The organism is Pseudomonas viciae (assembly GCF_004786035.1).
Classification (GTDB): Bacteria; Pseudomonadota; Gammaproteobacteria; order Pseudomonadales; family Pseudomonadaceae; genus Aquipseudomonas; species Aquipseudomonas viciae.
In genome coordinates, this window is sequence record NZ_CP035088.1 from 3350389 (window position 1) to 3408059 (window position 57671).

The window sequence follows — 57671 nt, forward strand, 5'->3', positions numbered from 1 at the left end:
GGCCAACGTTGCTTTTGTGATTCCCAAGGAAGGCAGCATCAGCGTGCCTTACGTGATGAGCATCGTCGGCAACGCCCCCCATCGGGCCAACGCCGAGAAAGTTCTGGATTTCGTCCTGTCCGAGCAAGGTCAGGCGCTTTGGGCCAAGGCGTACTTGCGGCCGGTGCGGCCGATGAAGATGCCGGACGACGTCGCCGCGCAGTTCCTGCCGGACAGCGATTACGCCCGGGCTGGCGTGGTCAACTACCAACAGATGGCCGCGGCGCAGGAAGCCTTTTCCGCACGCTATCTGCGTGAGGTCAAATAAGTGACCGCTTCGGTATTAAAGGCCCGGGAGGTTCCCTCGGGCCGGGCCACCGTGCCGCGTTTGCGGCCGACCGCTGCCTGGGCCCTGGCGCCCGCCGCAGCGGTGTTGTTCGCGTTCTGGCTGTTGCCGCTAGCGCATCTGATCCTGCTCGGTGGACAAAGTCGTGACGGCAACGAAAACGGCTACTGGCAGGTGCTGGGCAGCGCGCAGTATCTGGGCAGCCTGGCGCAGACCTGCCTGCTTGCCCTTGCCACCACGCTCGCGGCGCTGTTAGTGGGTGGCATCAGCGGGGTTTTTCTCAGTCGCCAGCGCTTCTTCGGTCGTTCGTTACTAGTTGCCTTGTTGACCTTCCCCCTGGCATTCCCCGGAGTGGTGGTCGGTTTCCTGGTGATTCTGCTGGCTGGGCGCCAAGGGCTGTTCGCCATCCTAGGCCTCGAACTGGCGGGTGAGCGCTGGATCTTTGCCTACTCGCTGATGGGCCTGTGCATCGGTTACCTGTACTTCTCGATCCCTCGGGTGATCCTCACGGTGATGGCCGCTTGCGAAAGCCTCGACCGCAGCCTGGAAGAAGCGGCTCACTCGCTGGGGGCCGGTCATTGGCGAGTGGTCTGCGACGTCATCGTCCCCGGCCTGGCGCCGGCATTGGTCTCGTGCGGGGCCATCTGCTTTGCGACGTCCATGGGCGCGTTCGGTACGGCGTTCACCCTGGGCACGCGGCTCAACGTGACCCCGGTGGCGATCTACAACGTGTTTACCAACTACGCCAATTTCACCGTGGCCGCTGCGCTGTCGGTGATATTGGGGGCGCTGACCTGGGCGGTGTTGCTAATGGCCCGGCGATTGGCGAACAGTTCGAGGACAGTCTTGTGAAACGCTCAACGCTGTTTGTCGGGCAACTGGCGTTCACCTTGTTGGTCTGCGCCTTCATGTTGGTGCCCGTGCTGATGTCGCTGCTGGCGGGGCTGACCCGCAATTATTTCCAGGGCGTCTCCAGCGGCCTGACGTTCGATTGGCTGGTGCAAGTCTGGCAGGCCTATTCGCCGACGGTCTGGCTGTCCCTGCAACTGGCCGCCGCCTGTGCGCTGTGTGTCTGCGTGATCGGCGTGCCGGCGGCTTACGCTCTGGTACGGATGAACAACCGCTTCAGTCGCGCGTTCGAGGAGTTGATGGTGCTGCCGGTGGCGATGCCGGGCCTGGCCAGCGCCTTGGCGTTGCTGCTCACCTACGGTGAGTTCGGCGGGTTTCGCAGCAGTTGGCTGTTCATTCTCGTCGGCCACGTGCTGTTCACCCTGCCGTTTCTGGTGCGTCCGGTGATGGCGGTGATGCAACGCCAGCACCTGCCGGTCCTGGAAGAAGCCGCAGCCAGCCTGGGCGCCGGGCCGCTGCGGCGGTTCTTCAGTGTGGTGGTGCCTAACTGCCGGGCGGGGATTCTCGCCGGGGTCTTGATGGTCGTCACCCTGTCGCTGGGTGAGTTCAACCTGACCTGGATGCTCCACACCCCGATGACCAAGACCTTGCCGGTTGGCCTGGCTGACAGCTATGCCTCGGCCAGGCTGGAAGTCGCCAGCGCCTACACCCTGATATTCCTGTTGATGATCGTGCCGTTGCTGATTGCGTTGCAGGCCATCAGCGCGCGCCTTTCCCGTGGAGAAAAACGATGAGCGGAACCACTATTCGCCTGGCGGGTTGCCGCAAGGCGTTCTCGGACGGCACCGTTGCCGTACACGACCTGGACCTGAGCATCGAGGCCGGGGAAACCCTGGCGATCCTCGGCCCGTCCGGTTGCGGCAAAACCACCACTTTGCGGCTGATTGCCGGGCTTGAACGCCCGGATGTGGGGCAGGTATTTTTTGGCGACACCGACGTCACCCGCTTGCCCATCGAGCGTCGTGACGTGGGCATGGTGTTCCAGAACTATGCGTTGTTTCCCAACCTGGATGTGGCCGGCAATATCGTCTACGGCCTGAAGATTCGCGGCATGGCGCCCGCTGAGCGGAACAAGCGTTGCTCGGAGTTGCTGGAACTGGTCGGTCTGCAGGATCACGGCAAGCGCGGCATTCACGAGTTGTCCGGCGGCCAGCGCCAGCGAGTCGCCCTCGCCCGCGCCCTGGCACCCAAGCCCCGGGTATTGCTGCTCGATGAACCCTTGGCGGCGTTGGATGCACAGCTGCGTGAACGCTTGCGCAGCGAGTTGGATCAGTTGCTCCGCCATCTGGGCATTACCGCGGTATTCGTCACCCACGATCAGGGCGAAGCCATGGCGCTGGGCGATCGGATCCTGGTCATGGAACACGGCCGCGTTGCGCAATTGGCCAGCCCACGGGAAATCTATCAGCAACCCGCCAATGCTTTCGTCGCCAGTTTCGTCGGCAACCTCAACGCTTTTCCAGTGCTCGAACATACGTCCCTTGGCTTGAAAGTCAGTGGCGGTGAGTTGCCATGGCGGGGTGCCGGCCTGCCCGCCACCGTCTATTGCCGGCCCGAGCATTTGCGGGTGATGGACAGCGAGGGGCATCTGCGTGGACGCCTGGTGGGCCAGTTTTTCCAGGGTGCCCAAAGCCGCCTGTTGGTGGACGTCGGCGCCGCTCAGCCACTGCTGGTGGACAGCACCGACAGCGTCATCCACGCCCCCGGCGCGCTGATCGCCTTGGCCGTCGAGCCGCAAGTGCTGTTCACCCTGTCATCGTGATATTCGTGTTTTCAGAGGTTTATTTTGAATCGTCCGTTTCTCATTGCGCAGATCAGTGACCTGCATCTTAAAGCCGGGGAAAAACTGACCTATGGCGTCGTTGATACCCTCGCCGCGCTGCGTCGTGCCATCGATCATTTGAATACCCAGGTGCCGCGTCCCGACATCGTGGTGATCAGTGGCGACCTGGTGGACTTTGGGCGCCCTGATGAATACGCCGTGCTGCATCCGGAACTGGCGCGCCTGCACATGCCTTGCTACCTGGTGCCAGGCAACCACGATAACCGCGAGCATTTGCAAGCCGCCTTTGCCGATCACGGCTACCTGCCGAGGTTGGCCGGTGCCCCTCTGGACTGGGTGGTGGAAGAGCATCCGCTGCGCCTGATCGGCCTGGACAGCACGATTCCCGGTGGCCATGGCGGCCAGTTGCTGGACAGCCAACTGTGCTGGCTCGATGAGCAGTTGGCCTGTCGGCCCGAGGCGCCGACGCTATTGATTTTGCATCATCCGCCGTTTGTCAGCGGCATTGGCCATATGGACCGCGAACCGTTCATCAATGCATCGGCCCTGGAGCAGGTCATCGCCCGCCATCCGCAGGTGGAGCGCTTGCTGTGCGGGCATTTGCATCGGCCAATGCAGCGGCGCTTCGGCGGTAGCCTGAGCTGCGTGTGCCCCGGTACCTCGCATCAGATCGTCCTGGATCTACAACCAGCCGCTCCCGCGCATTTCAATCTGGAACCACCGGGATACCTGCTGCATCACTGGCATGAGCAGGCCTTGGTGACCCATAGCGGCGTGTTTGGCGAGTATCCCGGACCGTATCCGTTTTATGACGCTCATGGATTGATCGACTGATAACCCAGGGACTTTCACTGATGACTTACTTTGGAGATTTAATCCCTACCCCACTCTATTCATTGAAGATTTTCTAACGAGTTATTGAACGCATCGGCCAATCCTGTGATCGGCCGAGGGCTTCCTGCTGCCTTTTCACTTTGCTCGGAACAGAGGTTCCGCGCTGGAGTTCGTCCCGATGAAAACTATCTTTCAAGTGCTGAGTTTATTGACCGGCGGCGTGAGCATTGTCATGAGTCCGTTGGCCTCTGCTGATTTTATCAACGACAGCAAAGCCAACTTGAACTTGCGCAATTTCTACTTCAACAACGATAACCGTGACGGAGCCGCCGCGCCTTCGAAAACCGAAGAATGGGGCCAGGCCTTCATGCTCAATTATCAATCCGGTTTTACCGACGGCACCGTCGGGTTCGGCCTGGACGCTATGGGCCTGCTGGGTTTGAAGCTCGACAGCGGCGCAGGCCGACATGTGGGCGGCTCGATGTTTCCCAACGACGGTGACAAGGCCGCCGATCAATGGGCGCGTCTGGGTGCAACAGCAAAGATGCGCGTCTCCAAGACCGAACTGCGCTACGGCACCTTGCAACCCAAATTGCCGATCCTGGTTTCCAACGATGGCCGCCTGCTGCCGCAAACCTTCGAGGGTGGCCAAGTCACCAGCAATGAAATCGACAACCTGACCTTCACCGCTGGCCAACTGGAACACGCCACCGGCCGTGCTTCCAGCGACAGCGCCGGCCTGGCCGTGGCAGGCGGCAGCCAGGAAAGCAACAAATTCACCTTCGCCGGTGGCGATTACAAACTGACCAAGGATCTGACCGCCCAGTATTACTACGCCAATCTTGAAGATTATTATCAGCAGCACTTCGCCGGTTTGCTGCACGTCTTGCCACTGGGTGAATACGGTTCGTTGAAAACCGACTTGCGCTATTTCAAGACCACCTCCGATGGCAAGAACAGCAGCGCGGCCGGTCGCGCCAGTGGTTACAAACTCGGCGGCTACACCAAGGACGGCAGTGGTGAGATCGACAACGATACCTGGAGCGCGGCGTTCATTTATTCGCTGGGCGGCCACGCCATTACCGCCGGTTATCAAAGCGTTTCCGAAGACAGCAACTTTACGCAACTCAACCAGGGCGGCCTGGTGGGTAAAGGCGAAGGCGGCGCCAGTCTGTATCTCTACACCGACCGCACCATCCAGACATTCATCCAGGCCGGCGAGCGCACGGCATTCGCGCAATACGCCTATGACTTCGCAGCGCTCGGTGTTCCAGGCTTGAAGGCATCGGTGATGTACCTCAAGGGCGACAATATCCAGACCACCAGCGGCCGGGACGCCAGTGAATGGGAGCGTGATATCTCCCTGGACTATGTAATCCAGAGCGGCGCGTTGAAGAACGTCGGTTTCGGCTGGCGCAACGGCATGTCCCGCAGCGATATCGCTCGCGACCAGGACCAGAATCGCCTGATCGTGAGCTATAGCATTCCGTTGATGTAAGCGGTCAGTGTTTTCAGGGCCAGGGAGTCGAACCCACATGCGACGCTCTCCTGGCTCTTTGTTATCCGGGACCTCGCCTGTCCTGCGGCAACACTCAGCGCATATCCGATTCGCAAGATTAGGCAATCATCCGCCCGGATCGTGCAATCGCTCCCAAACATAGCTTTCTATAGTTAACCAGAGCCAAACCATCCGGAGCTGGTACCCCTATGAGCGTCCTCAACATCAACGGCCGTGAGTACACGGTTGACGTAGACCCAAGCACCCCGATTCTTTGGACCTTGCGCGACGCGCTGGGCATGACCGGCACCAAGTTCGGCTGCGGCGCGGCGTTGTGCGGTGCCTGTACCGTTCACCTGGATGGCCAGGCCATTCGTTCCTGCGTGACGCCCATCGCCGCAGCAGCAGGCAAGAAGATCACCACCATCGAGGCGGCCACCAATGGCAGCGACCCGGTCGGCACTGCCGTGCACGAGGCCTGGGTCAAACACGACGTGGCGCAGTGCGGTTACTGCCAAAGCGGCCAGATCATGAGCGCGACGGCGTTCCTCAAGGCCCAACCCAAGGGCAAGCAACCCACGGCCGCCGAAATCGATTCGGCCATGGCTGGCAACATCTGCCGCTGTGGCACCTACGCCCGTATCCGCACCGCCGTGGCTGACGCCGCCAAAGTCCTTGCCTGATCGGAGCCCACCATGTTGAACGAATTTTTCCCCAACGAGCTGCCTCGCGCCCTGCAACACAGCCTGGAGACCGATCAGGCCGATGGCCCCGCCACCCTTCCCCGTCGCAGCTTCCTCAAGATTGTCGGCATTGGCGGTCTGGCCCTCGGCGCTTTTCCTCACCTGGCCCTGGCCCAGGAGGCCAACGGCGCAGCCCCAACGCCGCTGAAACCGACTCAACAGCCCTCCGCATTCGTACAGATCGCCCCTGACGGCGTGGTGACGGTCACCATCAACCGCCTGGAGTTCGGCCAGGGCGTGCAGACTGCCCTGCCGATGATCCTCGCCGAAGAGCTCGATGCCGACTGGAGCCTGGTGCGCAGTCGCAACGGCAACAGCGACGCCGCCTACCTGGATCCGAATCTAGGCATTCACCTCACCGGCGGTTCCAGTTCGATCAAGAACAGCTATACCCAATACCGCGAACTGGGCGCCCGCGCTCGCGCCATGCTGCTGGCAGCGGCAGCCGCGCGATGGAACGTGGACCTGGCCAGCCTGAGCACCCAAACCGGCATGGTGTTGGGTCCGGGGGGCCGTAAAGCCAGCTACGGCGAACTGGCCGAAGCCGCGATGGCAATGCCGGTGCCGGAAAAGGTCACGCTCAAGGATCCCAAGGACTTCCGCATCATCGGTCAGGCCACTACGCGCATCGATGCCAAAGCCAAGAGCAGCGGCCAGCAGGATTTCGGCATCGATATGCATCTGCCGGGGCAACTCACCGCGGTGGTCGCACGTCCGCCAGTGTTCGGCGCCAGGATTGCCTCTTTGGATGACAGCGCGGCACGGGCAACCAAAGGGGTAAAAGCGGTGTTTCGGGTGCCGCTGGACCGCGGCGCCGAAGGCGTTGCGGTGGTGGCGGACGGTTATTGGCAAGCGAAGCTGGCGCGCGATGCGCTGAAGCTGGAATGGGACCTGGCCAACGTCGAGAAAGTGGACAGTGAAAAACAACTGATCCAATACCGGGAGCTGGCCACTCAACCCGGGCCACGACAGTTCGACGCTGACATGACACCGCTTGCCAGCGCACCGCATCAGTTGCAGGCCGAGTTTGTGTTCCCTTACCTCGCCCACGCGCCCATGGAGCCATTGAACTGCACCGTGCAACTTGCCCAGGGGAGCGCCCAGTTGTGGGTCGGCACGCAGTTTCCCGGCGGTGATGGCGCGGCGGCTGCACGGGTCCTGAATCTGCAACCCGAGCAAGTCCAGGTCAATGTGCAGACGGCGGGCGGAGGTTTCGGCCGGCGTGGCGTGCCCACCAACGATTTCGTCGTGCTGGCTTGCGAAGTGGCCAAGGCCGCGCGCGCCGCTGGGCTTGATGCGCCTATCCGCACACTCTGGAGCCGTGAGGACGATATCAAGGGCGGCTACTATCGCCCCATGCACCTGCACCGCGCGCACATCGGTTTTGACGACAGCGGCAAGGTGCTGGCCTGGGACCATGTCCTGGTCGGGCAGTCCATCGTCAGTGGCACCCCGTTCGAAGGGATGGTGAAGAACGGCATCGATGCAACCGCAACAGAGGGAATGCGTAATCCTTATCCGCTGCCGATGCGCCTGACAGTCCATCACCCCAAACTCAACGTCCCCGTATTGTGGTGGCGCAGCGTAGGTTCCACCCATACGGCCTTTGTGATGGAAACGCTGATCGACGAAATCGCCCGCGCCACCAAGCAGGATCCAGTGGCTTACCGGATGAAGCTGTTTGGCGACCAGAACCCGCGCCATCGCGCTGCGCTGCAATTGGCGGTGGACAAGAGCGAGTACGGTAAACGTCAGCTAGCGGCCGGCCGCGCCTGGGGCGTGGCGGTCCACGAGTCGTTCAGTTCGGTGGTGGCTTACGTCGTCGAAGCCTCGGTCCAGGGCGGGCGTCCGGTGCTGCACAACGTGACTGCCGGCGTGCACTGCAATCTGGTCGTCAACCCACGCAGCATCGAGGCCCAGGTACAAGGCGCGGCACTGATGGGCTTGTCGATGTGCCTGCCCGGTGGTGCCGTCACTTTGAAAGACGGCGTTGTGCAGCAGAGCAATTTCGCTGACTTCAGCGTGCCGCGCATCACCGACATGCCGGAGTTTGCCGTTCACATCGTGCCCAGCGCCGAACCGCCCACGGGGATGGGTGAGCCCGGCCTGCCGGCGCTGGCCCCGGCTTTTGCCAATGCGGTGGCGAGCCTGACGGGTAAGCCGCTGCGTGAGTTGCCGTTCAAGTTGGCGTGACAGAAACGTGAGGCTGTCTGGTAGTTGCGCTGCCAGACGTGCCTCCCTGTTACAAGCGAATCCGCTTGATATCCCGCTGCGGTGGCTCTCCAAACAGGCGGCTGTACTCGCGGCTGAACTGCGAAGCACTTTCATAGCCAACCTGCCCGCCTGCACTGCTTGCGTCGACATTCTGGGTCAGCATCAAATGCCGAGCGGCTTGTAGCCTCAGCTGTTTCTGGTATTGCAGCGGACTCATTCCGGTCACGGTGCGAAAGTGCTGGCGAAAGGTGGAAGGACTCATGTGCGCCTGAGCCGCCAGATCATCCATGCGCAGCGCCTGGCGAAAATTGAGTTTCAACCAGGCGACGGTCTTGGCGATGTGTTGGCTGGGTGAGCCTGCGGCGATGACATGCAGCAACTGCGGCGCATGGGCACCGCTTAACAGACGAGCGATGATCTCTTCCTTGATCAACGGAGCCACAGTCTCAAGCAGTGGCGGCTCCTTCAGCAGGTCGACCAGACGCTTCAGGGCATCCAGTACACCGGCATCCAAAGCCTGCACGGTAATGGGTTTGAACGCATCGTCTCTCATGCGTTGCGACAGTTGCATGCGCTCGGCCACTTGCATCACCGTGCTGCTGTCGAATCTCAGCATCATGCCCAGGAAAGGTTTGGCGGCGCTGGCCTGGCAAATATGTGAAATGACAGGCAGATCTACACTGGTCACCATGGACTGACCGGGTGAATAGGTCAGGATCTCCTCCCCGACCATGGCTTGCTTACGGCCTTGCAAAGTGACGCCGATACCCAGGCCGTAGATGCAGTGCATGGGTGCGGTCACCGCTTTGCGCCGATGCAGGCTCAGGCCGGGTATGGCGGTGATCTGGTCGCCCTCGCTGGGCAGCAATTGACTGACCGAATCGGCCAGGCGCTCTATGTCGCTGACGGTGTGGGCGCTTGTAAAAACGGTTGGCACATTCGACTCCTGGAAACATCAGGCCTGAACGGCTCACAGCGAACAAGGTTCGCCCTGACCGCAAGGCCTCCCATGGCGGAGTATGCTGGGCCGGGGGTTCGGCTCGCTTGCCTGATTGGCGCAATTTCTTGCACGATTCAACGAGCCATCACGGGCAGCAGCCCCTGACACCCAGATATAACAAGATGTTTCAGAAAATCAGGATGCCCAAAGCGATGACGGCTGGAATCTAAAGTCTATGGAAGATGTAGCGGGTGGACGGTTGATCGTCCAACGCTACCCCTGCTTGACCCAGTTGCCGGCGCAAAGCTGGGGTGTCGGCCCGGACTTTCCAATCCGCACGGGCCGGCGCAACTGACCCGCCATCGTAGCGACTGATCGCCTCGGACAGCTGCGTTCGATCCGGCAGGTATACCGCCAGCGCGTCGTTCTTCCACGCCGCGACATTCATTCCCAGGGCTTCACACACCTGGATTTTCGCCTGGGCGTCATCCCTGTCGGCCTGGCGTGAGCGTTCGATTTGATCGGCCAGGACCGGATCGACGACCCGATCCGTGAAGAGAACCTCGCCTGCCTCCCAGACTTCGGGAGGACAAATTTTTTCGGCCGGGCGCAGGGCAATGAACGGATTGATTTCCATCGGGTAAATTCGACAGACCAGCGGCCGCTCTTCATAGATGCCGCAACGGCCGTCGTCGGCCAGGTTCTGACATTGCGCCAGGGCATTGCCGGCCAAGACCGCAACGACCCGAATCTGCGCATCGCCACTGGTCACCTTCACGGCCCGCTGGGCGCTGTGGGTGAATTGCCCAGGCGCAGAAGCCCAGGTCGTTTCATCGAACGCCTCCAGTATGACCGCCACTTCATGCCCCCGTTGGAGCCACTGCCGTGCCTCGTTCAGCGTCAGTGGAATCAGGCGGCCCTTGCAGCAAATCCCGCAACCGTTGCAGGCAAATCGGATAGCGTTGTTTTCCATACCAAGCTCTCACACACATGTTTTCAACCGACCACCGATGTGCCCTCAAGCGAACACATCAGTGGCAGAGCCCCGGGGGCGCGAAAGTATGTGGAGCGAGGAACGGATCCGTTTGCCGGATTCGCCGGCATGCTTGCCCGATTCAAGGTGAATTCAGCGAGCCGGTCTGTAGGATCGAGAGCCCCGGGGAAACGCGGAGTAAGGCACATCCCAGGCCAGTGTTGTCGTGGCGAGGGAGCTTGCTCCCGTTGGGCTGCGCAGCAGCCCCATTTTGTGAGCGCCTCGCACTCGAGCGGGAGCAAGCACCCTCGCCACGGTATTCACCCCTTTAAGTGAACAACGCGCTTACCGGCCCACTGTCACTTCAGCACAGCAGCGATTTCAATCAGCCGGGCAAGCGGCTCCGGATTGGAAACCATTCAGTACGGCAATGACTTTTTCACTGGCAACTCCTTGAGCGACAGGGCTATTGGGCGAATCGGGTGAAGACGAAGTCGTGGTTTTGCACGCGCGCCTGATGACAGGCGAAGCACGTCTGGTGCTGTGCCTCATCGGCGGGTTTGCCGTTGATGAAGCGACCAAAGCCCCAGCCGCCGGTGGCGGCATATTTGCGCGAGTCCTTGACCATGACTTGCACGGTGGTCGCCGCGCCGGGAATCGAAGCCGGCTCGAACTCCGGGGACTGGCTGTGCTTCCAGGCCAGCTTGACCAGCACCGTGCCGTCCGGGAATGGCAGTGTTGAATCCTGATAAGCCTTGATCGCCAGGTCATTGCCCAGCACCGCTCTCAGCTCGTTCAGGGGTTCCGCCTCCTGGGCCGGGGCTATCAGCGCCCATTGGCGATACCCATCGGGAAGCTTTACGCCGTAGATCGGTGACGCCTCGCCGCTGCCGGCATCGCCCAAGGCGATGCCGGTCGCGGTCAGTGCAGCCACCGCAATGACAGCGGACATCGCCAGTTGCTTGAGTTTCATCGTTGCTCTCCCGGTGGGCGTCATTGGAGGTGATCGGCGTCGATCACAGCCTGGGCGAACGCTTGCGGGGCCTCTTGCGGCAGGTTGTGGCCGACACCGCCGTCGATCAGGCGATGCTCATATTTGCCGGTGAAACGCTTGGCATAGGCCTCGGCCGGTGGGTGCGGTGCGCCGTTGGCGTCACCCTCGAGGGTGATGGTCGGCACGCCGATGGAGGGAAAGGTCGCGAGTTTCTTCTCCAGCTTGTCGTATTTGGCCTCGCCCTTGACCAGGCCCAGGCGCCAGCGATAGTTGAAGATTGAGACGGCGACATGATCGGGATTCTGCAAAGCGGCGGCGCTGCGGTCATACGTCGCGTCGTCAAAGTTCCACTTCGGCGACGCCAGTTTCCAGATCAGCTTGGCGAAGTCGTGGGTGTTCTTCTCATAACCGAGGCGGCCACGCTCCGTCGCAAAGTAGAACTGATACCACCACTGCAACTCGGCGGCCGGCGGCAGCGGCGTCTTGCCGGCTTCCTGGCTGCCGATCAGGTAGCCACTGACCGCCACCAGGGCTTTCACCCGCTCCGGCCACAGAGCCGCGACGATGTCGGCGGTGCGGGCGCCCCAGTCGTAACCCCCGAGCACGGCCTGCTTGATCTTCAGCGCGTCCATGAAGTCGATCAGATCGCTTGCCAGCGCGGAAGGCTGGCCGTTGCGCAGGGTCTTGGCCGACAGGAAGCGCGTATCACCGTAACCCCGGGCAAAGGGAATCAACACCCGATAGCCCTTCTCGGCCAGTGCCGGGGCAACGTCGGCGTAGCTGTGAATGTCATAGGGCCAACCGTGCAGCAGGATGACCACCGGCCCATCGGCAGGACCGACCTCGGCATAAGCCACGTTCAGCAGGCCCGCCTTGACGTGCTTCAACGGGCCGAACGAGGTGTGACTGCCTGGCGTGATGGAGGCGATGGTGCTGGCAGGTACATCCGCGGCGCTCGCCTGTGATGAGGCAAAGCCCAAGGCGCCCAGTTGCATCATGGTGAACATCAGAATGGAGGGCGCGAGCAGACGACGTGGGCGCGGTGCGGATGCCGGGTTCAACAGAGTCTTGTCCATGGTGGATCTCCTTGCGAGCGGTGGGTGAGCCCGTGAGACTGCTTGTGCCGTCTCGATGGGTTCATTTGACGCTGGCGAGGTATCCCGGATGTGTCATCGGTGGCCTTAAAAGAAACAGTCCGTATCTGTACGAGACGTAGATACACGGAGATACATTTGGATGGCGTGGCAAGCCTGTGACATCAATGTTGCCGCACCTACCGCAATCGCGAGCAAGCCCGCTCCCACAGGATTGGTGGTGGTCCTAGGATTCGTGAACGCCGCAAACCCAATGTGGGAGCGAGCCTGCTCGCGATGCCGGTTCAGGCCACCCCACCCTTCCCATGAAACGCCTGCCCCAAGAGCGCCAGCCGTTGCGCCATCGGCGGCAGGCTTTGGCTGCTGCGGGTCAGGATGCCGATGTTGTCCGCGTTGCGCTCAGCCACAGCCTGGACGGTTTGCAACCGCTCATTGATGCCCAGCGATGCCTTGGACTGTTCCTGGGTGGTGCTGGCGATCAGGTCGTTGAAGTGGTTGATCACCGCGATGTCTTCCACCACGGCGTGCAGCAGTTGTGAGGCCAGTTGGCTGGCGGTTACGCAGCGCTCCACTCCGTCGCGACTGTCTTGCATGGCGACGGCGGCCTGGCGGCTGCCTTGTTGCAGCTTGGCGATGATGTGCTGGATTTGCGTGGTGGAAGCCGAGGTTTTTTGTGACAAGGTCCGGACTTCGTCGGCCACCACCGCGAAACCACGGCCCTGCTCACCGGCCCGGGCGGCCTCGATGGCGGCGTTGAGGGCCAGCAGGTTGGTTTGCTCGGCGATGCCGTTGATCACGTCCAGCACTTGGCCAATCTGTTGCGCCTGTTCGACCAGGACTTGTACGGTTTCGTTGGTCAGGTTGATGCGCCCGGCCAGTTCGACGATTTCTTCGCGGGTCTGGTCAACGGTGCTGCGCCCTCGGTTGACCTGCTCGTTGGCCTGTCCGGCGCGTTGCAGCGTCTGATCGACGTGGCCGGCGATGTTTTCCATGGCCTGGACCAGATGGCCGATCGCGCCGCTCATTTGCGCCACTTCGTCCAACTGGTGGCGGGCGCCGTTTTCCAGGGTCTGGCCCACCTGGGACAGATCCTGGCCGAGGTCCGAGAGGTTTCGGGTATCGCGCACCACGCCGTCCACCAGGTTGGTGACCTGTTGCAGAAAGTGGTCGAAACGCTCCCCCGAGGAGACTTTGCCCCCTTGGTTGCGCTGGGCACCGGCATCGCTGCTCAGCTTCGTGGCGGCGGCCAGTACTTTGTCGAGCACCTCCTGGTTGTCCGTGGCATCGGCCAGGCTCTGGTTCGCCAGGTAAATCAGGATCACACTTTCCACCACCACGTAGAACGCGTGAAGCAAGACCATGTTCCAGCCGCCGTGGGTACCCATGACGAACACCGGATAGCCCTGATGCTGAAGCCAGTGGAAACCCAGGTGGTGGACGGCGATGGTGGCGGCGGCCACGACAATCGGAAGCCAGTCCCGGTAGAACGTCAGCACCGCCAACAGCACGAAAATCCCGAAGTGGAACTCGATCACGCCGTGGGTCTGGTTGATGTGCAGCGCCGCCATGACCATCAGCGCCACGGCGATGACGCAGCGCATGACGCGGGTGCCGCCCAGGCCGCGATAAAGGACGGTGGTCAGCACGCAGGTCGTGCCTCCCACCAGCAACGCCTGGGTGAAGGTCGAATGCATGAACGCCAGGCACAGCGAATACAGCAGAGTAAGCCAAAGCAGCCCCAGCATGATGCGATCGGCTTTACGGTGGTGATCGTTAAAGCGCACGGGCGATGTCATGGATGGCTGTCCTTTTCGGATACTTGGGGGGTCCGTTACCAATGCCGGTTTCAGGCCTTATCGGCGTCTCGGAAGGGAACTGTAACTGATTATCATCAGTTAGTGGCACTACGCCACCAACCTTTTGTCAGCGACCTTTGCTTTATGATGTTGGCCATCTCAACTCCCGACCTGATGGAACCCCCATGACTTTCGATTTCGATACGGTGTTCGAGCGCCACGGTACCGGTAGCACCAAATGGAGCCGTTACCCGGCCGATGTGTTGCCGATGTGGGTGGCCGATATGGACTTCCCTGCCCCGTCTGTGATCATCGATGCGCTGCACAAGCGCCTCGAACATACGATGCTCGGCTACAGCGTTGCCCAGGACAACCTGCGGGCAGCTATCGTGGCGGACCTGTGGAACAAGTACGCGTGGCGCGTCGAGCCCCAGCAGATTGTGTTCCTGCCCGGCGTCGAACCGGGTTTCAACATGGCGCTGCACGCGCTCGTGGAGCCCCAGCAGAATGTCGTGGTGCAGGTGCCCAATTACCCGCCGCTGCGCAACGCCCCGGGTCACTGGGGCCTGAACAAGGTGGAACTGCCGTTCGACCCGGTAGATGGCGAGTTTCACACGCCGCTGGCCGCGTTGCGCGAGGCGTTGCAGGGTGGTGGCGCGCTATTGCTGAGCAATCCTCACAACCCGTTGGGCAAGGTGTTTGACCGGCAAGAACTCAAGGCCGTGGCAGACATTTGCCTGGAGCAGAATGCCTGGATCATCTCCGATGAAATCCATGCCGAGCTGTGTTTCGACGCCCGCGTGCACATCCCCACTGCGTCCCTCAGCGCGGAAATTGCCGAGCGCACCATCACCCTGATGTCCGCCAGCAAGGCCTACAACATCGCCGGGTTGAAAACCTCGTTTGCCATCATCCAGAACGCCAAGGTCCGCGAGCGGGTCAACAGCGCCCGGGCCGGCATGGTCGACAGCGTCAATGCCCTGGGCCTTGAAGCCACCCGCGCCGCCTACAGCGAAGCAGGTCCGTGGCTCGAACAACTCAAAGCGTACCTGCAAGCCAACCGTGATTACCTGGTTGAAGCAGTGAACACGCGTCTGCCGGGCGTGACCATGACGGTGCCCCAGGGCACTTACCTGGCCTGGCTGGATTGCTCGGCGTTGGGGTTGGACGACCCGCAGGGGTTCTTCCTGAAAGAAGCCAAGGTAGGCCTGAGCGCCGGGCTGGATTTTGGCGACGATGCCGGGCAGTTCGTGCGCCTGAACTTCGGTTGCCCGCGGGCGTTGCTGGAGGAAGGGATTGCGCGGATGGAGCGGAGTTTGAAGGCCAGGGGCTGATTGCCCTGACAAAGCAGATCCCCTCGCCACAATTGATCCGCGTTTACCCACGCATCTCTGGCGTATACACAAAGCACAACTTGTTCCCCTCCGGATCCCGGCAATACGCCCCGAAGTACCCTGGCGAGTAATGCGGCCTGGGGCCTGGGGCGCCTTCGTCAAAGCCGCCCAGGGCGATGGCCTGCTCCCAGGCAGCGCGCACGGTTTGCGGTGAGTCGGCGGCAAAGCTCACTTGCATGCCATTGCCCCAGGTGGCGGGCAAGCCATTGAATGGCAGTTGCACAAAGACCTGTGGCCAAGGCTTTCCTGGTTGATGCCAACCTTCCCCCGGCGGGCCCGAGTCGTTTTCGCTGGCCATGCGCACCAACCCCAGGCAACCGAGAACGGCATCATAAAAAGCGACCATTTTCGGCAAGTCACGCGCGCCGATCTGTATGTGGCTGAACATGTCCTTTTCCTTATATTCCGACGGTGCTAATGCTCAAGACTGCTCCTTGGCAATCACCGAAATTTTCCCGTTGCGCTCGATAATCGCAAACTTGATCTGCTCCAGGGTCTCGATACCCTGGCTCGAACGTGCGGCCTCCATGATGTCTTCTTCCACCAATCGGGCATGGCGCATGCGCCCCTGGAGTATGCGACCGTTCTCGACAATGATGGTCGGGCCGCCGTCGATCAGTTGCGAAACCCGTTTGGAACGCTGCTTGAGCAATGACAACCCGACGTCGATGGCAATCAGGGTGACGATCACCATCAGCGCGTTGGTTAACGAGAAATCATCCCCCAGCAGCGCCTGTTGGGTGGCCTCACCGATGATCATCAACAACACGAAGTCGAAGGTGGTGAGGTCCGCCAGGGAGCGACGCCCGGCGATCTTGAACAACACCATCAATGCTACATACATCGCGGCGGCCCGCAGCACGGAATCCATAGGTCACCTAAGGGAAAATGAACTGATCGAAACTGAGCGAGGCGCCACCGGGCATGGCGAGGCGGCCGTGATAGATCCCCAGCCCCTGACCGAGCAACGACAGGTACAGACTGGCCTGCCCTTGGGCATCGGCCTGGACCCAAAACCGCATGCCTTGGCCGGCACTCGCCGCACGCACCGGTTGGGGTTGCAGCGTCTGTACTTCAAAGCCTTGCAGCCACGCGCCGTCCAACGCCACTTCGAGCACGGCGTTGGGTTGACCCTTCATATGAACGATCATCGGATTGGTGGAGCCATTGCGATTAAACGTCTCGTATTCGACGCCGAGACTGCCATCGCGGCTCTGTAGATCGCGCGAGCTCAAGGGGCCGCGGGAGAACAAGCCAAGCAGGGTCAGGACCACCAGCAGCACCAGGATGTACCAGCCCACGCGCTCGAAACGCCAGACCTTGAGCTGGTAGTCCATGTCTTCACGCACCGGAAACACACGGCTGTGAAAGTCCTCTGGCTCAGTGGAATGGGGCATGGCGACTCCTTATCGGCGCTCTCCGGCCAAAGCCCGTTGGTGAAAATGCCGCAGTTGAAGAAGCGCGTGTTCAGCGGCCCACATTTGCACCTGGCCGCGGCTGCCGAAAAACCGTTCCTGGCGACTGAACAGTGCTCGCTGGCCGTTCACCTCGAACGCCCAGGCAAAACAGACGGTGCCGGCGGGAATGCCGTCCATGTCGTCCGGTCCGAGAATGCCGGTGGTCGCCACCGCCACGTTGGCATTAGCGTCATGCAGCGCGCCGAGGGCCATTTCCTTGGCGACTTCGCGGCTGGTGAGGTTGAAGGTCTCTATGGTGCGCGGGTTTACCCCCAGCAGCCGTTGTTTCGCCTCCGGGGAATACACCACGTAACCGCTTTCGATCAGCGATCCACTGCCCGGCACCTCGGCCAGTAACGTGACGATCTGGCCGGCGGTGCAGGATTCGGCCGTGGTCAGGCGCAGTTCATGTTCACGCAGGTACTCACAAATGGAGCGGGCAACGGTCATGGCAAGTCGTCCTTTCATGGTGCTGATGGGTTGACCCCCGCCGTAATGATTCATTCCCTTTATCGCGCCGCCGCCCGGATGCGGCAAATAAATGAAACCGCGACCCAATCCTGTACCTCAAATTCGTAGGAGCCTCATGCAGAGGCTGTCTTGATCAGGAGGTCGTCATGTCTGCGCCTTTCGTCAAACTGTTCACCCATCCCGAGTTCGCCTGGGCGGATATCCGCGAGCAAGAGCAGGCTCATCCGCGCCATTACCTGAGCCATTTGCTGTTGCTGGCCTTGATTCCCGCAGTGTGTCTGTTCATCGGTACCACCTGGACCGGCTGGAGCCTGGCCGAAAACGAAACGGTACGGCTCAGCAGCGCCAGCGCACTGCAATTATGCGTGCTGCTGTACCTGACCATCGTCGCCGGCGTGGCGCTCATGGGGTTGTTCATTCGCTGGATGTCCCGCACTTTCGACGCCCGGCCGACGGTCAACCAGTGCATCGGGTTCGCGGCGTATACCGCCACGCCGTACTTCCTCGCCGGGATTTTCGGGCTCTACCCCAACCGTTGGCTGACGGTGGCCGTGTTGGCGGTGGCCTCGGCCTACTCGACATTCTTGCTGTTTGTCGGGCTACCCAAGTTCATGAGTCTCAGGAAAGAACAGGGCCTGCTGTACTCGGCCAGCGTCTGGGGCGTCGGGTTGTTGGTGCTGGTGACGATCCTGGTGGAGATGATCCTGCTGTGGTTCAACGTGTTGCAGCCGGAATACCTGCGTTTTCCGGCAAGTTGAGCATCAACTTGTTCACAAGGTTCACGTGTCGCGGGGTCTACTTATCGGGCTTTTTCATGCCAATCCGCCGACGCATGTCGGCGGTGATGCTCTGGCGGGTTTTCTTGAGGCCGGCCCAGGGCTCGTGACCGACTTCCATCAGGCGCTCATGAACGTTGTGCACGTTCCACAGGTTCGCGCCCTTGAGCTCGGCAACTTCCTCGCGAAAGATCGGCACCGACACCGGCAGCCCTTCCCGGGTGCGCGCGGCATAGGCGCAAATGGTGGTAGCGCCCAAACCGTTGCGCAGGTAATCGATGAAAATCCGCCCTACCCGGTTTTTTGGCCCGGACACCGCCGAGAAACGGTCCGGCAACAGCTTGGCCATGTGGCTGACGATGGCATGGCTGAATCCCTTGACCTCATCCCAACCCAACTTTCGCGTCAACGGCACCACCACATGAATGCCCTTGCCGCCGCTGGTCTTGAGAAACGCCTTGAGTCCCAGCTCATCGAGCACCGACAAGGTCAGTTGCGTGGCCTCCACCATGCGTTTCCAGGGCAATGCCGGATCCGGGTCAAGGTCGAGGACAAAGCGGTCGGGCTTGTCCAGGTTCACCGTCGTGGCGTTCCAGGTGTGCAGCTCCACCGTGCTCATCTGCACCGCGCCGATCAGGGCCTCGGCGTTGTTGATGATCATCACCGGCTGCCCCGTCAGCGCCTTGTCCAGGCAGGTTATGCCGGGGATCGCCAGGTGTTCGGCGTTTTTTTGGAAGAACAGCTCACCGGCGATCCCATCGGGTGCGCGCACCAGCGCCACCGGGCGATCAGCCAATTCCGGCAGAATGAATTCGGCGACGCTGGCGTAATACTCGGCCAGTTGCAGCTTGGTGGTGCCACTGCTGACGTCGATGACTCGGTCCGGATGCGTGATACGCACCTTTGCGTCCATGGCCGGCGCCTGGGTGGCTTTCGCCTTGGATTTGGCCGGTTTTTTTTCAGCTTTGCCTGTCGCTGAGGATTTCTTCGTAGAAGCGGGCTTTTTCACGGGTTTGGCAAGCTCCTGAGTGATTGCCTCGGCCGGTTTGTCGTTGCGCAAACCATGGAACACGGCATGACGCACCGAGCCTTCCTTGGTCATTTCGGCAAACGCCACCTCGGCCAGCAGCGTCGGTTTCAGCCAATGCACGCCTTTGGCTTCGTAGCCGGTAGGCGGATTGACCACGGCGGCCTTCTTCGTTTCCAAGGGCAACAGCTGTTGGTGGATGCTTTTAAGGGTGGTTTCATTAAACCCGGTGCCGACCTTGCCGGCGTAGCGCAACTCACCGCTGTCAGCATCATGCAGCCCCAGCAGCAAGGCGCCGAAGGCGTTGCGGGCACCCTTGGGGTCGCTGAACCCAACCACCACGAACTCCTGGCGATTCTTGCATTTGAGCTTGATCCAATCATTGCTGCGCCGGGAAACATAGGCGCTGCCCAGCCGTTTGCCGATCAGCCCCTCCATCTGCATCTGGCAGGCGCTATTGAGCAACGCTTCAGGGGTTTCTTCGAAGGCATCGGAAAACCGCAGCAGTGGATCTTCGTTGCGTTCGAGCACCGCCGCCAGCGCGGCCCGTCGCGCCTCCACGGGCACTTTGCGCAGATCCATGCCGTTGAGATAAGGCAAGTCGAACAGGTAATAAGCGATCTTGGCGCTGCTGCCGACCTCGAAGGCGTTCTGCAAGGCCTGGAAGTCCGGCACACCCTGGTCGTTGGCCACCACCATTTCGCCGTCGAGCCAGGCCGACTCCAACCCCAAGCCGGCCAAAGCCTCGGCTTGCTTGGGCAGTTTGTGGGTCCAGTCATGGCCGTTGCGGGTGATCAGCCGTACATCGCCGTGTTCAATGCGCGCCATGACCCGGTAACCGTCAAACTTGATTTCGTAGAGCCATTCGCCGTCGGGCGCAGTCTCCACCAAGGTGGCCAGCTCAGGTTTGAGTGTTGCGGGGATCGGCCCGACCACGGCGCCGTTGAGGGTGGTTTTCGAGGCTTTTTTTGACGGTTTCGCCTTGGCGGCTTTTTCAGGTGCTTTTGCGGCTTTGGCTGCGGCGGTGCCCCGCCGCTTGGGCACCAGGGTGCGATCGCTGAGCACGCTGTCCGGCTCCGCTTGCACCACGTCATATTCGCATGCCGGGCGGGCCGCCTCGTCCTGATGCTTGATCAAGAACCACTGCTCCTGCTTGCCGGGCATGTGGGTGCGCACCAGATTCCACAGGCCGGCGAGCTTTTCGCCTTGCAGCTCGAACTTGAGCCGGCCTTTTTCATAAGCTTCGTGGGCATCGCCCTGGGGAATCCACACGCCTCGGTCCCAGACAATGACATCGCCGGCACCGTAATGCCCTTCGGGAATGCTGCCCTCAAACGTCGCGTAATCCAAGGGATGGTCTTCGACATGGACCGCCAGGCGCTTGACCTTAGGGTCCAGGGACGGCCCCTTGGGCACCGCCCAGCTCTTGAGCGCACCGTCCAGCTCCAGGCGGAAGTCGTAATGCAGCCGCGAGGCATCGTGCTTTTGAATGCAGAACTGCAAGGCATGGGCGGCTTTTGCTGATTTGCGCGAGCGTTTCGCCGCCGGCTCCGGGGTGGCGGCGAAATCGCGCATGCGGTTGTAGTCCTCAAGGGTCTTGCTGCTCATGGACCGCCTGCCACCTGCAGCAAGGCCGGATCGGCGGCAGGCATCCCGGCGGTTTCCGCCAACAATTGATCGACGACTCGGCTCAAGGCCTGTTCGGTGGTGTCACCCAGTAGCAGCCCCTGCTCATAGAGAACGATCTGCCGGTCGGCACTGATGCCTTCCTGGACGATGCGGCGTGCTTGTTTGAATACATCCTGGACGCCAAGCTCTGCGGCAGTGTCACCGAAGGTTTCCTCCGCCAGAGTGAGCCACTCGCCGATGAGCATGGGTTGTTCCTGCCCCTGGACAATGAATTCCGCCAGAATCCCATAGCGCTTGGCCCGCCAGCGGTTTTCCTTGAGGATCCACTGGGACATCAGGCTGTAATGGGCGCCGGGGCGCGGCTGGGCGATGGCATGGGCCACCATCAGGCGAAACAGCGAGACGATACACAGCACGTCTTCGACTCGAGGGCAGGCATCGCAAATTCGCAATTCCAGCGTCGGGTAACGCGACGAAGGTCGTATCACCCACCAGCAGTCGCTGGGTTGGCGAATGGAGCCGGTGCGCATGAGCATGTCGACATAACCGGCGAACGCCGACTCATCCTCGAAAAACTCCGGCACGCCCATGCGCGGCCATTCATCGCAGGCGACTTGCCGATAGCTGCTGAAACCACTGTAGGCGCCGTTCCAGAAGGGTGACGAAGCGCTCAGCGCGAGGAACATGGGCAGCCACGGCAACACCTCATTCATGACCCGCACGCGGTCCTGATTGGCGGGCACCTCGACGTGTACATGCAGGCCCGACAGCACGCTGCGCCGAGCCACCCGTTGATAATCGTCGAACAGTTGCTGGAAGTGCAATTCATCAGTGGGTTGCAGGACCTGGGTGGCCTTGGGGTGTGAGCCTGCGCTCAGCAGCCCCAGGCCATAGGGCGCCAACCGCTGGTTCAGGCCCCTACGCACCCCGGTCAAGTAGTCTGCGGCCTCGGCCAGGCTGCGAAAAATGGGCGAGGCCATCTCGACCTGGCACTGGAACATCTCATGGGCGAAATGCTTGCCCAACTGTTCCCGGCACGCCGCGACGGCGCCCTCGGGCGGCTCACCGGGCATGCAGCGGGTTTGCAGGTCGGTGATGAAATACTCCTCTTCAATGCCGAACTTCATGCGCCTGTTCATCGATAATCCCTCCGATACCCGCGCCGATGCGGGTTACAACCAACGCCACCACGGCGATCCTTTCCACGTCCTGATAACCCGGCGTGAGCAATTCCTCGCCAAACACATCCGGGTCCAATTCTCGATACGTCCAGCCAAAATCCGCCGAGTCGCGCCAGGGTCCCAGGGCCTCCAGAAACGGATCGCGACCATCGACCATTGCCACACCCGTGTAGAGCACCAGCGAGCCGCCCGGCGTGAGGCGAGGCAACGCCTGTTCGACGATGCGCAGTGACAGACCGGCACCCAGTACCCCGCCACCATGGCGATAGGCGCGCTCGGACGGATCAGCCATGTAGGGCGGATTGGCAACAATCAGGTCGAAGTTGCCCTCCACGTCCTCAAGGACGTCGCTGCGGGCGATCTCGACGTTGGCGACTTCGGCCAGCGCTGCGTTCACCGCACTCAGGCGCAGGGCCAATGGGTTGATGTCCAAGGCCAGCACTTGCGCCTCACGCCGGGCCCGGGCAATCACAATGGCGCCGACACCCGCGCCGCAACCGATGTCCACGGCGCGATGCACCGCAGTGAAATTCTGTTGTAGATGAGTATGGATCAGCTGGGCGAAGCGGTAGCTGTCAGGGCCGAAAAACACGGCATCGGCGGCCTGGGTGGGGAATTGCGAATGGGCGAACAGCAAGCCGTCCAGGCTCGACCAGCGCACCCGACTGCGCAATAGACCCTCGCGCTCCTCCAGCACTTGGGCTTCCTGCAATTGCCGCTGCTCATCGGCACTGATCAGCCCCGGGGCAAAGGGTCGCGACCAGCCAAACACATCCCGCAGGGTCTTGGAATGTTCGTTGCCGGGCCGCTGGTTGACCCGTTCGTGAGTCAGGGGCGTCGGGGTGATAAAACGATAGCCGTCGGCTTGCAGGCGACGGCCCAGTTGCAACAGCGCCAAGTCGGGTTCGGACAGGCGTTCTTCCTGATTCATGCAGGGCTCCTAGCGCAGTACGGATTTGAGTTCGATAAAGCGACGCGTTGCCAGCAACCCGGCCGGATGGCTGTGGCAGCGGGCCGAAAGCCAGGGCATCAGGGTCTGCATCCGCGCATCGGGCGCCTGCCCTTGCAGCGTCTGCTGAAGGTTCTGTACGTCGGGATCTTCAACCGGCATCTGTGGCTCGCAGGCCGCCCCTTGGCTGCGCCGTGGGCTGTTGCGTGCGCCTTCCTTCAACCAGTCGCCGGCGATCCAATCGTGCAGCAACTGTTTTTCATACGGGCTGAACACCCCAAACATCGCCGCGCCCGCGCCTTCAATCAGCGTCCAGAAACGGCTGTTCTGTGGGTCCTCGTGACGCTTGATCCAGCCCTTGTCCTGCATTGCCGCCAGGAAGCCTTCCAGTTGGCCCGGCGCCGAGAGCCACTGGTTGACGGTCTTGCCTTCGAACTTGCAGTAATCGGAATGCATGTGCTGGCCGAACGGGCGTTTGCGTTCGAGCATGTCCAGCACTTCGCGGTAGAGGTCGAACGACTCGATGATCGTCCGGCTGCCCTGCCCCAGGTCGTTGAGGCGATAGCCCAGGGTGACCCGGCGCCAGAAAGACTCGCGGTCGGCTTCCATCGGCATCAATTGCATCAACGATTGCACGGCCTTGTGGGCATGGCCGGTGCTGGCGTTGTCGATGGTCACATGGAGGGTGAAGTAGTACGGATCGATGTCCAGCTCGCTCAGTTCATAAGCGCTGATCAACAGGTGCAAGGGCAGTTGTTCGTAACCCAGGTTGTAGCCGATGACTTCGGGCAAGTACTCATCGCCGGCGTAACCCAAAGCCAGTTGCACAGCACCTTGCAGGTAGCGTTCGTCGGCGATGTCCGGTGCGTCCTGCAGGCCATGTTCGGCGAGCAGCTTGCGGTAGATCACCACGTGGTTTTGCGCCGGGTTGCCGTCCCCCAGTTCTTCCAGGTAGGTGCACAACAGCCCTTCGAAACGATGGTCGTGCCAGTGCTTGAGTACCCCATATAGCCAGGCGCCGTCGACGAGCTTGGTGGGCGCCACGGCTTGCAGGAAATACAAGGCGTGGGCCTTGCTGCTGAAAAACTCCCGCGGACCACCGCCTTTGCGCCGTTCCAGGTACTCGGCGTATTGCCGAGCCACGCCGGCGCTGTGTTGCTCGACCCAGGTTTGCAGGGCCGTGGGGTCGTCGGGCATTTCTTGAGGCAATGCCTGGGCCTGTTCAACGCACTGCTGAATAAACGCTTGGGCGACAGCTTGTTTGTCAGCATCGTCGGCGCCCTGGAGCAGTCGTTCGTAGCATTGGCGCACTGTCCCGGCATCAGTGACAGGTTGCACGGTGGCAGGCCGGGATTGGAGGGTTGTCAGCGCAGTCATAAGGGCCTCTTGGGTTCTTTGCAGGACGCTGAGTCAGAACGTCTCTTCTTTTGCAGAGCGCTGAGAACGACGAAAAATTCCCTCGGGGTGAAAAGCTGCCGGATAAACGGAGCCACGGTGTTTGGGGGGGAACCCTCGCTTGGCTTCAACCCTCGAATGGATAACACGCTCCACCAGCCAGCAGGTGCACACCCTTGTGTCGAGGGGATTTATCCCCGCCGGGTTGCGCAGCAACCCCAACGCCGGCGACGCGCATTATCAGGCTTGGCTTGGTGGCGTGCAGAGGCTGCCGCGCAGCCCGACGGGGATAAATCCCCTCAGTTTTGTGTCGGTCAGCGATTGAGCGGCGAATTCGCTACCCAAGGAGCAGCAATGATTTTCACAGTATGGGTAGCGGTGCTCGGTGCCGTGTTGCTGACCCTGGCCCTGACGTCTTCCTACCTGCGCTGGATGCCGGTCACCACCTCGGCGATGTGCCTGGTGCTGGGTGTCGCCATCGGGCCGTTGGGATTGGAGCTGCTGAAGCTGGACATCACCGACTCGTCGGGCTGGATGGAGCACCTCACGGAAGTGGCGGTGGTGTTTTCGCTGTTCGTCAGCGGCCTCAAGCTGCGCCTGCCCCTCAAGGATCGGACTTGGCGTGTGGCCTATGGTTTGGCCGGGCCGGTGATGATCCTGTCCATCGTCGGCCTGTGCCTGGCGTTGCATTATCTGTTTGGCCTCAGTTGGGGCGCGTCGATGCTGATCGGCGCGATGCTCGCGCCCACCGACCCGGTCCTGGCGGCGTTGGTACAGGTCAACGATGCGCGGGATGACGACCGGGTGCGTTTCGGCCTGTCTGGCGAAGCCGGATTGAACGATGGCTCGGCCTTTCCCTTTGTGATCCTTGGCCTTTTGATGTTGCGCGAAGACGGCAGCGGCTTTCTCGGCGAGTGGGCCCTGCGCAATGTGTTGTGGGCCGTGCCGGCCGGCTTGCTGATCGGCTATTGGATGGGCCGTGGCATTGGCAAGCTGACCTTGTCGATGCGCATCAAGAATGCCGACAGCACCCTGTCACCCAATGACTACCTGGCCCTGGCGTTGATTGCCCTGGCCTATGTCGCCGCCGAGGCGGTCCAGGGCTATGGTTTTCTTTCGGTGTTCGCCGCCGGGCTGGGCCTGCGTCAAGCCGAGGTGCAGTCCACCGACGGCGACGCAACGCCGGCCGAACACCGGGTGCAACCCGTGGTGGGCCACGAAGCCGCGGATCCCCGGCAAGCCGTCCTGGGAGATACCGAGTCCCTGGACGAAGGCCAGGTGGCCGCAGGCGTGATGATGAGCGACATGCTGGCGTTCGGTAGCCTGGTGGAGCGTTCCATGGAAGTGTTCCTGGTCACGCTGCTCGGGGTGGTGCTGGCCAACCATTGGGACTGGCGGGCCTTGGCCATTGGCGCCCTACTGTTTGCCGTCATCCGCCCGTTGAGCGTCCTGGCGATGCCGTGGGGACGGCTGCTGGACGGGCCACAACGGCTGTTGATCGGTTGGTTTGGCATACGCGGTATCGGCAGTCTGTTTTATCTGTTCTATGCCCTGAACCATGATTTGCAGCCGCAGGTCGCGCAGCTGTGCATCAACCTGACGCTGTCGGTGGTGGCCTTGAGCATTCTGGTTCACGGGCTCAGTACACAGCCCACATTGGCATGGTATGAGCGCCATAAGAAATCGAACTGAGCCTTGGCCTCAACCTCCGGGATTGGTCACCTGGATAAAGATCGAATACCCCCCAAGGAGCACCCAGAACGTGGCAAAGATCCACGGTGTGCGCACTGAAAACAGCAGCGACTTGCGATAACCCTTGTGGGTCGACTCCCGCTCGCTGAACAGTGGCGAGTCGTCGTAGGCCAGGCCCATCAGTGGTTCGGCACGCAGCAATTCGCTTTGTTTGAAATGCCAGTGATCAATGATCTCGTAGGCCGCGCGAATGCCCGGCCAGGCATTGAGCGAACTCAAGAACCCCAGCAAGGCCAGGAATGGCGGCACGATCAAGGTGAACAACTTGCCCCACTCCGGGTTCAGGTTGGCCATGCACGAGGCAAAGGCGATCACCAGGAAGGATTGGGCGGCCAGGTAGGCATCGGTGCGATTGGCCAGAATGCTGGTTTCGTACTGGATTTCCCGGCGATAAAAATCCAGCCGCTCCTTGGGGGACCCGAACAGCTTGGCGTTGTGTTCGGTGAGTTCAGCTTCCGGGGTTGGGCCGGTGAGTATTCTGGGCATTGCGTGGGCTGTGCCTCGATGATGATTCGGACTCGTTAGAAGAGCCCGATGCGGGGCAAGTTCAAGCCAATGGACCGGAGGCCGAAACCGCCCCCCTGTGGCGAGGGAGCAAGCGCCCTCGCCACAGGGGGGACATCAGATCCTGTTACTTCATCGTCTGCCCAATAATCTGCACCAGATCAATCTGCTTGAACGGCTTGGTCAGCCGTGGCAGTTGCGTGGCGAAGCCTTCCAGGCGCTCGGCGTAACCGGTGGCGAGGATGATCGGCAGGGTCGGTTGCTTATCACGGAGTAATTTCGCCAACTGCGCGCCGTCCATCTGCGGCATGGCCATGTCGGTGATCACCAGGTCGATGTCCTGATTGTGTTTATACAGCTCCAGCGCCTGTGGCCCCGACGGCGCGCAAAGGACCCGGTGCCCCAGGTCTTCGATCAACAAACGGGTGGAGGTCAGCACCAGGCTGTCATCGTCGACCACCAACACCAGCAACTCATGCACCGGCTGCGATGCCGGCTCTTGGGTTATTGCTTTGTCTGGCGCCGAACTTTCAGCCACCGGTAGCCACAACTCGGCGATGGTGCCTATGCCTTTCTGGCTCTTGAGCGTCAGGCGGCCGCCCAATTGCTCGGCCAGGCCATGCACCATGGACAATCCCAGGCCGGTCCCCTTGCCAACGCCCTTGGTGGTGAAGAACGGGTCCACGGCCGAGGTCAGCGTCTGTTCATCCATGCCCTCGCCTTCATCGGTGATCGACAGGCAAATGTAGCGACCGGGGGCCATTGGCTTGTCCGGCCCGGCCTCGCTACCCAGGCGTTCATCGGCGGCAATCACAATTCGACCGCCGTGGGGCATGGCGTCCCGGGCATTGGTCGCCAGATTGAGGATCGCCAGCTCCAATTGGTTGACATCGGCCCACACCGGCGACAGCGCCTCGGCGAAGTCGGCCTGGATGTGTATCGAAGGGCCCATGGAGCTTTGCAGCAGGCCGCTGAGCCCTCGCACCAGCGCCGACAACTCGACCGATTCGGACGTCAGTTTTTGCCTGCGGGCAAACGCCAGCATGCGCTGGGTCAGCGAAACACCACGCATCGCGCCCTGGGTGGCATTGTCCAGCAATTGGGCAAGTTTAGGGTCACAGGGCATGCGCTTGCGCACGATCTCCAAGTTGCCAAGGATCACCGTCAGCAAGTTATTGAAGTCATGGGCGATGCCGCCGGTGAGTTGGCCGACGGCCTGCAGCTTCTGGGACTGGAACAGCGCTTCACGGGTCTGTTCGAGGGCCTGCTGCGCCTGAGTGGCGTCAGTGATGTCACGGGTGATCTTGGCAAAACCCAGCAGCGTACCGGTATCGCTGCGGATCGCATCGATGACCACGTGCGCCATGAACCGCGTGCCATCCTTGCGCACACGCCAGCCCTTTTTCTCGAAACGCCCGACGCTGGCGGCGATGCTCAGCGCTCGCTGTGGCTCACCGGCGTCGCGATCCTCTGGGGTATAAAACATCGAAAAATGCCGGCCGATGGCCTCTGTCGGAAGGTATCCTTTGATCCGCTGCGCGCCCTGGTTCCAGTTGGTCACCTGGCCGTCCGGGTCGAGCATGTAGATCGCGTAATCGGTGACGCTTTGCACCAGCAGGCGAAACTGCTGCTCGCTTTGCTTGAGGGTTTCTTCGGCCATCTTGCGATCGGTCAGGTCGCGGGTAATCTTGGCGAACCCGAGCAGCTCGCCGCTCTGGCTGTCGATGATCGGGTCAATGACCACGTGGGACCAGAACAGCGTGCCGTCCTTGCGAACACGCCAGCCCTCACCCTCGAAACGCCCCTCGCGCACGGCCGTGTCCAGCGCCCGTTGTGGCAGGCCATCGGCGCGATCCTGGTCGGTGTAGAAGCGGGAAAAATGCTGGCCCAGGATCTCGGCCTCTTCATACCCCTTGAACCGTCGCGCCCCAGAGTTCCAGCTGGTGATGATGCCCGTGGGATCGGTCATGTAGATGGCGTAGTCAACCACGGCGTCGATGAGCAGACGAAAGCGCTGTTCCTCATTAGCACGTGTGGTCTTGATGACATTCTCAAGCATTTTGGCCGGGGCATCCGTGTGGATTTTTGCGAAGTATGAGGCAAGCGCTGCATCAGGAAAAACTATTGGTGGGAGGGCGAGTTGTGCGCCTCTTGAGTAACTGACCACCAACTCGGCAACAAGTGCTGCACCCTCGCTTCGCCGAACCGATCATCAATCAGCATCACCACCCCGCGATCCTGCTGGGTGCGGATGACCCGACCTGCCGCCTGCACCACTTTCTGCAAGCCGGGATACAGGTAGGTGTAGTCATAGCCGTCACCGAAAATCGCCGCCATGCGCTGCTTCATCTGCTCATTGACCGGGTTGAACTGCGCCAGCCCCAACGTGGCGATGAACGCACCGATCAGGCGCGCGCCCGGCAAATCAATACCCTCCCCGAACGCCCCGCCCAGCACCGCAAAACCAATGCCCTGGCTGTGCTCCATGAATCGTTCAAGGAAGGCCTGCCGAGGTGCTTCGCCCATGCCGCGAGATTGCGCCCAGGTAGCAATCTGCGGGTGCCGCTCGGCAAACAGTCCGGCCACCTGTTGCAGGTAATCGAAGCTGCTGAAGAAGGCCAGGTAGTTGCCGGGACGCTCGCTGAACTGTCGGGCCATTAAGGCGACGATGGGCTCCAGGGACGCCTGGCGATGGGCAAAACGCGTGGAAATCCGACTGACCACCTGGACATCCAACTGTTCGGCCTGGAACGGCGACTCGACATCGATCCACACCGTATCCGCCGGCGTGCCCAACAGGTCAGCGTAATAATGCCGAGGGCTCAGGGTCGCGGAAAACAGCACGCTGCTGCGGGCCGCCTTCAGCCTCGGTCGCAGGAAACCGGCCGGCACCACGTTGCGCAGGCACAGGGTGGACAGCTTGCGCTGCCGGCCAGATTCGCGGGTATGGATGTCGAACAGAAACTGCTCGTCGAAGGCTTCCGCCACCCGGCCAAACTGCAAGGCTTCGAAGTAAAAACCCTGCAATGCGCTGTCCAGGCCCTGGGGATGGTCATTGAGGTAGTCGCCGATGGCGGTGGTACAAGTGGCCAAAGCCTGGAGCAGTTTCTCCGGCGGTTTTTCATACGCCTGATAAACCGCCACCTGCGCCCCATGCAAAGCGTTCCACTGACGATTGACCCGCTCCAGGGATTTCTTCAACGGTTCAGGCGCGGTCTTGCGCACCGCTGCCAGCGTCGACTGGTCAAGCGTCGCGCTGTACATCTGCCGCCCCCGCTCCACCAGATTGTGGGCTTCGTCCACCAGGGTCGCGACGGTCCAGCCATTGGCCTGGGCCAGGCCGAAAAGCAAGGCGCTGAAGTCGAAATAATAGTTGTAGTCAGCCACCACCACGTCCGCCCAACGGGCCATTTCCTGGCTGAGGTAATACGGGCAGACTGAATGGGCCAGGGCGATATCGCGCAACGCCGCCTGATCCAGCAACGTGACCTGGCTCGCGGCCGCCCGGGCACCCGGCAGACGGTCATAGAACCCGCGGGCCAGCGGGCAGGACTCGCCATGGCAGGCTTTGTCCGGATGTTCGCAGGCCTTGTCCCGGGCGATCATCTCCAGCACCCGCAACGGCATCGACGGTGCACTGCGAGTGATGACCTGGGCGGCATCCAAGGCCAACTTGCGCCCCGGGGTTTTCGCCGTGAGGAAGTACACCTTGTCCAGTTGTTGTGGCGCCAGGGCCTTGAGCATCGGGAACAGCGTGCCAACGGTCTTGCCGATCCCGGTGGGCGCCTGGGCCATGAGGCAGCGGCCGGTGCTGACCGCCTTGAACACCGACTCGGCCAAGTGCCGTTGCCCTGGCCTGAAGCCGGCATGGGGAAAGACCAGCGCCTGTGCGCCGCGGTTGCGCGCCTGGCGGTGGGTCATTTCCTGTTCGGCCCAGGCCAGGAACAGCGCGCACTGCTCTTCAAAAAAAGCCTGGAGTTGCTCCGCTTCGAAGTCTTGGGTGAGGCAGGTTTCCTTTTCGCTGACGATGTCGAAATACACCAAGGCGACATCGATGCGCGGCAACTGTAGTTTTTGGCACATCAGCCAGGCGTAGATTTTCGCCTGGGCCCAATGCAACTGGCGGTGATTGGCCGGTTGCTTGCTCAAGTCACCCCGGTAGGTCTTCACTTCTTCGAGGCAGTGACGGGTCGGATCATAACCGTCGGCCCGGCCTTTGACTTTCAACGTTTGGTAGTGGCCTTCGAGGCTGACTTCAGCCTGGTAACCCTCGCTGCGCCGTGAGGCCACGGTGCGATGGCCAGCAATGCCTTCCAGGGCCGTCGGCGACGGCGTGAAGCGCAGGTCAAGGTCGCCCACCTTGGCGGTGAACTCACACAGCGCCCGCACGGCAATGGTGTAGCTCGGCGTCGGGCTCATGCGCCCTGCTCCGCCCATTGCACGTAGCAAACGGCGACGGGCATCTGGTGTTCCTGGCAGAACTCCAGCCAGCGCAGTTGATTGTCTTGCAGGCGATCGCCGGGGCCTTTGACTTCGATCATCCGGTAGGTCTTGTGCTGCGGCCAGAACTGGATCAGGTCCGGCATGCCGGCGCGGTTGGCCTTGATGTCCAGCAGCAAGCGGCTGAACCAGTGCTTGAGGTGTTCGGCCGGCAGGCAAGCGAGCGCCTGATTCAACAGCTCTTCGGACAACGCGCCCCAGAACACGAAAGGCGACTGCACGCCCCACTTTTCGACGAAACGGCGGCCGATGGTGTCTCGATAGCGGCCATCGTCCAGCTCGGCGAAACAGGCTGCGAACAGATCGGCGCGGCGGGCATGGAAATCTTCGCTGAGCAAGTCGACCGGTCCGCGCTGGAACGGGTGGAAAAACGCCCCTGGCAACGGCGCAAAAATCGCCGGCCAACACAGCAGGCCGAACAGCGAATTGATCAGGCTGTTCTCGACGTAATGCACCGGTGCGGCTTCGTCGTGCAAATGGGCCTGGACGTGATACTCCACTGACAAGGCCGGATCGACCCGCGGCAGTTGCAGGTCCAGCCGCTCCATCTCCCGGGCCATGGCTCGCGGTACCGGCGGCCCGCCGAGCTTGCGTCGCAGCCGGGGCACAATCCTGAGCAGCGCCTGGGTTTCGGCGGCACTTTGCGGCGATTGCACCGCCGCTTCGCCCAACTCAAGAGCCAGGGCGTACTCGCCAATGCGCTCCAACACGCGGATCATTCGCAACCGTGCGCCGGGATAACTACAGCCGCGATAGATGCACAAGGCCAAGGTGAAGTCGCCGATACGTTCGCCATGCTGACCGATCTGAAACAACAACTTGCCCCGGCGCCGCTCCAGCCACGGATTGTCCAGGGCCAGGGCATTGACTTGAGCGACGATGTCTTCAAGCGGGTCGCCGGCTTCGAAGCGCTGCTGGCATTGGTGCAGGAACAGGTAGGCGTCGACGTCCTCGCGGCTGCGCAAGCCGCGGGACTCAGCACTGAACTCAACGGTTTCGTAGGTGAAAATACCCAGGTCCGCCAGCACGAACTCCGACCAGTCCTGGTAGAGGTTGCCGAAGAACATCAGCCGCAATCGGTCGCAGAGGTTCATGATCGTCAGGCTGTACAAGCGGTCTTCAAGCTGCGGACACCAGGCACGAAACGCCTGGGGTTGACTGAAATGGCCATCGAGGGACTGGAGCCATTCGGTCTTTTTCGCCTTGGGTTGTTCGATCAGATGGCCCAGGCACTGGAGGATTTCCGCCTTGAGCAGCACGTCGAACAGCTCGACAAGCTCCAGGGGCGCCTGTTCCTCGACCCAGCCCAGCGTCAGCAAGGGTTCGACGGCGGTGCCGATGTCACCGATTTCCGGGTAGTGCAGCTTGCTATGGCGGAACCTTGATCCCTTGCGCATCACCATCCGCACCAGCAAGCCCTGGGCCGCACGAGGCAACGTCGCGAAGTCATCGATAAACCGCTGCTCTTCAGCGCTGAGTACATCGGCATAGCGTTGCGCCAGCCAGGCGAGCACTCGCTGAAAGTTGTTCAGGTAGTAAAAGGGGTCGTCGAGCGGATTGGCTGTCAAGGAGAGAAGCGCCACGGATGCTGAAGTACTGGTTATGCGTACAGATAACAGCTACGACCGGCCCAGGCAACTGCAAAAGATGAGCGGTCTCCTAAATTTAGAGGTGAAATCCCTCGTTCATCGATGAACTTTCCTACGGCAAGCGAGACCAATGGCGGTTGACTAAGATGATGGCGTGGTCGAATCAGCTGTCCACGTACTTTTGATTGAGAGGTTATGGATATGAACATCAGGTTTTTGGGCTTGCCCCTGGCCGCCGTAGCATTCCTGGCTCTGGCCGGCTGCGCCTCGCCCACCGTGGTGACCTTGCAGAACGGTACCCAGTATTTGACCAAGGACACCCCAAATACCCGCACCGCCGACGGCTTCTACGAATTCGAAGACATTTCCGGCAAGAAAGTCCGGGTCCGCGCCGATGATGTGGCGACGATTCGCCAGGAAGACTGATCCTGTGCGAGCCCTCTCAGAGGCTCGCGTTCAAATCCTGCATTCACCCACCTGTGGGAGCGGGCTTGCTCGCGAAAGCGGTATGTCAGCTTGCATCCATGCTGAATGTGCCGCCGCATTCGCGAGCAAGCCCGCTCCCACACTGGTTCTTGGGGACTCACAGATCCTGGGTTCCCCCCGATGTCAGGCGAACACGATGCCTTCGCCTCCCACCTGCCCCAAACCCACACCCACCAGGGTCACGGAACTGTCGCCGACCTTGAGCAGTGTGTCGCTGCCCACTTGGGTCATGTGCTGGCTGTAGTCGTAACCCGCCCCGGCGCCCTGGACGCCGAGGAACACCAGTTTGTCCCCCGCCTCATAACCGCTGATCCGGTCCTGGCCGAACGCCCCGTTGAAGATGAAGGTGTCGTTGCCGCCGCCTGACTGCATCAGGTCATTGCCCGCGCCGCCGACGAAGGTATCGTGGCCCGCGCCACCCATCAGCACATCGTTGCCGTCATGGCCGAACAACCAATCGCCGGTCGCCCGGGCCTGCAACGTATCGTTCGCCGCGCTGCCATTGACCGAGGTCGCATAGGCCGTCAGCTTGCCGCCGGCCAGCAAGCCATTGGCGGTGACACTGTGGCTCACCTCGTCCTTGAGCAATCCCCAGAACAATCCGGGCTCTTTACTGACAACCGTGCCGATGTCGCGAGTGATGCTGATCCCGCCATGGGCATCGCGCATATACAGCGTGCCAGCCCCATCATTGGCAAAACTGAAGTTTTTCACCGACTGCTGCAGTTGCAAGCTGTTGCTGCCCTGCCCGCCCACTATCACGTTGTAGCCACCGCCATCACGAAAGGTATCGTTGCCGGCGCGGCCTTCCAGGTAGTCGCTGCCTTGGCCACCCTGGATCAGATCATTACTGTCGCTGCCAATGATGAAGGTGCTGCCGGTGTGGCTCTCGGCGTTGCGGTTGAGGTCTTGCACCCACGTATTGCTGCGCGCCGGGTCAGACAGATTGGCGACGATGATAGTGGAATCCTTTTCGGTGAGGTCGTAGAACGCCGAGTCGAGGATCCGGCCCATGCCATCGCCATAACCGGTGGGCAGGTGGGAAATCCAGGTGGGGATGTTGAGGATGGAAAACGGCAGCACGTTCCATGTTGCCGAGGCGTAGTGGTCGTTGAAACTGACGATGTTGTTAGTGGCCGATTCCTGTTGCCCATCGTGCACGCCCACCGACGAGAGATTGAACGTGGAGCCGTCCAGGGCGCGGAATACCGGGTCGTTTTCGTAACCGATGTTCAATACCTTGTCGGTGCTGCTCTGGGTTGGCGAGGCATAGGCGATGTAGTTGGCGCTGTCATAGAAGCCTGACCATTTGCTGGCGCTCAAGTCCGCCAGGCTATTTACCGCGAGTCCGCCCAGGCTGTGACCGCTGACCAACACGTCCTTGCCCGTCAGGCCATTGGCCTGGGCAAACTTGGCGACGTCTGCGAGCAGGTTACCGAAGGCCTCGCCAACGTAGTTCTTTGCGTAATCCTTCGGTCCAAAAGCTGCCAGTAAATCGCTGATCACGTCGCCAATGGAGTCGCCAATCAAGTTTTCCCGTGGGCCACTGGTACCGCGAAACGACACACCGATTTCCTTCAGTTGCCCATCGGCGTCGTACTTGCCAAGGATCTCCACTTGCGCGGTGGTGTAGCCGGCCTTCTCGCCGAAGAACGTCCCACGTCCATCCACCTTGCCGGTGTAGCCCAGTTGCGTGGCACTGATGGGCGTCCAACCGGCCTTCTGCACCGCTTCCAAAGCGAGCTTTTCCGAGTCGGGGTTCCACGGCACGCCGGGAATCACCCCTTGGGAATCGGTGCCGCCAAGCAGCGCGGTGACCAGGGTCGCCGGCAGGCCTGCGCCAAAGCCGTTGTGCTGATACCCGGCGGCAAAACCGTGGTCCAGGTTGTGATAGGAATACAGCATGATCGCCATCGCATCGCTGACCAATGCTTTGGACTCAAGGGTGCCGAGGTTCTTGTAATCGTAGATACCCATGGTTGTTGCTCTCTTTTTGTTGTTGGAATGCTAAAACCAGGTTGTAACCAGCTCCCTTGCCACAAAAGCAATGGATCACTGTGTTCGGGACACAAACGCCTCATCCACTTTCGCCAGGTCCTGGGGCCCCAAGGTGCCTGCGTAGTAATGCAATTTGGTCCAGGCCATGAGGTAGTCGTAGCGGGCCTGGGCCAGGTCGCGGCGGGTGGTGTAGAGCTGTTGTTCGGCATTGAGCGCGTCGAGGTTGACCCGCTCGCCGCCAAGGATGCTTTGCCGGGTCGAGACCACCAGCGCTTCGGCGGAGCTCAGGGCTTTCTGGTAGGCCCGCAGTTTGTTCACGCCTGAAACGCAGGCGCTGAACTGACGGCGCAGTTCGATCAGGGTTTCGCGGGTCTTGGCGTCCAGTTCGTACTCGGCCTGTTCCATGCTGCGGCTGGCCTGGCGGGTCGAGGCCGAAACGCCGCCACCGGCGTACAGCGGCACGCTGACTTCCAGGCCGATGGTGTTGGTGTCGTAGCGTTGGTTATAGGTGTTGCCACTTTCCGACTCGTTCTGGCGCATCGTCGCGTAGGCGCTGACTTTGGGCAGGTGCCCGGCGCGGTTGCGTTCGACCTCGAAGCGCGCCACGTCCACGGCTTGCCGCTGGGACGCCAGGTTCGGGTTGTTGCTCACCGCCAGTTCGTGCCAGGTGTCGAAGTTGGCTGGCTGCAGGGGGAAGGTCTGGAAGGTGTCATTCAGGGGCGCAAGGTCGCCGATGTCCAGGGCCGGGACGCCAATCAGCGCGCCAAGCTCACGCAACGAGGCGTCTTGCTCGTCGCGGGCCTCGATTTCCTCGGCGGTTGCCAATTCATAGCGCGACTCGGCCTCGAGGATGTCGGTGCGCGTGCCCTCGCCTTGGCGAAACATGTGCTCGTTCTGGCGAAACTGCTGTTCGAAAGCTTTTTTCTTGGCCTGGGCGATGTCGATCTGGTCCTGGGCGAAAAGCGCCTGGGTGTAATAGCTAAGCACCCGCACCAGCAGCTCCTGGCTCTTGCCGCGAAAGCTTTCATCGGCGAACAGCGCCTGGGCCACGCCTTTGCGGTAGGCCGCATAGGCTTCGTAGTCCAGCAACGGTTGTTGCAGGGTCAGGCTGGAGCCATAGCTGCTGTAGTTGCGGTCATCATGCTGGCTGGCGCCGCGTTCGTTGAGGTAGGTGACCTTGGATTTGTTGCGGCCCTTGTTGTAGCTGTAGCCCAGCTGTGGCAACAGCCCGGCGCGGCCAATGGCGCGGTTTTCCAGGCCCGCGTCACGCTCCTTGATCGCTCCCAGATACACCGGGTCATTGCGCAACGCCTGTTCGTAGACGTCGAACGGGCCCATGGCCCAGACGTTATTGCAGACAGCCGCCGTCAACGCAGCGAGCCTGTAAAAGCGCTTCATACCCACAAACATCCTTATTCTTCGGTCAATGCAGAGCCGGCTCGGTCGAGCAACGGTTTGAACAAGTAGTTGAGGAGCGAGCGCTCGCCCGTGCGCACGAACATCTCCGCCGGCATGCCAGGCTTGATCACCAGGCCGTTGAGCTTTTCCATCGCCACGTCGCTGACGCTGCTGCGCAGCACATAGTACGGCGCGCCGGTTTTCTCATCGAGCATCTGGTCGGCCGACACCAGGCTGACCTCCCCCGACACCCGTGGCGTGCGGTTCTGGTTGAACGCGGTGAACAGGATGTCCACCGGCAAATGGGTGCCGACCTTGTCGATCAGGTGCACTGGCAAGTGCCCTTCGACCTCCAGTCGCGTGCCTTGGGGGACGATTTCCAGCAAGGTATCGCCTTGGCGCACCACCGCGCCTTCGGTGTGTACCCCGAGGTTGACGGCGATGCCGTCGGCGGTGGCGAGGATTTCGCTGTGTTGCAGCTCGAACCCGGCGGACTTCAGTTGCTGTTGCAGGGTTTCACTCTTGAGCTGGGCCTCGGCCAATTGGCTGCGCACTTCTTTCTGGTATTCCTCGTTGTGTTGCTGCAGCTTCAGCCGGGACTCGACGATGCCCTGCTCCACCCGCCCACTTTCGCCGCTGTTCTGCGCCAGTTCCTGCTGCACTTGCGACAGCTGGCGTTGGTAGTCGAGCAAGCGGTTGCGCGGGATGTAACCGTTGTCCGCCAGGGGTTGCAGGTTACCCAGTTGCAGGCGCAGGGAGTCGGCCTGGGCACTGAGGTCACCGCGGGCCCGGCGCATACCCGCCAGTTGTGCCGTGGCACCTTCGATATTGGCGCGCAACGCGGATTGTTCCCGGGCAAACGCTTCGCGGCGGCTGCTGAACAGTTGCCGCTGGCCTTCGAGCACCAGCGCCAGTCGCGGGTCCGGGTCGTGGCTCAGTTGCGTCGGGAAGCTCACTTGCCCGAGGTTGTCCCGCTCGCTTTGCCAGCGCGACAAGCTGGCCCAGGCCATCCGGTACTGGGCTTGCAGCGATTGCACGTCGGCGGCGGCCTGGGTCTGGTCGAGACGAAACAACGGCTGGCCCTGCTTCACCGCCTCGCCTTCGCGCACCAGGATCCGGCTGACCACACCGGCACTCATCGACTGCACGGCTTTGCGCTTGCCGGACACCACCACGGTGCCCTGCACGGGTATGCCCTGATCCAACGGCGCCAGGCTGGCCCAGGTGAAAAAACTCCCCGCCCCCACAATCGCCAGTACCCAGCCCAGACGGGTGAAAAACCGCGCGCCGTGTTCGGGACGCTCGAGGATTTGAGAATGTTCGAGGTTCATGTCGCGATCCTTGCTCATGCGCCGCTGGGCTTGTTGGCAGTCTGGTACTGACGGCTCATGCTCAATCCGTTGGGTGTTCGGTCCCGTTGTGGCGTCTCCGATTGGCCAGACAGCGCCCGCAGCACTTCCTGACTCGGGCCGAAGGCCTGCAGCCGGCCTTCGTTGAGCACCAGTAGCTTGTCGGCCTGGGCCAGCGCCGAGGAGCGATGGGTCACCAGCACGACGCTGGTGCCTTGTGCCTTCATTTGCGCGATGGCACTGGCCAGCGCCGCTTCACCGACCGTGTCGAGGTTGGAGTTGGGCTCGTCGAGCACCACCAGGCTCGGTCGGTCGTACATCGCCCGGGCCAGGGCCACCCTTTGCTTCTGTCCGCCCGACAACCCACTGCCGTCCTCCCCCAACACCGTGTCGTAGCCTTGGGGCATGCGCAGGATCAGTTCATGCACACCGGCCTGTTGCGCGGCGGCGACAGTTTTCTGCGGGTCGGCTTCGCGAAAGCGGGCGATGTTCTCGGCGATGCTGCCGCTGAACAGCTCGATGTCCTGGGGCAGATAGCCGATGTGCGGGCCGAGCTGCTCACGATTCCAGCGGTGGATGTCGGCCCCATCGAGCCGCACCGTTCCCCCCAGCGTCGGCCATACGCCGACCAGCACACGAGCCAGGGTGGATTTACCGGAGCCCGAAGCCCCCAGCACCCCGAGCACTTCCCCGGCCGCCAGGCTGAAGCTGACCTGCTGCAACGTCGCGTTGCGTTGCCCCGGCGGGCCGGCGCTCACCTGCTCGAAACTCACCTGGCCCTTGGGCGGCGGCAATGCCATTGCATCATCCTGTGCCGGGTAAGCCTGCAACAGCGCATCGAGACGGCGATAGGCGAGCTTGGCCCCGCTCCACTGCTTCCACACGGCAATCAACTGGTCGATGGGGCTCAGCACCCGGCCCATCAGGATCGAGCCGGCAATCATCATCCCGGCGGTCATCTCGCCCTTGATCACCAACAGCGCGCCCAACCCCAGCACCAGGGATTGCAGACACAGGCGCAGGGTTTTGCTCACGGAACTGATCACCGCGCCGGTGTCGCTGGCCTGGTTCTGCAAGCCGAGAAACCGCGAGTGCACGGCAAACCAGCGGCTGCGCAGCGCGTCGAGCATGCCCATGGCCTGGATGGTCTCGGCGTTGTGCAAATGGCTGGTGGCCAGTTGGCTGGAGCGTTGCGAGTAGACGCTGGCCTGCCCCAACGGTTTTTTGGTCATGAGTTCATTCAGGCAGGCCAGGCCAATCAACAACAACGTGCCGACGGTGGCGAACACGCCGAGCCAGACGTTGAACAGATAAATCACCAGCAGGTAGATGGGGAACCATGGCGCGTCGAAGAATGCGAACAATGCGGGTCCGGTGACAAACTGGCGGACATGGGTCAGGTCGCCCAGGGACTGCCCGGCATTGCCCTCGCCCTGGAGCAGATTGCGCTCGAACGCCGCCTTGTACACCTGGAGATTGAAACGTCTTTCCAACTGACTGCCGATGCGGATGACAATGAAGCTGCGCACCATTTCCAGCAACCCGATAAACACAAAGAACCCGACGACCATCAATGACAGCATCGCCAGGGTAGTTACGTTTTGTGAGGAAAGCCCTCGGTCATACACCTGCAACATATAAATCGACGGTGCCAACATCAGGACATTAATCAGTGCAGTAAAACAACCGACACTGATCAGAATGTTTTTATAAGCGCCCAGCGCTTTAAATAACGGTATGGCGACAGCGCCCCGATTCTTAGTCATGGATCTTCCTGCTGTTGGCTTCGCCGGATAACCGGCTGTTATGCACTACCAATCTTTAATTATTAAATCGGCCCCGTCCGACGCGCACGCCTGATTGAACATACGCGTCTTGCCTTGCGGCAGATGTAACAATTTGTTAACGGTCTGTCGGGCGCTTATTTTGCTCAAGCCTGAGTATCAGGCCGGATTTCAAAGTGACCTGGTAGTGATGTTCCTTACGCAATCCCAGATGCACTCTCGAGTTCTGCCTGCCAATCAGGGAAAGACCATCGGGTTCGGTAAACCAATGGACCGGTTCATCTCCCAGCCAGTGGCCCAGGCACTCGGTTTGCCCACCCAACGTCTGGTCTGCCCTGAGTTCGATGAGGCAAGTGTTGGACGGTTTGTCCTGCAGCGCCTGGGTTTGCCCGTCGTTCTGCGGGTCCGACAAAATGGCCAGCCACTGACCGGCCAACTGTGAAGGTTCTGCTAACAACAGGCTGCGCGCCATGACGACTTCTCCACAAAACATCATCAATGTAGCGAGTAACCAGGCGGTTGCCTGGGAGCTACACGACATTAGATATCTATTCATCTCACAATCCTGACCGGTGACCTGCAGGAGCTGGCGAAGCCCGCGATCTTTCCCCTGCCACTTGGGTTCAAGCGAAAGATCAAAAGATCGCAGCCTGCGGCAGCTCCTACAGGGATCGGTTTATCAGGCCACGATATCCGAGACCGCTGCCTGGCCGACGGTGCTGACCAGGAAGTCAGCCACGCCATGCCCGGAGAAGTCCACCGACAGCAGGCTGTTGCCACCGGAGGTCGACAGCACCGCATCGCCTGCCGCACCGGTGAACGCGTTCACGAAGTGCAGGCCGGCGCCCTTGGTGATGCCGGTCAGGTCGATCTTGTCCAGGCCGCTGACAAAGTCGAGGATTTGATCGACAGTACCGGGTCGCGAGTCGGAACTGGCGGCGAACACGAAAGTGTCCGAGCCCGAACCACCCCACAGTTTGTCCGCACCCCCGGCGCCCCAAAGAATATCGTTGCCGGCCCCACCCTTGAGTTCGTTGGCCACCGAGTTGCCGATCAACAAGTCACTGCCCGATCCGCCGATGGCGTTTTCGATGACTGCGCCCTGGGCGATGGAGACATTACCCACCATGCCACCAACGTCGGAGAACGAGGCGCTATTGAGGTTGATTTTCTGGTTCTGGGTGAAACCGGAAAAATCCAGGGTGTCGCGACCACCGGCATCCCAAACCGAGAACACCACTTTGTCCGAGGATGAGGATGCGCTGTAGAAGTCGCGACCGGTGTTGGAGTTGAAGCCGTAGGTCGAATCGCCGGTTCGGGTGGTGGTGTTGGCGCCGTAGAGCTTCTGGATGGCCGCGATGTCATCCATCAGCGGCCCCGACGCATAGGCCTCGACCCCGCCCTTGCTGAAGTTCTGGTCGGTATTGCTTTCACTCCAGTAGCTCATGATGCTGTAGCCACGGGTGTCTTGCCCGTAGGTAGCGTCATCGTAAGTCGGGCTGCCTTCGCCAGCGTTGTAGTCGCCGGGGTGGGCCAGGCCCAGGCTATGGCCAATTTCGTGGGTCAGGGTTTGGCGCCCGTAATTGTTCAGGTCCGGGTTCTTGTTCTGCGTGTAGCTGCTGTTGATCAGGTACCAGGACGTCCCGTCATAACCGGCGCCGGTCCCCGGCAAATAGGCAAACGCCGCTGCACCGTCCTGACCACCGCTGTAGTTACCGAAAGTCATGTGACCGTCGCCGCCGCTGGACTTCTCGGTGAAGGTCACGTTGGCTACGTCTGCCCAGGATTGCATGGCCAAGGCTGCCTGGCCTTTCTGCTGGGCACTGAACTGACTGAAACCGCTGATCCCGTGCTTGTTCATGGTGCTCGAGGAGGCAGACGTGAGGAAGGTGTAGGTCAGCTCGATCTTGCCGCTGCCGTCCCGGTCTTGATAAGCCGCGCCGTCGCGCAGCAACTGAGTGGCCGCCTCGTCGACGGAGTACGACGGTTTGCCGTTGACGGTCAGGTCACCGCCGCGGTCGTATTGGTGGCTGAAACTATTGATCTGGTTGAATGCACTGCTGGAGGCCGCCAGGGGTTGCGGCGTCCAGAGCAGTTGTTCGGAAGAATCAATAGCGTTGGTTTTAGCTTTCGACATAAACACACTTCCTTGTTTGCAATGGAACAGCTTTAGTCAGACAGACAATCTCTGGCGAGATCGTCCTATCACTCGCCCAATGAGGACGTAAGAAAGCTGACACAATTGGAAATCAAACGTCTAGCGATTTTTTCCACTCAATTGCAGCACCAGGCCTTTAACGCCTATAAACAATAGGCTTCCCTGTCGTTAGTGCAGGTATTTAAATGACCAGACTGAAGATTGTCGGACAAAACTCTATTTAAATATTAGATATCGATAACTATCAATTTGTGCACGACATCGCACTTCCGCCAACTAAGTGCCAGCGAAATGCCACTAATGAATATCTACTAAATCTCTATGGTTTTGCGTGCACAGACTTCTCGCAAACAACCACGGAACCAACGATGTACCGGGTCGGCCTCCATCCGCGGATGCCAGAGCATGGCTATCGTGAAGGCCGGCACCGCAAACGGCAGCGCAAAACTGTGCATGCCGACGCGCAGGCTGGCGGTGTAGCGCTCGGGTACGCTGGCGATCAGGTCGCTGGATCGGGCGAGCCCCAACGCCGAGGAAAAACCTGGGACGGTGGTGACGATTTCCCGTGACAGGCTTAACGACTCCAGGGCCTGGTCGATGGGCCCTTGATCCAGACCGCGCATCGACACGCCGATGTGCCCGCCCGCCGCGTAACGGGCGGCGCTCACCTCGGCCAGGCTTAGCGGGTGACCCGCGCGCACCACGCCAATCAAACGGTCACCAAACAACGCCTGGGTTCGCAACTCCGGGCTGGTGTCCTTGTTTACCACGGCCGTCTCCAGATCCACGCTGCCCTCGCGTAGCGCGGTGCTGTCGTTGTTGGTCTTTTCAACGAAACGCAGCCGTACGCCGGGCGCTTGTTCGTTGATGCGGGCGATCAGGTCGAGCGCGAAATTTTCCACAAAGCCCTCGCGGGTGCGCAGCGTAAAGGTCCGGCTCAACCGCCCAAGATCCGGGGCCTGCACCGGACGCAGCAGCGCCTGGGCATCCTGGACCAGTTGACTGACCTGCTCGCGCAATTCCAGCGCACGCGGCGTGGGCACCAAGCCCCGCCCGGCCCGCACCAACAAGGGGTCGCCAGTGGTTTCACGCAGCCGCGCCAGCGCCCGGCTCATCGCGGACGGGCTGAGGCGCAGGCGCCGAGCGGCCTTGGCCACGCTGCCTTCAGACAACAGCACATCAAGGGTGACAAGCAGATTGAGGTCAGGTGTAGACATTGCCGGGCCCTGGCGTGAATAGGTGGCGTTATATGCAGCTATAACATGCAAATGGTGCGTCTTCCGCCATGTTATGCCCAGGCGTAACGTTCTGATAGCCCCGCTCGGGCGCCGCAGAGAAAGAGGACATGATGAAGCCAGCCGATACGCAACAACACCTGCCGAAAGCAATCGGCGAGCAACGGGTCTTTTCAGCACGCTGGGCGCTAGCCAGCCTTTCGCTCTCGACGCTACTGGCGTCCCTGGGCGCCAGTGTCGCCACCGTGGGCTTACCCGCCCTGACCCAAGCTTTCGATGCCTCTTTCCAGCAGGTCCAATGGGTGGTGCTGGCCTATTTGCTGGCGATCACCACGTTGATTGTCAGCGTCGGGCGTCTCGCAGACATGCTCGGGCGTCAGCCGCTGCTGTTGGTCGGGATTATCCTGTTCACGCTCGCCTCGGCCTTGTGCGGCCTGGCTCCGTCGCTGGGGTGGTTGATTGCGGGCCGGGCGCTGCAAGGCTTGGGGGCTGCGGTCATGATGACGCTGACCATGGCTCTGGTCGGTGAAACCGTCGACAAGGCAAAGACCGGCAGCGCCATGGGTTTGCTGGCCACGCTGTCGGCGGTCGGCACTGCGCTGGGGCCCTCTTTTGGCGGCGTGTTGATCGCTCAATTCGGCTGGCAAGCCTTGTTTCTGGTCAACCTTCCCCTTGGGGGGCTGACGTTGTTGCTGGCATGGCGTTCATTGCCCGTCCGGCAACCGATGGCGAAGCTGGAGAAAACCCGTTTCGATGTGACAGGCACCCTGCTGCTGGCCGCGACACTGGCCGCCTATGCCCTGGCCATGACCTCGGGGCGCGGGGACTTCGGCTGGTCAAATATTGCGTTGTTGCTGGTGGCGATCCTCACCGCGGGGCTGTTCATCCTGGCGCAGAACCGGGTTGCTTCGCCGCTGATTCCCTTGGCCTTGTTTCGAGACCGGCTGCTGGTCTCGGGTCTGGCCACGAGTGCCTTGGTCGCGGCGGTCATGATGGCGACGTTGCTGGTCGGGCCTTTTTACCTGTCCATCGCCCTTGGGCTACCTGCGGCACTGGTTGGGCTGGCACTGGCGGCCGGACCCTCCGTTGCCGCGCTCGCCGGCATGCCTGCCGGGCGCCTGGCAGACCGGTTCGGCGTGCGCCCCATGCGGCTTGTCGGGCTGGCGATCATGGCGCTCGGCTGCCTGCTGCTGTCGCTGATGTCTCCGGCCCTTGGCGTAGTCGGCTATGTCGCCGCTATCGTGGTAACAACCCTCGGCTACGCGTTGTTCCAGACGGCCAACAACACGGCAGTCATGACGGAGGTTCCCGCCCACCGACGCGGCGTGATTGCCGGACTGCTCAATCTGTCGCGCAACCTGGGTTTCTTTACCGGTGCCTCGGTGCTCGGCGCGATATTTGCGATTGCCCTACCGACGAATGGCATCACTTACGCCACTCCGCAAGCGGTGGCAGACGGCTTGCAAATCACCTTCGCCGCGGCCCTGGCGCTGACGATTTTCGCAGCTGCCATTGCCTTGAAATACCGTGAGCCAGAGCCCTCGAATGAACAGCGGGACACCGCCTGCGAAGGGTGATGGCATTCTGAGCACAGTTGCTTAGGTCGTGATGCAGATCAAAAAAACTGAACCAATCGCAAAACAGACTGAAAAAAGCCACATGACATTCATTATCAGGTGCTACTTTTAGTTCTCACTGGTAGAGCCATGATGGCTCTTCCTTCCTGACATGAGCAAAAGGAAGCGCTTGATTGAAGAAGGCGGGCAACATATGAATAAAGGATCTTTCAGCAAGGTTACGTTCCCCAACGCCTGCCAGCTGATGCGCTGGCACTTCCATCCCATGGGATTTGAAGCGAGCATGGACGCGCCAGGCAGCATGGTCGCCCGATTGTTTGACCGTGCAAGCGGCGAGACCATGATCGCCATTGCAGGCATCCCCTGCGCTACCGTGATGAACGCTCCGGATGTGGAACGCATAATCGAAGCAGTGGAGGCCGAGCTGGAAGCTTTTGTGCCACCGGTGGGTTTGCGGCGGTTTGCCTCCTGACGCCCACATCGGTGTGATGCTGTTCATTTAAGGAAACGGCGCTTTTCCCATAGGGTAAGCGCCGTTTTTTTTGGGGGGGGGTTGGGTGCATATCTGTTGCTGCGCTAAAGCAAGGCGGCCTGACAGCCGACCTTTTCTGAAGCGAACGCGTTCATTCTGTAGGAGCACCCGCAACCCGGTTACCTACGTGCATGAACAGATTTGTAACCCATGTGGCTGAGTCATACCCGCGCACGGCGCTGGTCAGCAAAGAACGGCTTGCCCACCCCAATACGATCCGAAGCCTTGGGCACGTTAGCGCCCTGGCTGTCCTGACTATCGACATACCAATAGCAATGCTGCACCGCTCGGGTAATGCCCACGTACGCCAAGCGCAGAACTTCGTCTTTCTGTGCCGTGTCGTAGGGCTCAGCATCACCATCCTGCCCCAGCCCGGCCATGCGATAGACCTGATTTTTGTAGGGAGAACTGGTCATATGCTGGCAATCGCCGAGCAAAAACACCGCATCGGCCTGCAGCCCCTTGGCACTGTGATAGGTCATCTGCCTGAGGCGCCGTGCTTGGTATGGCAAGCTGGAATCTACATTAACTGTTGAGCTTATATGCTGTTGTATCAATAACTTATCGCTACTTTTTCGATACAACATTAGGATCGAATCGCCCTTGCGGTAGTGCTCATCCAGCCGCTGCGCCAAGCCCTCGTCGTCGCGATCCAATACGTTGACTGGGCTCAGCGAGCGGGGCTTGCCACTGGCCTTCGCCTTCTTGCCCGGAATCGCTGCTGCCGAACGGACGACATGCTCGGCGGCATCAATGATGTGCTGGTGGCTGCGGTAGTTGTCGGTGAGCATCACCCGGGTGCTCGTCGGCGAGGGAAATTGCTTGTTGAACCCCATGAAATAGCTTGGGGAACTGCCGCGCCAGCCATAGATCGATTGCCAATCGTCCCCCACGCACAGCAAGGAGGAGCGCTGGGCAGCGCGCCCCACATGCATGGCCGGGCCACGGCTGCGCACCTCGCGAAGACTTGCGCGAAGCCAGGAGACAATCTGCGGCGACACGTCCTGGAATTCGTCGATCATCAAGTGGGACAAGGGGCGCAGCAGTGAATCGCTGAGCAATTTGAAGTTTTCCGGCGAGTGCTCGCTGAACAGCGCGAACATCCGGTTGTAAGTCATGACCGGTGGCGACTGATCGAGCAAATGATCTTCGAATGCTCGCCAGTAGCGGCTCAAGGCCTCGAAGAAATAGCGATCCGGGTCGTCCTGGGAAAAACACATCCGGCCCACCGCATCCGGCACGTCCAGGCCAAGGTTCTCGATAAAACCGGCGGCGGCAACAAAGCAATCGAGCAAGGGCGCCGAACCGAGCTCCCCCTTGACCTTGTAATCGAAGCCGGGACCCGCGCTGGCATCTCCGGCCAGCGATGCCAGTACACGCTTTGAGGCTTCATAACTTTCCAGCCATATCAGTGGCTTGCGACAGAAAGCTTGAAACAGCGTGCGCTTTACGGCCCATTCCGCACGAATGCTCAACTTGGCGCCCGGGCGGCTGATGCGGGCGTCTTCCCGCGGGTCGAAGCCCAGGATTACCCAGGCGTCCAGGGATGGGATGTAGCCGTGGCAATGGAATGTCGAACCATTGATATCGAACCGCTGGCGCTTCGGCTCGATGCCTTTAATCGGCCAGGCCCCGGCACGAAACCACAGGTCTTCGACGGCATCGCATAACGCTTCATCGCGTTGGGCGGCCAGCTCAGTCACGGCCACTCGCTTCTGCACATCCGGGTGGTCGCGTTCCAGTTCCTTGAGCTGCAATGCATGCCGGGACAATGGCTTGATCAGCTCGCGAAAACGCTCATCACGCTGGTAAAGATTGTGATAACACGCGTTGAGCTGCTGGCGCTGGGCATCGTTGATGCGCAAGTCGAAGGGGTTGTCCTGAGCGTCATCATCAGCCGGGCCGGCCCGATGGCTCAGGGTCTCGAAGGCCTGCAGACGCTCAAATCCGGGCAGGCTACGGACCATGGGCAAGATGCGTGAGTGGAAGGTTCGCACCAGGTCGCGAGCCTCCTTGAGACCGATGGTTCGCCCCCACAGGGCAAACACTTCTATCAGCTTCTGGATGAAGTCCTTTCGCGACTCGCGGGTAAAGGTCACCACGGTCATCGAGTCCAACTCGAAACCCAGGTAATGAGACAGCAGGACAATGCGCAGCACCAGGGTCGTGGACTTGCCCGCACCCGCTCCGGCCACCACCGAGGTCGCTGGCGTATCGCTGAAAATCATCTTCCACTGCGCCGCACTCGGCTGGGCCTGTGCCGGCAGCAATCGAGCAACGTCTGCCTTGATGCGTTTTTTCAGTTCAGCGGACAACGGCAGGCGCCAGTCGTCGAACAGCAGATCATCGACCTTCGGGGCCGGGTGCTCGGTACTGCGCGAGTCGCGAATCAACAGGACTTGGCGACCCTCTTCCAATCCTTCGGTTCTGCCTTCTTGGTAGCCATAATCAAAACCGGCGGTATGCCCACTGCGAAAGCCATCTGCCTGGCCGTGAAGCCAGGACGCTCGGTGCTGGGCGCGCAGGCGCGTCAGGCCATGACCAAAAAAACGCGCGGCCAGGCGCTTTAACAATGGCATCTGGGCCAGAGGCAACAGGTCGGGGGGAAGATCGGGAGTGTGTTGCGACACGCTGGGAGACTCCGGTGTTCTGAATCATGACGGCTATGGTGTCTGGATTTTCCGTCAGGTTCTACCAAAAATCTTTTAAGTCAGGGATTTAGGCGATGAAGTGAAAGTGGTGTCGCACATTGACATCATCGCAACTTGCTCCCGAAGGGATACTCACAGGAGTAATCACTGACAAATCAATAAGTTATATTCACTACTTCGAGAAAATTCTGCGACATGGATGAAAAGTAATTGCAGGGCCAGTGGCGAGGAAACAAATTTCCTCGCCACAAGCGCTTGTCACTTCTCGGTGATAGCAGCATCCACCAGTGTCTGCGCCTCAACCACCAGTTGCTTGAGGTGCGCATCGCCAATAAAGCTTTCGGCGTAGATCTTGTAGATGTCTTCGGTCCCGGATGGACGCGCCGCGAACCAGCCATTTTCGGTCATCACTTTCAAGCCGCCAATGGCCTGGTCGTTGCCCGGCGCATGGCTGAGGATGCTTTGGATCGTCTCCCCGGCCAATTCGGTTGACGCGACCTGATCCGGCGACAGTTTGCTGAGCAACGCCTTCTGCTGCGGACTGGCCTTGGCATCCACGCGTACCGAGAACGGTTCGCCCAACTCAGCGGTCAGGGCGCGGTAGGCCTGGCTTGGATCGCGACCGGTACGGGCGGTCATTTCAGCGGCCAGCAATGCCGGGATCAGGCCATCCTTGTCGGTACTCCACACGCCACCGTCCTTGCGCAAGAACGAAGCACCGGCGCTTTCCTCCCCACCAAAGCCGAGGGAACCGTCGAACAACCCATCGGCAAACCACTTGAAACCTACCGGCACTTCATAGAGGCGGCGTCCCAGGCGCTTGGCCACGCGATCGATCAGGCCGCTGCTGACCACCGTCTTGCCCACCGCGGCATCGGCGCGCCATTGCGGGCGATTCTGGAACAGGTAATCGATAGACACCGCCAGGTAGTTGTTCGGCGCAAGCAAGCCACCGGACGGCGTCACGATGCCATGGCGGTCATGGTCCGGATCACAGGCGAAAGCGACGTCAAAACGCTCCTTCAGGCCAATCAGCCCTTGCATGGCGTGGCTGGAGGACGGGTCCATGCGGATCTGCCCGTCCCAGTCGACGGTCATGAAGCGGAAGGTCGAGTCCACTTGGGTGTTGACCACTTCCAGGTCCAACCGGTAATGCTCGGCAATGGCTGGCCAGTAGCGCACTCCGGCGCCGCCCAGCGGATCGACGCCCAAGTGCAACCCGGCACCGCGAATGGCATCGAAATCAATGACATTGATCAGGTCCGCCACGTAAGTGTTGAGGTAATCGTGACGGTGGGTGGTGTCGGCCTTCAGCGCCTGCTCGTAGCTGATGCGTTTGACGCCGGCCAACTGGTTGGCCAGCAGCTCGTTGGCCTTGGCTTCGATCCACTTGGTGATGTGGGTGTCGGCCGGGCCGCCGTTGGTGGGGTTGTACTTGTAGCCGCCGCTTTGTGGCGGGTTGTGGGACGGCGTGATGACAATACCGTCCGCCAGGCCCGAAGTACGGCCACGGTTGTAGCAGAGGATGGCGTGGGAAATCGCGGGTGTCGGGGTGTATTCGTCGCCCTCGGCGATCATCACGGTAACGCCGTTGGCCGCGAACACTTCCAGGGCGCTGGTACCCGCCGGGGTCGACAGCGCATGGGTGTCGATACCCACGAATAGCGGTCCGTTGATGCCCTGGGCCTCACGGTACAGGCAGATCGCCTGACTGATTGCCAGGACGTGCCACTCGTTGAACCCCAGGTCGAAGGAACTGCCACGGTGACCGGAGGTGCCGAACGCCACACGCTGGGTCGCTACCGAAGCATCGGGTCGGCCGGTGTAATAGGCCGTCACCAGTCGCGGGATATCGATCAACAACTCTGCCGGTGCCGGCTTGCCCGCAAATGGACTGACTGTCATGCAAAACCTCTGGATAGAGTGGCTCGGGAAATAGGATGCAGTTTACTGACAGTTCGACCATGGCGCGATGGGTTCGATCCATCCCCACCTACCCGGATTGCTCGAGTCTCAAGGCATCGGCCAGCGCGCAGAGCGCTGTGCCCAGGTCATTCGACCCGCTCAAGGCGTGGGTCAGGCGCATATGTTGCGCATACAACCCCTGGATACTGAACAGTTCTCCCGGGGCGATAACAATTCGCTGGGCCAGCAGCCGCTGAAAAACCCGCCGCAGGTCGACCGGGCGCGCCGGGCGCATCCAGATCGTCGCGCCACCTTCAGGCGCGACCCATTGCAGGCTATCCCCTAGCCGCTCGCGGAGCAGTTGCGTTGTCGAGGCCGCGCTTTCGCGCAGCAATCGCCGCAAAACCAGCAGATGCTGATCGATCCGGCCGTTGCTGTACAAGCGGGCGATGGCCTTCTGGCGGATCGGCGACAACCGAAAGGCGCGCAGCAGGAAATGTCGCTGCAATTGCAAGGTCAACTGGCGCGACAATACATAGCCGTAGGGCGCCTCGGGGCCAATGGTTTTCTCGAACGATGAATAGACGATCAACCGATCCGGGTCGAGCAAATCGCGCAAAGGCGCAACCCCAGTCTCGAATGCCAGGTCGGTGTAGCTGTCGTTCTCCAACACCCACGTGCCGTGCAGCGCCAACAGGTGAGCCACGTCGTGGCGGTTGCGCTCAAGCATGAGCGTGCCCCTTGGCATGCTCAAGACCGAAGACAGCACCACCAGACGCACCGTTTCGCTGACCAGCAGTTGCTCCAGATGCTCGGTATCGATCACCCCGCCTGCCCGCAACGGCAGCTCGATGACCCGGATCTCGGCGGCCTGCAACAGGCGCAAGACGCTCCAGTCGCTGGGCGACTCGATCAATACCGTGGCGCCCTTCAGTGCCAGCACCGCGATGAGAATTTCCAGGACGCCGCGCAGATCGGCGCCAATATAGACGTCGTCGGCACTCCAGCAGCGGGCTGCAGATGAGGTGTAGCGGGCTGCCAGCGCTGCCCGCAGCTCCAACTCGCCCCAAGGTTGCGAGGGCGCCTGGGAGGAGCGCGGATACTGGCGCAGCAGCTCGCGCTCAAGCAGCAACAATGGGCTGTCCAGTGGCTGCATCGACGCTGGTTCATCCGCACTGAGCACCAGCATGCCCGGTCGCCGTGCATTGACGTACAGGGTCTCGAGCAAATCATCACCACCGTCCAGGTTGGCAACGCAGGGCACCGGCAGCGCGTAATAACCGGACTTGGCGATCGAGTAGACCCGACCTTCCTTTTCCAGCAACGAATAGGCGTATTGGATGGTAGAAATCGACACGTCCAGACGCTCGGCCAGTTGTCGCAGCGAAGGCAGGCGCACTCGCGCATCGGCCCCCAGTTCGTTGATCAAGGTCGTCAGGTATCGATAAACCGCCTGATAGGCGAAGTCTGTTTCCCGGCTGCCCTTCATAAGGCCGCCCCCAAGAAACCGGCCGTAACCGACCCTGTTGGAACACCGGTCACCACCGCCGGATACGGGCTGGTTGAATCCGCCAAACCTGGCTCCTCAGTGCCTTGCCGAACGTTCGCACAGACCATCGGCGCCCTGCCCGGCTTCTTCACTGTCTACGGCTTGCGAATCGATACCTGCTGCCGTGTCCTGCTCCGGCAGCGCAATGCTGGATCGGTACAGTTTGCCAAGCAGATCGATGGGCAGGCCGCTGACATCGATCATCCACTGCGCCACCTGATCAGCAATGGTCGCACCCTGCATGGCTTTGTGCAGGTCCGGCATCGCCACCAGCATGCCGGGGTGGCAGCACCGCAGGAAATGCTCTAGGCCCGCCCCTTGTTCCACGAACGGCGCGAACAACATACAGACCAATTGCGTTTCGCTGAGCCCCAGGTTTCTTTGCGCTTCGATGGCCGCCTGGGCACGGCGCTCGGGGATACTCGAAGGCGTGCCGAACAACTCCCGCGTATGCTGGCAGGCATGCTCCGGCAGTTGTTTGCGATGCATGACCATGATCGCCCGTTGCACGTAATCCCCATAACCCGCTTCGTAGCTGCGCCCTTGCAGGTAACAGGCCTGCAGGCCATGCAAATGCGCCGACAGGAGTGGGCTGACGTACTCGTTTTCGGGCGCCGAAGCGATGAAGCTGTCGGTCTGTACCCGCAGGAATTCGTTGAACAGCGGCCAGTTGCTATCTTCCGGACGGTCGACGATCAGGTCGTCGATACTGACATGCCCTACCCGCCGGCAAGCCTCGAAATGGCCCTCGGGCTTCCACGCGCCAAGGCGATCCTGGCCATGGAACTGCCGACAGAGATCGCCGCCCAGGGTATCGAGTTGGGCAAAAAGACTGTCGAAACCGCCATTGTTGTCGGTGGCCAGTCCGATTTTGCGGGCCGCCCGTCGAAGGCCCGACATGAATTGTCTTTGCTGACGCGGCGTATCGCTGCTGACCAACGAATCCACTCCCGATTCCCAGCGAGCCATGTGCCGATAAAACTCCGCCATCGCCAGGTAACTGTCGTCGCCCACCTCCAAGGGGCTGTCCGCCGAGCGAAGATGCCCCAACAGCAGCATGTCCATGCGGCAGGCTTCATGGCCGGCCACCGACAGCGATTGATTGTGATTGAACGGCAGCACCTCACGGTTATCCGCCATCAGCAGCTCGACCCGCGGATCGTCGTAGACAAACAGCGCGCTGTAGCAGTGATGGATGTTTTCCAGGGTCGACTGGGTGGTCTCGCTCAGGCGTGGGGTGGCGACACGCAAGTCGAAGGTCACCGGATGCCTGCCAGCGATGCTTAGTTGCGCGGCTCGCAAGGCCGTCAGCACGTAAAAACCATCCCGACTGCCGTTCTGGACCGTCAGCACGCGATAATCGCCAATCCGCTCGATTCCTCCGGCGGCGATAATTAAACGCTGGATCAAAAGCTGCAACGCGGTACGTTCTGCCCGGGAATAAAAACCCAACAGTCGTTGCAATACCTGTTGATACACGTGAGTCATTGCCTGCTCATGAATTGCACTCATAGCCATTTACCTGGAAATTCGAATATCGGCGTCGCACTCGCACCAACGCGACGGTACGACGTGTAGATCGGGATGAAGTGTTCTAGTACTGCAGAGAGTATTAGCAATACGCACAAGCTGTGCTTGTCGTAATTATTTGATACACACGTTGGGGGCTGGACCGCTCCATTTCTGAATCGCCCTGAAAGCCGCTAAACCATTGGCTTGCGCCGACACAGCGGTACGTCCTAGGAGAATTCCGACAACGTCCCACAGACAATGAGTACGAGAAATAAAGAACAAGCCGAACTTCAACTTACCTCTTGCCTCGGCCTGTTTTCCCCATAGTCGATAGACAGCCTTATACCAAGTAATGCCCGAAGCACCTTGAACATACAGTGAAGGCTCGAAACCTTCGAAAAAGTTATACCGCGCCACGACTTCTTCCTTGAGATGGAAATCAGCGTTCAATTATCAGGACTTAAACAATGATTAGAAGATACAGATTAGGGACAAAAACCAGTTCAGATGTCGGCGGGCAAACGGATTCGGTTCGGCTTTGCTGCGAACAGCGCCAGCCCATTCCAGGGCTCGTTTGACGGGCACGAGCGCATCACCGTCTGGCGGGAGGCGTCATGCAAAAGAAAGGCTGGCCGATCAGGCCGAGGGCAGCGCAAGAGCCCGGCGATGACTCTTGCGCAAGACAGGCATCAGGCAGGATCGACTACCTGGAGGGCAACGCGTTCACGGCAAGGGCATTCGCCCATGTAGCGGTGAGCCTCGACAAACTCGGCGAATGGAAATACCCGAGTCTTGAGAGGCAGCAGCACGCGGTCGGCGGTCAGTTGATTGATATCACGCAGTGCCCGCTGCAAAGCCACCTGGTCCTGGACGATACCCAGTTCCGGCTTGCCGGTGAAATTGCCGATGCAGTGCACAAAGAACTGAATGTTCTTCTGGAACGCCGCACAAGCCGGAAACGGTGTCTGGTTGCCGCCCTGCAGGCCATACAAGACCAGGCTGCCTCGCGGCGCCAACACATCGCCAAGCAGCGACATCTGCGGCCCGCCAAGGCCGTCGAACACCACGTCGACGCCACGGTTGTCAGTGAGCTTGTTGATTTGCATCAGCAAGTCCTGCTCTTCGGTGACGATGACTTTCTCAGCGCCCAGCGACAGCAAGTATTCACGCTCGTCAGCCGTCTTGGTGGCGGCAATCACCCGCACACCCAGGGCCTTGCCCAGTTGCACGAAGGAAGGGCCGGCGCAATGGCTGGCATCGGTCACCAGGGCAAACTGCCCGGGTTTGACCCGCGCCAGGTCCATGTAGGCGAAATATGCGATCAACAGCGGCGTGTAGTGCACCGCCGCTTCGATCGGACTGAGCACGTCGGGATAACGGGTCAGCGCGGTGCGCGGCAGCACGATGACTTCACCGTACACGGGATAATCGTTCGGGCTCTCGGCAGGAAAACTGGCGACCTTGTCGCCCACGGCCAGATCATCGACACCGTCGCCGACGGCAGTGACCACGCCGGCCATTTCATGGCCCAGGCCAGAAGGCAGGCGAGCCTGGGACGACGCCAGGTTCTGGCGCCACAAGGTGTCATACCAACTGATGCCGATCGCCTCGACACGGACCTGCACTTCTCCTGGAGCAGGAAGAGCCGCCGCATGCTCTTCGCATTTGAGCACCTCGGCACCGCCAAACTTGTGAAAACGGATCGTGCGGGACATCGCAAACCTCGTCAAAGTAACCTCTAATGCCATGAACTCTATCCGGGCTTTGTACCCAAGACCATCAGTGGCTATTAATAGTCGACATGCCTGTCATTGATTCCGCAGCAAGAAATCGGATCCGTTCTGTAGGAAAAAGCAATTAGCCGGTGCAGAGTACCAGCCTTTCCCCGTAAGATTCATGCCGGCCATTGTTCTCATATGGCCGCTGACGTCAAGCTTGCTGAACCTGCCAGGACCCCAGATGAATCGTAATGACCTGCGGCGTGTCGACCTGAACCTGTTGATCGTGTTCGAAACACTGATGCATGAACGCAGCGTGACCCGCGCGGCCGAGAAGCTGTTTCTCGGCCAGCCGGCCATCAGCGCCGCGTTGTCGCGCCTGCGCAGCCTGTTCGATGACCCGTTGTTCGTGCGCACCGGCCGCAGCATGGAGCCTTCGGCCCGGGCAGTCGAGATCTTCGCCCTGCTCTCCCCGGCCCTGGACTCGATTTCCACGGCGGTCAGCCGTGCGGCGGAATTCGACCCAGCCACCAGCACCTCGGTGTTCCGCATCGGCTTGTCGGACGACGCCGAGTTCGCCTTGCTGCCGATGCTGCTCAAGCGCCTGCGGGCCGAAGCCCCGGGCATCGTCCTGGTGGTGCGCCGGGTCAACTACATCCTGATGCCGGGCTTGCTGGCGTCCGGTGAGATCTCCATCGGTGTCAGCTACACCGAGGATCTGCCAGCCAACGCCAAGCGCAAAGTCTTGCGGCGCAGCATGCCCAAAGTGCTACGGGCCGACACGGCCCCAGGACGGCTGACCCTGGACGAATTCTGCGCTCGCCCCCATGCACTGGTGTCCTTCGCCGGTGACTTGAGCGGTTTTATCGACGAAGAACTGGGGAAGCTCGATCGCAAGCGCCATGTGGTCTTGGCCGTGCCGCAGTTCAATGGCTTGAGCACGCTGCTGGCGGGCACTGACATCATCGCCATCGTGCCCGACTACACCGCCGACGCCCTGACCGCCGCCGGTGGCGTACGCGCCGAAGACCCACCGCTCCCAGTGCGCAGCTTCGAGCTGCACATGGCTTGGCGCGGGTCCCAGGATAACGATCCGGGCGAGCGCTGGTTGCGTTCGCGGATTCAGATGTTTTTTGGCGACCCTGAGAGTCTTTAGGTTTCGTCTGGCAGGCTGTTCGGCTGATCATTTCTGCCTTTCCACAAACCATAGAGCTCCACTCACTTCCAGTGGTTTGCTAAATTGGGGGCACATCTTGGGATGGTTTGAAAAGGATGCCCCCAGCCTGAGGCTCAACAATCTTCTTCTCGAAAAATCACCTGCGACAGTTCCCTACCGCCGTTGAATGCTATCAGATCACCTCAGTTCAAAGACTGACAGCGAAGCGTACCGTCGCTTGAAGTACATCCTGTGGAATTTGACCCAAAACGGCTTAACCAGGATGTCCGAGAAAGCTCCTGCGAATCGCTCATGCAGATGTGCTTCGAGAGCATGCTCGATCGCAAGCACAGGGGTCATGCCGGGCGCAGAGAGGTCTAGTGCAATTGATTCAACCACCGCGGGCAGGCAAAGTAGCCAGGGCTGCCTGTGACTGCAGGCTTGCAGGGGTTGGCTGTTCCCACAAGGGCTGTGGTCACTCACCACTTTTCACAGGCTATACAACGCACGCTCGATATCGACAGCACGCCAAGCGCGCAACTCGCCGTTACGCTCCTTCCAATAAGCGCTTTCGCCCAGTTGGTTCTGCTTTTCTGCCTCGATGCAAAGTGCCTGGCAATAGGCTTGGTAGCGTGCAACGTTTTCTTTTACATCGCTCACATATCCTCCGCGCAATTTGAATCCGAAGTTCGGATGTTTTTCTGCGATGACAGAATCAATGACCCCACAAGTATCGGGGGCAAGGAAAGCGGCGACTTTGGATGCAAACGCAAAGCCCAATTGTGGCAAAGCACAAAGTAGCTTCACTGCTTCACCATACTGATGGTCGTCGAGAAGGCGCTTGGCATCTCTGATCAAGGCAACAGCCTTGCCACGACCAAAGTGATTGATACCGGGTCTCTGACAGACTTTTTCATTGCGCACGAAGCTGGACCCTACCAACGCCAACTGTACCCTGGATAACGCACGATTGGCGGTCGTGCGCCCAGCAGCACCTGCGTAATGCCCCCAGTAAAGGGTACTCAGATACCCAAGCAACACCTCGTCATCCACAGCCGAGCACATCAACCCGGCGTGATGCGCTTCGAGTTTCGAAGACGTATTGAACGCCACCTCACGATGCAACGCTAACGTGCCACAGAGGCCGACCATTGGATATGCATAGGCGTCTCGCTTCTGTTTGAAATTCACTGACTCGACCTTGATTTCAAAATGACACTATGCCACGAACGAATTCGAAATGATCAAGGTGGCCGGGTAGATTCCAACAGAAAACCAAACCTGACCCGATGTTCAGCAAGACCCTGTGGTCGCGGGCAAGCCAGCCCCCCCAGAAGTCGCCAGTCAGGGCCTGGGGCAGCATTTACTTTGCAGAATCTCACACACTCGGATCATAGGCCTCCAATGGAACTGACCCAGTTCCGAAACGCGCAGGAAACGGGTCCGTCGAATTCATCCCCTTCACTGGCTTTCGCAGGTATCGCTCCCAGTCATCCGCGACATGGCGCAGGTCGATTTCATCATTGAACGACGTATGTCGACAGGCATCCATGCGCGCCTCAACCGCATGTTTGAGAAGTACAAATGAAGCCAATTGCTCCTGATCGAACGACCGGGCGAGATAGGGATAGTGGATCGCGAGCTCAGCCTCGCCCTTCTCTTGCAATTGCCGGTTCACCCGACCGAACAGCCTGTCCACACGCCCTACACGCTGCTCGTTATCACCGGGTGTCCAGGCAATTCCGTAATGGTGCACCTTGCTGCATTGAAGGTGTAGGTTCACCCCCTCCTGGAAGACCGAAGTTGCCACCAGCACGTTGGGGTAAAACGGGCTGTTGAAACCGAGAATCAACCGTCGGCGATCGCCGGAATGACTACTGGCGTACCACGCAGGGCTTTGCAGGCTGGTCAGGATGCGCCAGTCCTTCTTCCAGTC

At 60.7% G+C, this 57671-nt stretch carries 47 protein-coding genes (2 of these 47 only partly in view); 15 read left to right on the forward strand and 32 right to left on the reverse strand.

Translation table 11 applies throughout. The features are described 5' to 3' along the window. The 8 genes from EPZ47_RS15025 to EPZ47_RS15060 all read left to right on the forward strand — a co-directional run. On the forward strand, nt 1–307 hold the final stretch of the coding sequence (locus tag EPZ47_RS15025; protein WP_135845508.1) for an ABC transporter substrate-binding protein. It extends 698 nt beyond the left edge of the window; the window shows 307 of its 1005 coding nt (coding positions 699–1005); its start codon lies beyond the left edge, outside the window; it ends in the stop codon at nt 305–307. Then, nucleotides 308–1177: an ABC transporter permease gene (locus EPZ47_RS15030; protein ID WP_135845509.1), complete on the forward strand. Its 870-nt coding sequence runs from the start codon at nt 308–310 to the stop codon at nt 1175–1177. Then, nucleotides 1174–1968 (forward strand): ABC transporter permease, encoded by a 795-nt coding sequence (locus EPZ47_RS15035; protein WP_135845510.1) that lies wholly within the window; start codon nt 1174–1176, stop codon nt 1966–1968. The genes EPZ47_RS15030 and EPZ47_RS15035 overlap by 4 nt, the downstream gene beginning before the upstream one ends. Further along, nucleotides 1965–2996 (forward strand): ABC transporter ATP-binding protein, encoded by a 1032-nt coding sequence (locus EPZ47_RS15040; RefSeq protein WP_135845511.1) that lies wholly within the window; start codon nt 1965–1967, stop codon nt 2994–2996. The genes EPZ47_RS15035 and EPZ47_RS15040 overlap by 4 nt, the downstream gene beginning before the upstream one ends. Before the next feature lie 24 nt (nt 2997–3020). Further along, complete coding sequence (locus EPZ47_RS15045; protein ID WP_135845512.1) at nt 3021–3851, forward strand: phosphodiesterase; 831 nt, start codon at nt 3021–3023, stop codon at nt 3849–3851. 178 nt (nt 3852–4029) lie between these two features. Next, nucleotides 4030–5349, forward strand: a complete 1320-nt coding sequence (locus EPZ47_RS15050) for an OprD family porin (protein ID WP_135845513.1) — start codon at nt 4030–4032, stop codon at nt 5347–5349. 209 nt (nt 5350–5558) lie between these two features. Continuing rightward, nucleotides 5559–6032: a (2Fe-2S)-binding protein gene (locus tag EPZ47_RS15055; protein WP_135845514.1), complete on the forward strand. Its 474-nt coding sequence runs from the start codon at nt 5559–5561 to the stop codon at nt 6030–6032. Nucleotides 6033–6044: 12 nt separating this feature from the next. Then, nucleotides 6045–8285 (forward strand): xanthine dehydrogenase family protein molybdopterin-binding subunit, encoded by a 2241-nt coding sequence (locus tag EPZ47_RS15060; protein WP_135845515.1) that lies wholly within the window; start codon nt 6045–6047, stop codon nt 8283–8285. Between the two features lie 49 nt (nt 8286–8334). Here the strand turns inward: EPZ47_RS15060 and EPZ47_RS15065 are convergent, their stop codons facing one another. From EPZ47_RS15065 to EPZ47_RS15085, 5 genes are all read right to left on the reverse strand, one after another. Then, nucleotides 8335–9243 (reverse strand): AraC family transcriptional regulator, encoded by a 909-nt coding sequence (locus tag EPZ47_RS15065; RefSeq protein ID WP_135845516.1) that lies wholly within the window; start codon nt 9241–9243, stop codon nt 8335–8337. Between the two features lie 229 nt (nt 9244–9472). Further along, nucleotides 9473–10219: a YkgJ family cysteine cluster protein gene (locus EPZ47_RS15070; protein ID WP_135845517.1), complete on the reverse strand. Its 747-nt coding sequence runs from the start codon at nt 10217–10219 to the stop codon at nt 9473–9475. A gap of 466 nt (nt 10220–10685) precedes the next feature. Next, complete coding sequence (locus EPZ47_RS15075; protein WP_135845518.1) at nt 10686–11192, reverse strand: cytochrome P460 family protein; 507 nt, start codon at nt 11190–11192, stop codon at nt 10686–10688. 20 nt (nt 11193–11212) lie between these two features. After that, a complete protein-coding gene (locus EPZ47_RS15080) occupies nt 11213–12289 on the reverse strand; it encodes an alpha/beta fold hydrolase (protein WP_135845519.1) in 1077 nt (358 codons plus the stop codon). Nucleotides 12290–12591: 302 nt separating this feature from the next. Further along, a complete protein-coding gene (locus EPZ47_RS15085; protein WP_135845520.1) occupies nt 12592–14103 on the reverse strand; it encodes a methyl-accepting chemotaxis protein in 1512 nt (503 codons plus the stop codon). A 185-nt stretch (nt 14104–14288) separates the two neighbouring features. Between EPZ47_RS15085 and EPZ47_RS15090 the strand changes: the two genes are divergently transcribed. Next, nucleotides 14289–15437: a MalY/PatB family protein gene (locus EPZ47_RS15090; protein WP_135845521.1), complete on the forward strand. Its 1149-nt coding sequence runs from the start codon at nt 14289–14291 to the stop codon at nt 15435–15437. Between the two features lie 43 nt (nt 15438–15480). Here EPZ47_RS15090 and EPZ47_RS15095 read toward each other — a convergent pair whose 3' ends face one another. Genes EPZ47_RS15095 through EPZ47_RS15110 form a run of 4 tightly spaced genes read right to left on the reverse strand, consistent with a single transcriptional unit; the run spans nt 15481 to nt 17404 of the window. After that, the gene (locus EPZ47_RS15095; protein WP_135845522.1) at nt 15481–15885 is read right to left on the reverse strand and encodes a VOC family protein; all 405 of its coding nucleotides are present in this window, start codon (nt 15883–15885) and stop codon (nt 15481–15483) included. A gap of 33 nt (nt 15886–15918) precedes the next feature. Continuing rightward, nucleotides 15919–16368: a DUF421 domain-containing protein gene (locus EPZ47_RS15100; RefSeq protein ID WP_135845523.1), complete on the reverse strand. Its 450-nt coding sequence runs from the start codon at nt 16366–16368 to the stop codon at nt 15919–15921. 7 nt (nt 16369–16375) lie between these two features. Then, the gene (locus tag EPZ47_RS15105) at nt 16376–16894 is read right to left on the reverse strand and encodes a hypothetical protein (RefSeq protein WP_135845524.1); all 519 of its coding nucleotides are present in this window, start codon (nt 16892–16894) and stop codon (nt 16376–16378) included. Nucleotides 16895–16903: 9 nt separating this feature from the next. Continuing rightward, nucleotides 16904–17404, reverse strand: coding sequence for a CinA family protein (locus tag EPZ47_RS15110; protein WP_135845525.1), 501 nt, complete (start codon nt 17402–17404; stop codon nt 16904–16906). Between the two features lie 167 nt (nt 17405–17571). Between EPZ47_RS15110 and EPZ47_RS15115 the strand changes: the two genes are divergently transcribed. Next, a complete protein-coding gene (locus EPZ47_RS15115; RefSeq protein ID WP_135845526.1) occupies nt 17572–18183 on the forward strand; it encodes a Yip1 family protein in 612 nt (203 codons plus the stop codon). A 37-nt stretch (nt 18184–18220) separates the two neighbouring features. On the opposite strand, the gene ligD is transcribed toward EPZ47_RS15115, so the two are convergent. Genes ligD through EPZ47_RS15135 form a run of 4 tightly spaced genes read right to left on the reverse strand, consistent with a single transcriptional unit; the run spans nt 18221 to nt 24364 of the window. Continuing rightward, on the reverse strand, nt 18221–20836 hold the full coding sequence (ligD, locus tag EPZ47_RS15120; protein WP_135845527.1) for a DNA ligase D: 2616 nt from the start codon (nt 20834–20836) through the stop codon (nt 18221–18223). Beyond that, the gene (locus EPZ47_RS15125; protein ID WP_135845528.1) at nt 20833–21996 is read right to left on the reverse strand and encodes a carboxylate-amine ligase; all 1164 of its coding nucleotides are present in this window, start codon (nt 21994–21996) and stop codon (nt 20833–20835) included. Before EPZ47_RS15125 ends, ligD begins: the two co-directional genes overlap by 4 nt. After that, the gene (locus tag EPZ47_RS15130) at nt 21968–22969 is read right to left on the reverse strand and encodes a methyltransferase (RefSeq protein WP_135845529.1); all 1002 of its coding nucleotides are present in this window, start codon (nt 22967–22969) and stop codon (nt 21968–21970) included. The genes EPZ47_RS15125 and EPZ47_RS15130 overlap by 29 nt, the downstream gene beginning before the upstream one ends. Nucleotides 22970–22978: 9 nt before the next feature. Continuing rightward, nucleotides 22979–24364: an iron-containing redox enzyme family protein gene (locus tag EPZ47_RS15135; protein ID WP_135845530.1), complete on the reverse strand. Its 1386-nt coding sequence runs from the start codon at nt 24362–24364 to the stop codon at nt 22979–22981. Between the two features lie 372 nt (nt 24365–24736). Here EPZ47_RS15135 and EPZ47_RS15140 point away from each other — a divergent pair, with 372 nt between their 5' ends. Beyond that, nucleotides 24737–26074, forward strand: a complete 1338-nt coding sequence (locus EPZ47_RS15140; protein ID WP_135845531.1) for a cation:proton antiporter — start codon at nt 24737–24739, stop codon at nt 26072–26074. Between the two features lie 9 nt (nt 26075–26083). Here the strand turns inward: EPZ47_RS15140 and EPZ47_RS15145 are convergent, their stop codons facing one another. The 4 genes from EPZ47_RS15145 to EPZ47_RS15160 form a co-directional block, all read right to left on the reverse strand. Continuing rightward, entirely contained in the window at nt 26084–26620 is a 537-nt protein-coding gene (locus EPZ47_RS15145; protein WP_135845532.1) for a hypothetical protein, read from the reverse strand. Between the two features lie 145 nt (nt 26621–26765). Continuing rightward, on the reverse strand, nt 26766–28697 hold the full coding sequence (locus tag EPZ47_RS15150; protein WP_135845533.1) for a hybrid sensor histidine kinase/response regulator: 1932 nt from the start codon (nt 28695–28697) through the stop codon (nt 26766–26768). 62 nt (nt 28698–28759) lie between these two features. Then, a complete protein-coding gene (locus EPZ47_RS15155) occupies nt 28760–31057 on the reverse strand; it encodes an ATP-dependent DNA helicase (RefSeq protein WP_135845534.1) in 2298 nt (765 codons plus the stop codon). After that, the gene (locus tag EPZ47_RS15160; protein ID WP_135845535.1) at nt 31054–32706 is read right to left on the reverse strand and encodes a VRR-NUC domain-containing protein; all 1653 of its coding nucleotides are present in this window, start codon (nt 32704–32706) and stop codon (nt 31054–31056) included. The genes EPZ47_RS15155 and EPZ47_RS15160 overlap by 4 nt, the downstream gene beginning before the upstream one ends. A gap of 222 nt (nt 32707–32928) precedes the next feature. Here EPZ47_RS15160 and EPZ47_RS15165 point away from each other — a divergent pair, with 222 nt between their 5' ends. After that, nucleotides 32929–33153 (forward strand): YgdI/YgdR family lipoprotein, encoded by a 225-nt coding sequence (locus EPZ47_RS15165; protein ID WP_135845536.1) that lies wholly within the window; start codon nt 32929–32931, stop codon nt 33151–33153. 183 nt (nt 33154–33336) lie between these two features. Here EPZ47_RS15165 and EPZ47_RS15170 read toward each other — a convergent pair whose 3' ends face one another. From EPZ47_RS15170 to EPZ47_RS15200, 7 genes are all read right to left on the reverse strand, one after another. Further along, on the reverse strand, nt 33337–35190 hold the full coding sequence (locus EPZ47_RS15170; RefSeq protein ID WP_135845537.1) for a polyurethane esterase: 1854 nt from the start codon (nt 35188–35190) through the stop codon (nt 33337–33339). 75 nt (nt 35191–35265) lie between these two features. After that, entirely contained in the window at nt 35266–36609 is a 1344-nt protein-coding gene (locus EPZ47_RS15175; RefSeq protein WP_135845538.1) for a TolC family outer membrane protein, read from the reverse strand. Nucleotides 36610–36623: 14 nt separating this feature from the next. Then, nucleotides 36624–37958 (reverse strand): HlyD family type I secretion periplasmic adaptor subunit, encoded by a 1335-nt coding sequence (locus EPZ47_RS15180; RefSeq protein WP_135845539.1) that lies wholly within the window; start codon nt 37956–37958, stop codon nt 36624–36626. Beyond that, nucleotides 37955–39724, reverse strand: a complete 1770-nt coding sequence (locus tag EPZ47_RS15185) for a type I secretion system permease/ATPase (protein ID WP_135845540.1) — start codon at nt 39722–39724, stop codon at nt 37955–37957. Before EPZ47_RS15185 ends, EPZ47_RS15180 begins: the two co-directional genes overlap by 4 nt. Before the next feature lie 136 nt (nt 39725–39860). Further along, on the reverse strand, nt 39861–40283 hold the full coding sequence (locus EPZ47_RS15190) for an AprI/Inh family metalloprotease inhibitor (protein ID WP_135847997.1): 423 nt from the start codon (nt 40281–40283) through the stop codon (nt 39861–39863). Between the two features lie 138 nt (nt 40284–40421). Continuing rightward, a complete protein-coding gene (locus tag EPZ47_RS15195) occupies nt 40422–41879 on the reverse strand; it encodes a serralysin family metalloprotease (RefSeq protein ID WP_135845541.1) in 1458 nt (485 codons plus the stop codon). 332 nt (nt 41880–42211) lie between these two features. Continuing rightward, nucleotides 42212–43117: a LysR family transcriptional regulator gene (locus EPZ47_RS15200; protein WP_135845542.1), complete on the reverse strand. Its 906-nt coding sequence runs from the start codon at nt 43115–43117 to the stop codon at nt 42212–42214. A gap of 131 nt (nt 43118–43248) precedes the next feature. On the opposite strand from EPZ47_RS15200, the gene EPZ47_RS15205 reads away from it, so the two are divergent. Both EPZ47_RS15205 and EPZ47_RS15210 read left to right on the forward strand, forming a co-directional pair. Continuing rightward, nucleotides 43249–44712 carry an MFS transporter gene (locus EPZ47_RS15205; RefSeq protein ID WP_135847998.1) on the forward strand — a complete coding sequence of 488 codons (1464 nt, stop codon included), beginning with the start codon at nt 43249–43251 and terminating at the stop codon, nt 44710–44712. Nucleotides 44713–44905: 193 nt separating this feature from the next. Beyond that, on the forward strand, nt 44906–45184 hold the full coding sequence (locus EPZ47_RS15210; RefSeq protein ID WP_003201764.1) for a DUF1652 domain-containing protein: 279 nt from the start codon (nt 44906–44908) through the stop codon (nt 45182–45184). 221 nt (nt 45185–45405) lie between these two features. Here EPZ47_RS15210 and EPZ47_RS15215 read toward each other — a convergent pair whose 3' ends face one another. The 6 genes from EPZ47_RS15215 to EPZ47_RS15240 all read right to left on the reverse strand — a co-directional run bounded on the left by EPZ47_RS15215 (nt 45406) and on the right by EPZ47_RS15240 (nt 54576). Next, a complete protein-coding gene (locus EPZ47_RS15215) occupies nt 45406–47874 on the reverse strand; it encodes a UvrD-helicase domain-containing protein (RefSeq protein WP_135845543.1) in 2469 nt (822 codons plus the stop codon). Nucleotides 47875–48153: 279 nt separating this feature from the next. Then, entirely contained in the window at nt 48154–49800 is a 1647-nt protein-coding gene (gene pgm / locus EPZ47_RS15220; RefSeq protein WP_135845544.1) for a phosphoglucomutase (alpha-D-glucose-1,6-bisphosphate-dependent), read from the reverse strand. 88 nt (nt 49801–49888) lie between these two features. Further along, complete coding sequence (locus tag EPZ47_RS15225) at nt 49889–51289, reverse strand: aminotransferase-like domain-containing protein (RefSeq protein ID WP_135845545.1); 1401 nt, start codon at nt 51287–51289, stop codon at nt 49889–49891. Between the two features lie 96 nt (nt 51290–51385). After that, nucleotides 51386–52861 (reverse strand): hypothetical protein, encoded by a 1476-nt coding sequence (locus EPZ47_RS15230; RefSeq protein WP_135845546.1) that lies wholly within the window; start codon nt 52859–52861, stop codon nt 51386–51388. Nucleotides 52862–52993: 132 nt separating this feature from the next. Continuing rightward, nucleotides 52994–53311, reverse strand: a complete 318-nt coding sequence (locus EPZ47_RS15235; RefSeq protein WP_135845547.1) for a hypothetical protein — start codon at nt 53309–53311, stop codon at nt 52994–52996. Nucleotides 53312–53550: 239 nt separating this feature from the next. Continuing rightward, on the reverse strand, nt 53551–54576 hold the full coding sequence (locus EPZ47_RS15240; RefSeq protein WP_135845548.1) for a zinc-dependent alcohol dehydrogenase family protein: 1026 nt from the start codon (nt 54574–54576) through the stop codon (nt 53551–53553). A gap of 244 nt (nt 54577–54820) precedes the next feature. On the opposite strand from EPZ47_RS15240, the gene EPZ47_RS15245 reads away from it, so the two are divergent. Then, nucleotides 54821–55735 (forward strand): LysR family transcriptional regulator, encoded by a 915-nt coding sequence (locus EPZ47_RS15245; protein ID WP_135845549.1) that lies wholly within the window; start codon nt 54821–54823, stop codon nt 55733–55735. A 489-nt stretch (nt 55736–56224) separates the two neighbouring features. Here EPZ47_RS15245 and EPZ47_RS15250 read toward each other — a convergent pair whose 3' ends face one another. Next, nucleotides 56225–56926 carry a hypothetical protein gene (locus EPZ47_RS15250; protein WP_135845550.1) on the reverse strand — a complete coding sequence of 234 codons (702 nt, stop codon included), beginning with the start codon at nt 56924–56926 and terminating at the stop codon, nt 56225–56227. A gap of 187 nt (nt 56927–57113) precedes the next feature. Then, on the reverse strand, nt 57114–57671 hold the 3' end of the coding sequence (locus EPZ47_RS15255) for a DEAD/DEAH box helicase (RefSeq protein ID WP_135845551.1). 2166 nt of this gene lie beyond the right edge of the window; only the last 558 of its 2724 coding nucleotides appear in the window; its start codon lies off the right edge, out of view; the stop codon is at nt 57114–57116.

Bases quoted from the DNA above. Each gene is read 5' to 3' on its own strand.
- EPZ47_RS15040 (WP_135845511.1), top strand. From the start codon at position 1,965: ATGAGCGGAACCACTATTCGCCTGGCGGGTTGCCGCAAGGCGTTCTCG.
- EPZ47_RS15105 (WP_135845524.1), bottom strand. From the start codon at position 16,894: ATGCCCCATTCCACTGAGCCAGAGGACTTTCACAGCCGTGTGTTTCCG.
- EPZ47_RS15205 (WP_135847998.1), top strand. From the start codon at position 43,249: ATGAAGCCAGCCGATACGCAACAACACCTGCCGAAAGCAATCGGCGAG.
- EPZ47_RS15110 (WP_135845525.1), bottom strand. From the start codon at position 17,404: ATGACCGTTGCCCGCTCCATTTGTGAGTACCTGCGTGAACATGAACTG.
- EPZ47_RS15130 (WP_135845529.1), bottom strand. From the start codon at position 22,969: ATGAATCAGGAAGAACGCCTGTCCGAACCCGACTTGGCGCTGTTGCAA.
- EPZ47_RS15050 (WP_135845513.1), top strand. From the start codon at position 4,030: ATGAAAACTATCTTTCAAGTGCTGAGTTTATTGACCGGCGGCGTGAGC.
- EPZ47_RS15090 (WP_135845521.1), top strand. From the start codon at position 14,289: ATGACTTTCGATTTCGATACGGTGTTCGAGCGCCACGGTACCGGTAGC.
- EPZ47_RS15175 (WP_135845538.1), bottom strand. From the start codon at position 36,609: ATGAAGCGCTTTTACAGGCTCGCTGCGTTGACGGCGGCTGTCTGCAAT.
- EPZ47_RS15240 (WP_135845548.1), bottom strand. From the start codon at position 54,576: ATGTCCCGCACGATCCGTTTTCACAAGTTTGGCGGTGCCGAGGTGCTC.
- EPZ47_RS15095 (WP_135845522.1), bottom strand. From the start codon at position 15,885: ATGTTCAGCCACATACAGATCGGCGCGCGTGACTTGCCGAAAATGGTC.
- EPZ47_RS15085 (WP_135845520.1), bottom strand. From the start codon at position 14,103: ATGACATCGCCCGTGCGCTTTAACGATCACCACCGTAAAGCCGATCGC.
- EPZ47_RS15125 (WP_135845528.1), bottom strand. From the start codon at position 21,996: ATGAACAGGCGCATGAAGTTCGGCATTGAAGAGGAGTATTTCATCACC.
- EPZ47_RS15135 (WP_135845530.1), bottom strand. From the start codon at position 24,364: ATGACTGCGCTGACAACCCTCCAATCCCGGCCTGCCACCGTGCAACCT.
- EPZ47_RS15225 (WP_135845545.1), bottom strand. From the start codon at position 51,289: ATGAAGGGCAGCCGGGAAACAGACTTCGCCTATCAGGCGGTTTATCGA.
- EPZ47_RS15170 (WP_135845537.1), bottom strand. From the start codon at position 35,190: ATGGGTATCTACGATTACAAGAACCTCGGCACCCTTGAGTCCAAAGCA.
- EPZ47_RS15070 (WP_135845517.1), bottom strand. From the start codon at position 10,219: ATGGAAAACAACGCTATCCGATTTGCCTGCAACGGTTGCGGGATTTGC.
- EPZ47_RS15185 (WP_135845540.1), bottom strand. From the start codon at position 39,724: ATGACTAAGAATCGGGGCGCTGTCGCCATACCGTTATTTAAAGCGCTG.
- EPZ47_RS15150 (WP_135845533.1), bottom strand. From the start codon at position 28,697: ATGCTTGAGAATGTCATCAAGACCACACGTGCTAATGAGGAACAGCGC.
- EPZ47_RS15075 (WP_135845518.1), bottom strand. From the start codon at position 11,192: ATGAAACTCAAGCAACTGGCGATGTCCGCTGTCATTGCGGTGGCTGCA.
- EPZ47_RS15080 (WP_135845519.1), bottom strand. From the start codon at position 12,289: ATGGACAAGACTCTGTTGAACCCGGCATCCGCACCGCGCCCACGTCGT.
- EPZ47_RS15145 (WP_135845532.1), bottom strand. From the start codon at position 26,620: ATGCCCAGAATACTCACCGGCCCAACCCCGGAAGCTGAACTCACCGAA.
- EPZ47_RS15200 (WP_135845542.1), bottom strand. From the start codon at position 43,117: ATGTCTACACCTGACCTCAATCTGCTTGTCACCCTTGATGTGCTGTTG.
- pgm (WP_135845544.1), bottom strand. From the start codon at position 49,800: ATGACAGTCAGTCCATTTGCGGGCAAGCCGGCACCGGCAGAGTTGTTG.
- EPZ47_RS15190 (WP_135847997.1), bottom strand. From the start codon at position 40,283: ATGTCGTGTAGCTCCCAGGCAACCGCCTGGTTACTCGCTACATTGATG.
- EPZ47_RS15165 (WP_135845536.1), top strand. From the start codon at position 32,929: ATGAACATCAGGTTTTTGGGCTTGCCCCTGGCCGCCGTAGCATTCCTG.
- EPZ47_RS15055 (WP_135845514.1), top strand. From the start codon at position 5,559: ATGAGCGTCCTCAACATCAACGGCCGTGAGTACACGGTTGACGTAGAC.
- EPZ47_RS15060 (WP_135845515.1), top strand. From the start codon at position 6,045: ATGTTGAACGAATTTTTCCCCAACGAGCTGCCTCGCGCCCTGCAACAC.
- EPZ47_RS15155 (WP_135845534.1), bottom strand. From the start codon at position 31,057: ATGAGCCCGACGCCGAGCTACACCATTGCCGTGCGGGCGCTGTGTGAG.
- EPZ47_RS15210 (WP_003201764.1), top strand. From the start codon at position 44,906: ATGAATAAAGGATCTTTCAGCAAGGTTACGTTCCCCAACGCCTGCCAG.
- EPZ47_RS15230 (WP_135845546.1), bottom strand. From the start codon at position 52,861: ATGAGTGCAATTCATGAGCAGGCAATGACTCACGTGTATCAACAGGTA.
- EPZ47_RS15180 (WP_135845539.1), bottom strand. From the start codon at position 37,958: ATGAGCAAGGATCGCGACATGAACCTCGAACATTCTCAAATCCTCGAG.
- ligD (WP_135845527.1), bottom strand. From the start codon at position 20,836: ATGAGCAGCAAGACCCTTGAGGACTACAACCGCATGCGCGATTTCGCC.
- EPZ47_RS15100 (WP_135845523.1), bottom strand. From the start codon at position 16,368: ATGGATTCCGTGCTGCGGGCCGCCGCGATGTATGTAGCATTGATGGTG.
- EPZ47_RS15115 (WP_135845526.1), top strand. From the start codon at position 17,572: ATGTCTGCGCCTTTCGTCAAACTGTTCACCCATCCCGAGTTCGCCTGG.
- EPZ47_RS15195 (WP_135845541.1), bottom strand. From the start codon at position 41,879: ATGTCGAAAGCTAAAACCAACGCTATTGATTCTTCCGAACAACTGCTC.
- EPZ47_RS15245 (WP_135845549.1), top strand. From the start codon at position 54,821: ATGAATCGTAATGACCTGCGGCGTGTCGACCTGAACCTGTTGATCGTG.
- EPZ47_RS15140 (WP_135845531.1), top strand. From the start codon at position 24,737: ATGATTTTCACAGTATGGGTAGCGGTGCTCGGTGCCGTGTTGCTGACC.